Raw genomic sequence first — 57,530 nt, 5'->3', positions numbered from 1 at the left:
CCTCGTCCCCTCCATTGCGGGCGCAGAGGATCTCGAACCCAGGTCCTACGCCAATACGCCGGTTGGTATCAATTTCCTGCTCATGGGCTATAGCGATCTCCGTGGCAACGTGACGGCCAACCCCTCCGTCCCGCTCCAGGATGCCAAGCTCAATATCAAGACTGTCGTGTTTGCATTTGCCAGATCCCTGGATGTCTGGGGCCGCTCCGGGAAGTTCGATATCGTCGTGCCTGAGGCAAGATTGACGGGTTCTGCCCTGTTTGCCGGTGAACCCAGGGAACGTGATGTGACGGGATTGATCGATCCAAGATTTCGCTTTTCGGTCAACTTGTATGGCGCCCCGGCGATGTCCCTGGCTGAATTCCCTAACTATCAACAGGATGTGATTATCGGCACCAGCCTGGCGATCACGGCGCCACTGGGCCAGTACGACGCGAACAAGCTGGTGAATCTCGGCAACAACCGCTGGTCGTTCAAGCCCGAACTGGGGATTTCCAAGCGTCTGGGGCCGGTGACCCTGGAACTGTCCGCCGCGGGAACCTACTACACCGACAATAACGAGTACCTCGGCGACCGCACACTCTCCCAGAACCCGATCTACCAGGTACAGGCGCATTTTATCTATGCCTTTGATAACGGAGTCTGGGTGTCGCTGGATTCGACCTACTTTGAGGGGGGGAGTACTTCAATCGATGGCGTCGGTAACCATGACTTTCAGGAAAACACACGCTATGGATTCACCCTCACGCTACCGTTGAATCGAAATAATTCGGTGAAGCTCAATGCGAGCAATGGCGCACATACTCGTACGGGCAGCGAATACGATGCCATTGGCATCGTCTGGCAGTACCGCTTCGGCGGAGGGCTTTGAACTTGGGGCTTGGGAAACAGCCTTGATGAAATAGCGTCGAAGTACCAATAGCATCCTGAATGCCTCAGTGGCCCGAGACACCCTCCCCCATCAACGCGTTGTACCGGCCTCATACGCGATGATCCCCCTGGCGCTGACGCCGATAAAAAACCCGCTTCACGAACTCGGCCGACACCATGTACACCAGACTGATTGCCAGCATCAGCAACAGGATAGGGAGCGGCAAAGGCACCAGGCCGAACCATTGGGCTACCGGGCTGTATGGCAGTCCTATGGCCAGCAAGCCGATACCCAATGCACTGGCGATCAGCAGTTTCGCCGGACGGCTTTGGTAAAACGGTTTGTAGGTGCGCACGATGAAGATCGTCAGCAGTTGAGTCAGCAACGACTCCACGAACCAGCCGCTGCGGAATACTTCGGGAACCATCTGCGCCATCAGGTACAGGGCCACGAACGTCAGGATGTCGAACAGCGAGCTGACCAGCCCGAACACCACCATGAAATTACGAATCTGCGTGATGTTCCACCGGTGAGGCGTGCTTTGCCATTCCCTGTCGACGTTGTCGCTGGCAATCCCCATTGAAGGGATGTCGGACAGAAAGTTGTTGAGCAATATCTGCTTGGCCAGCAGCGGCAGGAAAGGCAGCGCCAGGGAAGCAAGGGCCATGCTGATCATGTTGCCGAAGTTGGCGCTGGAGACGATCGATATGTATTTGAGGGTATTGGCAAAGGTATGCCGCCCCTCTTCGATCCCTTCGCGCAGGACATTCAGATCGTGCTCCAGCAACACGAAGTCGGCAGCCTGTTTGGCCACGTCGGCAGCGTTGTCCACGGAAATCCCGATATCGGCGACTTGCAGTGCCGGGGCATCATTGATGCCATCCCCCATGTACCCAACCACATGCCCGGTCTTTTGCAGGGCCCGGATGATGCGTTCCTTCTGGTTGGGATCGACCTCGGCGAACAGGGTTGTCAGTGGCGCCAGGTGCATCAAGGCCTCATCTTTCATCGCCGAGAGTTCACCACCGGTGATGATTCGCTCCACCGGCAGGCCCACCGCCAGGCCGACATGGCGGGCGACCAGATGATTGTCGCCGCTGATGATCTTCACTTTCACACCCAACCCGTCCAGGGCGGCGATGGTGTCCTTGACCCCGGGTTCGGGCGGGTCAAAGAACAACAGAAACCCGCGAAAGGTCATGTCCTTTTCTTCGTCCCGACCGTAGTGCGGCTGATCGGGCAATGCGCGAGTGGCGAGGCCAAGGACTCGGAAGCCCTGCTCGCTCCAGTCCGCGAAACGTTTTGCGATTGCCGCCCGTTCCGCGTCGTTCAGCGTGACAACCTGTTCACCACGGCGCAGGTGCGTGCAAACTTCAAGCACGTTGTCCAGGGCGCCCTTGGTCACCATCAGCCTGCTGGCTTCAGGCGCATTGGCCACCACCACGCTGAGGCGTTTGCGGACAAAGTCATAGGGCACTTCATCGAATTTGATGACGTCAGTGCACGGGGCCAGGTCTTTGCCGGCCAGGCTGATGGCATCGTCCATGGCGTTGCGCATCCCGGTCTGCAAACTGGAATTGAACACTGCCAGTTGCAAGACATCAGTGGCGGCGACACCTTCCACATCCATCGCAGCGTCCAGCACCACGACACCCCGGGTCAGCGTACCGGTCTTGTCGGTACACAGAATGTCCATGGCCCCGAGGTTTTCGATGGCGTTGAGGTGGCGCACGATCACCCCTTTGGCAGCCATGCGCTGCGCGCCTTTGGCCAGCGTGATGCTGAGAATCGCCGGCAACAGTTCCGGCGACAGCCCGATGGACAAGGCGATGGCGAACAACAACGTGTCGAGGGGCGGGCGATGCAGCAAGATGTTGATGCCGAACACGACGATGGTGATCACCAGCATCACCCTCAACAGCAAGCCACCAAAATGCCGCAAGCCACGTTCGAATTCGGTTTCGGGAGGCCTTAGGGACAAGGTCTTGGCGATGTGACCGATCTCGCTGTCCTGGGCATAACGCGTCACAAGTACCACGGCCGTTCCGCTACGGACCGAGGTGCCCATGAACACACAATTATGGCGCTGTCCCAGGGTGGCATCGGGGGCACAGTCACCTGGCAGCTTTTCGACCGGAAAGGTTTCGCCGGTCAGCAAGCTCTCCGAGATGAAACAATCAAGTGCCTGCAGGATACGGCCGTCAGCGGCAATCAGGCTGCCGGCGCTGAGTAGCAGGACGTCGCCTGGCACCACCTCACTGGCGGCTACCTCCAGGGTCTTGCCGTCCCGACGGACCGTCGCACGCAAGGCGATCTTGTTGCGCAGCTGCTCCACCGCGTGGCTGGCGCGATTTTCATACCAGGCGCTGAGCACCGCGCTGATCAGCACAATGCACCCGACAATCGCCGCGTCGAGCCAGTCGCCCACCACCACGGCTACCAGTGCGCCGGCAATCAGAATGAGGACCAGGGGTGTGCGCATTTGCTCCAGCACCAGCCTGGCCAATCCCTGTGGTCGGTCCTTGGCTCGAAGTGGCGCGCGGCGCAGTCGGGCCTTGGCCTGGGCATCGCTCAACCCCGTCGGCTTGCTGTGCAACGTGCTGAATAACTGGCTGAGCGACGGGCTCCAGTAATCCGTGCTGACATCATGCGCGGGCTGTGTGGCACTGGAATGCCATTCACGATGCGCGAGCCAGAGACCGGGCAACATCGGTAACCAGAACGTCAAACCGCGAAACAACAATGTCGCGGACAACGCCACCGCAACGTTCACCCCGACCCAATGCAACGTCACCACGGCCGCCGCTTCGAAGGCGCCAAGGCCACCCGGCACAACACCGATACTGCGCAAGACACTGGCCAGCATGAAGCCGGCAAACAACCCCAAGGGCGGAGCCGAGACGCCCAACGCGCGCACCAACACCCACAGCGTTGCGCTGTCCAGCACGATGATCGCCAGCTCCAGCAGCGTGATGCGCCAGAGCAATGCGTGGTTGCGTACCAACGTCCGATCCGCACCGGTGATTAACGCGACGCCCTTGGCAACAATCGAAAAACGCTGACCCGGAATATGGGTCGCCAGACGTTTATTGTCGGCCAGCCTTGGCGTGATTACCGCCAGCACCAGACTGACCGCCACAAACACCCCGCAGGTGGTCACCACGGCGGCCGTGGCATGCCCCTGAAAAATCACCACCGGCAGCGCCACGCCAACAGACAGCACATAGGCCAGGAAGTACCCGGACAGATCCAGGACAAGGCACGCCAGCACCACCGGTTTGGCAAACCCGAGACGCACGAACGAGGCGACAACCGCAAAGGCCCCGCTGATCCCGGAAGACGGCAAGGCTTGATCGACAAACAGCTTCATCAGGCTGAGCTTGCCCGCATCCCAGAGTGAAAGGTGTTGAGCCCCGGCCTTGAGTACTACACGAAAGACTTGCCCCTGTGCCATATAGGTCAGGGCTTGCAAGCCGAAGGCGGCAATGAGCCAGAGCGGCTCTGCCTCCGTCAGCAATCGCGTGAAGGATTCGACGTCGGTGAATTGCAGTGCGACGCCCACGACCGTCGCAAACATGGCCGCGCCCAGCAGCCAAGTGAGCCAGAGGGCGGGACGACTGAAATGCTGGCCTTCTTCCAGCGCAGGCGCGCGAGTAAAGTCTGGAATGGGCGATTTAACAGACATGCCAGGCCCCTGAGCAATTCGGCGGATTGCTGGATTCTGGGCCTGTGGTGGTTATTTGGTTTGATTAATGTCAATCCCGCAGGCCCGAACCGGCTCAGTCCGGCGGGATATTGCTGCTGAAACCTGGATACCTGCAGCGCTGGGCAAACCTAGGGGGTACGTATTATCTGAGCGTTATTGTTGATGATCATTTGAATGATCTCGACCGATCCGTTGATAGCGAATTGAACGCCCATGCACACCAGTATGAAACCCATCAAACGTGAAATGGCATCGATGCCCGACTCCCCCGTCAGCTTCATGATTAAATCCGACGCGCGCAAGCAACCCCAAAGTGTCAAAGCGGTGACAAGGAATATCAGTGGCGGAGCCGTCAGCAATACCCAATGTGGAAAGTTTGTACTGTTTTTAATGGTGGCCGAAGCACTGATGATCATTGCGATAGTGCCCGGGCCGGCTGTGCTGGGCATGGCCAAAGGGATGAAAGCAAAGCTGGTTTTTTTCCCCCCGTCATCGCCGACCGTTGCTACGCGCGGTTTTGGAAACAACATGCTTGAGCCGATCACGACTAGGATTCCACCCCCGGCAATTCGCAGGCCCGGAATGGAGATACTGAATACGCCCATCACAAACTCACCGATGTAATAGGTCACCAGCATGATGATGAACACGTAAAAGGCCGTCAGGAAAGCCTGCTGATTTTTTTCTTCACGACTGAACCCCTGGGATAAAGCCAGAAATAGCGCCACGGTGGTGGGTGGATTGATCAAGGGCAGTAATGCCAGCAACCCAAGTGTGACGGCGTCGAATAAATGGTTCATCCCTATACACCCTGCAAGTCACTGAAGACACTTCGTGGTGCGTCATTGCGGAGCCGGCTGCGTGTCGGCATTTTCTATAAAGCTTTCATTTCGCAACTGCACTCGAACGCCAGTCAAGTCTAGGTGCGATGTGGGTTTTCACCACTGACGGCGAGAATCTGGCCATACCTTGATTTAAATCAGATGCCCCAACCACGCGCGAATCCAACTTAGATCAACACCGTTTACATCCGAAACCGGTCCCCGCACAGGCATGCCGTCGATGTATCAGAACCTCGCCTTCTTCGCCGCCTTCCTCCTGCTCTACAGCCTATTTGCCGGGGGTATCGAGACGCGCCTGCTCAATGGTCCTCTGATGTTCATGCTCGTCGGCCTGATTCTCGGCCCGGCGTTCCTGGGCGTTTTGGCGCCCCGGATCGACAAGGACGGCCTGAAGATCCTCGCAGAGCTGACATTGGCGATTGTTTTATTCAGCGATGCCGCCAATGCCGATCTGAAGGTTCTCAAAGCCCACGAAGGATTGCCGTTGCGCTTGCTGATGATCGGGCTGCCGCTGACGATTATTGGTGGTTGGCTGGTCGGTCATTGGCTGTTTCCGCAGATACCGTCGGTGGAACTGGCAATCATGGCGACCCTCCTGGCCCCCACCGACGCGGCGCTGGGCAAGGCGGTGGTGAGCAATCCCAAGGTTCCCGGCGCCGTGCGTGAAGGGTTGAACGTTGAAAGTGGGTTGAATGACGGTATCTGCGTGCCGGTGCTGTTGATGTTCCTGGCGTTGCTGGTCGAAGAACAGACCCGGTCCCCCCTGGCACTGGCCGCGCAATTGTTCGTTGAGGAACTGGGGATCGGTGCCGTCGTCGGGCTGGCCCTGACTTTTATTGCCTGGCTGATGTTTCGCTACGCCTCAAAACAGGATTGGCAATCGCCCATATGGTCACAACTGACGCTGCCCGGACTCGCCCTCCTGTGCTTTGCCACAGCGCAAACACTCGGTGGCAGCGGATTCATTGCCGCATTCGTCGGCGGGTTACTGGCGAGCAGTCTGTTTTCCGAGCAAAAGCATCGCCTGCTTGAGTCCAGCGAAGAATTCGCCACGCCGCTATCGGTGATTACCTGGATCGTGTTCGGCGCCCTGGTCATCCCTCGGGTCTGGGGCAATCTCACCCCGGTCATCTGGCTCTATGCGGTGCTGAGTCTGACGGTGATTCGCGTGCTGCCGGTACTGATCAGCCTGGCAGGCACGGCCTTCGATTACGAAACCCGACTGTTCATCGGTTGGTTCGGCCCACGCGGACTGGCCACCATCGTCTTTGCCATCATGATCCTGGATTACCCGCTGGAGGCTGGTCGCATGGTAGGCGCCATCGCGGTGTGTACGGTCTTGCTCAGCGTGGTCCTGCATGGTTTGAGCGCCAATCCATGGGTCGCGCGGCTGGCCCGTCGCGAGCCTTGATTGACTTGTACAACTTTACCCCTAGGCTTCAGGCTTATCTGTACAGACTTTCCGATTTGTACAACGTTGCCTGGAACCTGCCATGTCCGCCTGCCAGCCCCCTTTCGCCAAGCCTTTCGCAATGCTGAACCCAGCCCCTGCTACGCGCAGCACATCGCAGCCGAGCGCCTGATGTCGAGCCGGGCATGGCTGATCGCCAACGCGCTATGGATGCAGGCCGGCTGGTGGGGCTGTGTGCTGGGCGCCAGGCACCCTTGGCTGCTACTGCTGGCAGCGGTCGGTTTGGTGATCCATGTGGCGGTTTGTCCACGGCCCGGCGAGGAAGCCCGTGCGCTCCTACGTGTGGGCGTGGCCGGTTGGTTGATGGATGCCGGCCTTGGCGCGCTGGGGGTTTTCGAATTTGACCGGCCGCCCCTGCCACTGTGGCTGGCACTGCTCTGGTTGGTGCTGGCAAGTGGACTTCGCCACAGCCTGGCCTGGGCCCGGAACCCGATGTGGTACGGCGCACTCCTCGGCCTGATCGGTGGCCCTCTGGCGTACATCGCCGGTGCGCCACTGGCCGGGGTCGGTTTGCCTTGGGGCACCCTTGGCACCGCCCTGCTGCTGGCACCGCTGTGGGCAGCAGCTTTGCCCCTCGCCCTGCGACTGGCCGCGCCGCGCTGACAAACACATGACAGCTGCTACGGCTGGCGGCGGAAGAACAGACTCACCTGCCCCAATTCGACACCCAATTTGCTCATGCTCGACCGATTGATCAGGGTGTCGTCGTCCATCAGGTACATCCAGTCGTCGAAATCCACCTCCCAATGCTTGCCGTCCACCGGCAGGTCAAGGCGATAGCGCCAGCGCAGCGCGTTGCCGGCAACCTCGCCCAGGGCTTCGCCAATCACGTCGCTCGCCCGGCCACGCCAGCGCATGGGGCCATCCGGTTCCAGGGTCCAGACCCGCTGCTGGCGCGTGCCATCGCTGTACACAAAACGCTCGTCGAGGATCAGGCGCTGTCCCTCTCTATGGCTTTCGATCTGGACGTGGAAGCGCTTGACCACTTCGCCCGAGCGATTCTGGTACAGGCCCCAGGCTTGCACCGGCCGGGAAAAGAACGCCGCCAGATCCAGGCTCGGTCGTTCCTGGGCATAGTGTTCCACGCCGACATTGCCGCAGCTGGCCAGCAACAGACTGCCAATCAGTAACAGTATTCGCCGCATGTCTATCTCCTCTTCAGAAGGCGCCTATTCAGCAGGGCCGGCCAGCCCCAGCAGGCGCTGGCGCAACTGTGGATCTCGCGCCCGCGGATCGAGCCAGATGTCGAAAAACGCACGGGCGAATCGGGTATCAGTCACTCGCCGGCGAAGCTGGTCGTCGACGTAGAACATGCAGCCTTTGTCGGGCAGGTAGACCCCGGTAATGCGCATGCCGGGCTGAACATCAACGAAGGCTTCACGCATTTCAGCGGCCCACCGCTGCAGGGTGGCGTCGTCCAGGCTCGCCCCGCCCAGGCGGCGCATTTCATCCAGGCTGGCCTTGACCAGCGTGTCCCTTGAAAGTGCACGGCGATACGTCAATTCGAGCGCAAAGGGCTGACCCCACGCCGGCGGCGCCTCGGAGCTCCACAAGCGCGCGGTGTAGAGGCTCATGCCAAACCAGCTGAAATCACCCCGGCCGACCAGACGCGCCTCGGGAACCGTGGGCCGCCAATCCGCCGAGGCCGACACGGCGAAGAACAGCAACAGCAGACAGGCCTTCGACAGGCGATGTTTGAAAGTGCGTCTTGCCTCAATCACGTTCATCAGAGCCTCCTGTCTTCAGCACAATATTGTACAAGAGTAGCTATTTGTATAGCTTTTTACCGAGATGGAGTAAAGCTTGTACAACTTTTTGCCAGGTACTCGCCTCTAACGCAGGTGAGTTCTGACTTTGCGCGTTAAATCTGGAGGTTTTTCATGGCCACGCGTACGACCCTGCTGCTCGCTTGCCTGACCCTGACCCTGACCCTGGCCTTGGCCGGGTGCGCCGGCTCCGGCGATAAACAGCCGCCCACGACCATGCAGGTTGATCTGCAACGCTACCAGGGCACCTGGTATGAGCTGGCCAGGCTACCGATGTTCTTCCAACGCAACTGCGTGCGCTCTGAAGCGCACTACGCCCTGCGTGAGGACGGCAGGATCGACGTCGACAACCGCTGCCAGGATCATGACGGCCAGTGGAACGAAGCCCGGGGCATTGCCGAACCGCAGCAGCCGGGCAGTACCGACAAGCTTTGGGTCCGGTTCGATAATTGGTTCAGCCGTCTGCTGCCGGGCCTGACCAAAGGCAACTACTGGGTGCTGTACCACGACCCGGCCTACCGCGTTGCGCTGGTCGGCCATCCCAATCGCGAATACCTCTGGCTGCTGTCGCGTACCCCCACCGTGAGCAGCGAGACCCGCGACCAGTTACTCGAGATGGCCCGCAAACAGGGGTATGACACCCACAAACTCATCTGGCGCCAGGCAGAAGCGGCCCAGCCCTGAGCGGGCCGAGCCACAGCACTATCGAGCGCCCTCTACGCGCCTTGTTCGAAACGGAACGAGGCGCCATAAGCCGACGCTGGCAAATGGCTCGATCCGTCGGCCCGCAGCCGCGAGCGGAAAGTACCGCTTTGCGGTTGGGTACGGTATAGGCCGCGCTTTTGCAGTTCCGGGATCACCAGTTCGACAAAATCCTCAAGACTGCCCGGACTGATCAGCGGATTGATCATGTAGCCACTGGTGCCGGAAATGCGCGCGTGTTCTTCGATGCGCTCGGCCACCTGTTGCGGGGTCCCCACAAGGATGAGGTCACTGCCACGGGTGACCTTGGCAAAGCGCTGTTTGACGTCGCCGGCTGTCAAGGGTTTGCCACTGCCATCGGGGTGCATCACATAAGAGGTCATGCCCTCGGTGTGAGTCGACAGTGCCTCGTTGTCGGCGTAGCGCCCGATATCGATTCCGGTGTCGCCGGCATAGCTGACCAGTTGGGCCTGCAAGTGATAGTTGCTTTGCAGTTCGTCATATTTGCGCTGGGCTTCGATCTCTGTTTTTGCCGTGACGATGCGCAACACGGTCAGGGACTTCACATCCTCACGCTGACGACCACGGGCCTGGGCCTTGGCCCAGATTTCCTCCAACCCCAGACGAATTTCCTGGGGATTGGACTTGGCAATGAAGATCAATTCAGCGTGTTTGGCGGCGAACTCACGACCACGCCCCGACCAGCCCGCCTGAATCAACAGGGGTGTGCGCTGTGGCGACGGAGAAGTCAGGTGGGGCCCGGCCACCCGGTAATGCTCACCTGCATGATTGATCGGTCGCACACGCTCGCCCCGGGCGTAGAGCTGACGCGCCTTGTCCGCGACCACGGCGTCGTCGGCCCAACTGCCTTCCCAGAGTTTGTACACCACATCAAGAAACTCTTCGGCGCGTTCATAACGATCATCGTGCTTGATCATCTGCTCCAGGCCGAAGTTGCGGGCGGCGCTGGAGAGGTATGAGGTGACGATGTTCCAGCCGACCCGGCCGTTGGTGAGGTGATCCAGCGTACTGAAGCGTCTGGCATGGGTAAAAGGATGTTCATAGCTGGTGGTCACGGTGACGCCAAAGGCCAGGTTCTGCGTGACCGCCGCCAATGCCGGGATGATCATCAGCGGGTCGTTGGCCGGTGCCTCCACAGCCCATTTCATGGCTGCATCGGCGTTGCCACCAAACACGTCGTAGAAGCCCAGGACATCACCAAAGAACAGCATGTCGAGATGAGCCTGGTCGGCAATGCGCGCCAGATTCGACCAATAGCCCAGCGAGTTGATGGCCAGTCGCTCGTCGGCCGGGTGCGTCCAGAGGCTTGGCGCACCGCCGCAGCCCACGCTGGCTTGCTCATAGAGCGCAAACAAAAGAGGTGTTGGATCGGACATCGTGGTTCTCGTCAAAAAAATAGTCGTTAAACGCGGCGGATCACCGCTGATGCTTGAAACCTTTGCCGTAGTGGCGCTCCAGGCGGTGCTGGATCAATTCAAGGCCGATGGACAACAACCAATAGATGATCGCTGCGGTGGAGAGCATTTCGATGTAGCGATAAGAAGACCGACCATAGGACTGCGCCAGGAACATGACCTCCCACACACCCATCACCGAAATCAGCGACGAGTCCTTGAGCATTGATATGAACTGACTGGTGGTCGGCGGAATGATCGTGCGCATGGCTTGCGGCAAGACGATGTGCACAAACGTCGCCGTCGGCCCAAGGCCCAGCGCCATCGCCGCTTCACGCTGCCCGGGCGCTACTGCCTGGATGCCGGCGCGAAAAATCTCGCTGAGGTAGGCGCCATAGTTGAGCGAAAGCGCAATGATTCCGGCGCTGATGGCACCCGGAAGGATCCCCAACTGCGGCAAGCCCAGATAAATCAGCAGGATCTGGATCAGCAGCGGAGTACCGCGAAAAAAAGACGCATAGAAACTGGCAATGCCGAACGCCACTGCGCTGCGTGACAGTCGCGCAAGCGCTGTCACAAAGCCCAGGATCAATGAAAGCCAGATCGAACAGAAGCACAGAAACAACGTCAGCGCGGCACCCTGCAGGAAACCGTTTGGCCCCAGATGCAGGCCGACCAGATTCGGCCACTTCTCCAGGATGATCGAAAACTTCAGATCGAAGCTCATGAAAAACATGACGCACAATCCGAACAGCGCCGCCCAGGTCAAATACAGGCGAGTGCGAAAACCAAACAGCGAGTGAAAACGACGTTTCTCGGGACCGGGGACAACCGTTGTTTTGGCTGTATATGGGTTCAGGGCTGTCATTGGCTGATGTCGGCACCGATCCACTTCTGCGAAATCTTGCTCAACGTACCGTCAGCCTTCAGTTGGCTAATGACCTCGGTGACCCTGGCATTCCATTGCGCATCGCCCTTTTCAATCGCCACGACATTGGGTTCGGCATACAACGCGTCACCGGCGATCTTGAAGCGAGGGTCCTGGGCAATACGTTCGCGGGCCGTGATGAGGTTGGTGACCATCGCGTCAAGGCGCACGCCGGTCCCTAGCGCCAGGTCCTGGAACGCGACGGTTTCATTGTCGTAGGGTGCCACCTGGACATTGTCGAATGGATAGCTCAAAGGCTTGTCCTCGGCGCCCTCAATCACCAGGTCCTTGTTCAAGTAGGCTTCGTAAGTCGACGCGCTGATCACCCCGACTTTTTTCCCGGAGAGGTCCTTGCCCGTGGCGATGTCTTTGTCCTTGGCATTGACCACGATGACCGCAGGCGACTGGTAATACTCGACAGGGAAATCGAACACTTCGGCGCGGGCCTTGCTCGGGGTCATCGAGCAAACGCAAATGTCATAGCGTCCGCTCCAGCGACCCGCCGCGATCACATCCCAGGACGGCGTTTCCAGCTTGAGCTTGACCCCCAGGCGTTGCGCAACCGCCTTGGCCACATCCACATCAAAGCCGTCCAGCTGGTTCTGCTCGTTGAGAAAAGAGAACGGCGGATAGTTTTCCATCAGGACGCCGGTCAACTCGCCTTTTTGCGTGACGCGATCAAGGGTGGTCCCTGCGAAAGCGGTCGAGCAGGCGGCCAGCAAGGCCAGGCCAAGGGGTAAAAATGCGTGTGATTTCAAAGGCGAATGCTCCAATCAGTTAATAAACCTGATTAGATTAAAACGCACTATAAAAATGTCTTGTACTAGTTTTATGGAATAAACAGCTCGTTTCAGGCTATATCCAAACAGCGGCCCCCAGCGTCTGCCCCGCGGCTTCCGGCCCGCTTAAACCGCCGGTCATTGCAACGGCGAAAACGCCGCCGGTAGATAAATCGTCGAGCGCATGTCACGCAGTTGCGGGCCGGAATTTTCCGGTGGCCAGACGCCGTCCGCGACGGCCTGGGTGCGCACTTGCAGGCGCTGTTCCAGCGTGGTCCATGGCCAGATGTGCAGGTAGCGCGGCAATGCACCGTCGGTGGCGTAGAAGGCGGCGTACACCGGCGAATATTGCTCGGCAGTGCGTGATTCCACGGACTTGACCCAGCCATCAAGGGTCGGCTGCAACCCGGCGCTGACCAGGTCGTACACGCGCATTTCGTAGAAGGGGCCATGCTGGCCGGGGCTTAAGGGTTTGAGGAATGGAAACAGGCTGTAGTTTTCGATCCGCAGATCGGTCATGAATTCGTGGGTGCCAAATACCTTGCCATCCAACAGGAAACGTTCACGCTCCGCCTGCCGCAGGCTTTCGTCGGCAAACGCGCGCAGCACGGCGATCTGGTTCAACTGGCCGATTTCCGACGCCCAGCACCCCATCAGGGTGCCGCCAACGCCGGGTTCGGCCAGTGCCGTTTCAATACACGCCAAAGCTTGCGCGACGGTGCGAACCCGAACGGTGAAGGTGATGAGCTCAAAAAAAACCATGATGTACCCCGGCCAACAGCCACTTGAAAGCCAGCAGCCTAGGGCAACGTCATGGGACAAACCATTCGGGCGATCACTCGGCAGGACGGGAAATGCCTTAGTCGGCCAGGTGGTTTCTTTAGGGCGCGGCTCAGTTCGGGTCCAGCAAGCCGCCACTCCAGTTACGCGACACCCGGCTCCCGGTAAACTTGGCGACCCCCATGCCCTGGGCAATCAAGCGATCGCGAAAGCGGGTGACCAGGCGCCCGGCTTGCTCGGCATACAACACCGCTTCCGATGACGGATCACCCGGCCGGTGCAGAATCCGTGCAAAGCGCTGACCTTCCTCGACGATATCGCCCAGCTCTTTTTCAAAGATCAGCACCCCGGGCTGCGGCGCAATAATGGTTTCCATGTGGCCCATTTCCACTGCTTCGACAGGCCAGTCAGAGGGTGGAACTGCCTCATCGATGACGCCGTATCCGCACAGCCAGGCATAGAGGCCCTCGGCATCCTGTTCGGCGAATCGATCATTGACGTCGCCCTGCCCTCGCAACTCCAGGGTCGCGGCCATGCGCGCGTCGGTCCTGCCTTCGCGCAGCCAAGGGGCGATGATGGTTTCTTCGAACGAACCGTCGCCGCCGTCGTCCCAGATGATCGCCACGGCCATTTTCATCGCCGCCGCCAATGCGCGACCACGGGGCCAGAAGCTGCGATGAACGTAGACGTAGGGCAGCGCTTCGTCGTCGGTGTGCAGGTCGAGCATCACGTCGGCCGGTGCCGCCAGCTGCACCAGTTTTTTTTGCCATTCCTGGACGTTGGTCATCGACCGTTCCATCGCCGCCGACTGGTCGAAACCCCGGTTGAAGTTATGCCCGGTGGCGTCGTGGTAACGCCCCAGAATCCGCCCCTGGCGAAACTGTCCGATGCCCAGCGGATTGGCCTGCGGCACCACGGTCACGCTGCCCTTTACCCGACCCTCGGCCTCGGCGACCCGCAGGCGCTGCATCAACAGATGCAGGACCAGCATCCCGGCGATTTCATCGGCATGCACACCGGCCTGCAAATGCACCTTCGGCCCGGGGCCATCGCCCTCGAAACGCCAGGCACCGACCTGCACCGGTTCGCCGTTGTTGTTGCGAACGTTGAACGAAATATCCTGCACCATGCGCTTGCCCTCCCCTCATCAGCGTGAAAAATCGAGGTATTGCCGCTGCCGAGACTGGAGATTGAACACACGTTCAACTAAGCTCGCCAGCGTGGAACCACTGCCAAGGAATCTTCTGTGACAACCACCGCCCCGAAAAACCGCCGCGCCGAGCCTGACGAGCGTCGCGAACTGTTGGTGGCCGCCACCCTGCGCTGCCTGGGCCGCGACGGTCATGCCGGGATTTCGGTGCGGCGCATCGCCACCGAGGCCGGGGTCTCCGTCGGCCTGCTCAATCATCATTTCGGCAGCATCGATGCCCTGATCGCCGACACCTATCAGAAACTCGCGAGCGAACTCACCACGGCACTGCTCCAGGAAATCGAACAGGCCGGCACACCCGCGCAAAAGATGGATGCGTTCCTGGTCGGCTCGTTTTCACCCAGGGTCATGGACCCGAAACTGTTGGGCGTCTGGGTGGTGTTCTGGAGCCTGATCCGGCACTCCGAACACGTCAGCCAGTCCCACGTCAAAACCTACGGCGCCTACATTGATCTGCTCCGCCAATTGCTCGACGACATGGCCGACAGCGAAGGCTTCAGGATTCACGACACGCGCCTGGCTGCCATCGGCCTATCGGCGATGCTCGACGGACTCTGGCTCGAGTGGTGCCTGAATCCCGAGACCTTCAGCGCCGCCAACGGCCTCCATATCTGTCGTTGCTGGATAAAGGGGTTGCGTCACGGAGCATTCAGCACCGACGACGTCCTGTGACGGATGCCGGCCGAAGATCATCGCCAGGGTCCCACTGACGGCGATCAGCCCGGCACCGATCATTAACGACCCATCCATCAGCGTGCCCCAGATCAGGCTCGACAGGGCAAACGCCCAGATCAGTCCGGTGTATTCGAACGGTGCGAGCAAGGTCGCCGTGGCGTGGCGGAAACTGGCGAACAGCAGGAACTGCCCCATGCCGCCCACCAGCCCTGCCCCGACCATGCCCAGCCAGGCCGGTGTCGGCGTCGGGCTGTAGGTCCATGGCAACGCCACGACCATGCAGAGCACGAACACCACGTTGGTGATCAGCATTTGCTCCAGCACCGAGGTCTGGTCATCCACCTGGCGCAACTGGATATAAGTGAAGGCCCAGCACATCGCGGCCAGCAGCGTCAGCACAACCGGCAGTGGTTCGGTCATGTTGTCCGGGCGGCAGGCAATGATCACGCCGGCAAAACCGACGATCAGGCTGAACCACTGCCAGCCGCTGGCTTGCTCCTTGAGAATCACCGCTGCCAGCACCGTGACCATGATCGGCGCGGAAAAATACAGGGTGGTCATTTCCGCCAGGGTCAGGTCCCGGGCCGCCGTGTAATACAGCAGCCAGGCCACGATCGACAGCAGGCCGCGCACCACCAGCAAGCGTCGGCTCGGTGAGGACCAGGCCCGCTGGATCAGACGCGTGCGTCCCGCTGCGAACACGACGGCGACCACCACCAGGGCGCGCCAGAACAGAATGGTCACCACCGAGTAATCAGCCACCAGCCACTTGATGACCGCGTCCTGCAACGCCAGGAACGCGTAGCCCAAGGTGCACAGGCCAATGCCCTGCAGCGAACGGTCAACCCTTGGCGAACTCATTAGGCGGACCTGCGCACGGGCGTCCCGCGCCGTTCGGCAAAGGCAAACAGCGCCTCGATCAGGAACGTCAGGCAGACATACACGCCAGCCACCAGCAACAGCGGCTCATAGACCTGCAAGGTCTGCGCCCGAACCACGTTGGCCGCGCCCAGCAAGTCGATCACCGCAATGGTCGAGGCAAGTGCCGTGGACTTGAGCAGCATCACGGTTTCCCCGGCCAGGGTCGGCAGCAGCAGGCGCAACGCCCGTGGCAAGCGCACCCGCAACAAGGACTGACGCGGGGTCATGCCAAACGCCGAAGCGGCTTCCATCTCACCCTTGGGCACCGCCAGCAGGCCACCACGGATCACTTCACCCACGTAGGCGCCCACCGACACCACCAAGGCGAACACGATGTACCAGTACCCATCGCGCAGGTACGGCCAGAGAAAACTGCCACGGATCAGCGGAAACTGCGCAAACAGGCTGCCGAGGCCGTAGTAGAAGATGTAGATCTGGATCAACAACGGTGTGCCGCGCGTCACGCTGGTATAGAACAGGCTGACCTTGGCGATCACCTTGTTTTTCGAGATCCGCGCCAGCGCCACCAGCACCGCCAGGGCGTAACCGCACACGCTGGAAACCAGCAGGATGGTGATGGTCGTTTGCAGCCCCCGGCCCAACAGCGCCGCGTATTCAATTGTCCACGCTGGAATCATGTCATTCACTCAGCCAATGGCATCCAGCGACGAATGCGTCGCTCGAGCCGTCCCGACAGGTAGTTGGACAACAGCGTCACTGCGTAATACAACGCGGCGGCCGTCAGGTAGAACAACAGATAGTGACGCGTCGAACCCGCGCCTTGCTTGGCGGTGTAGAGCAATTCGTTAGTGCCGACCACGCTGATCAGCGCACTGTCCTTGATCAGGTTGATCCACAGGTTGGCCATCCCGGCCATTGCATACGGCGCCATGATCGGCAGCGTGACGCGGCGGAACAGCCCGAAGCCGTGCAGACCGAAAGCCTTCGCCGATTCGATCTGGCCATAGGGAATCGCCTGGATGGCCGCCCGGAAAATCTCCGAGGCGTAAGCGCCCTGCACCAGCCCCAGTACCAGGATCGCCGCCAGCGGACCGCTCAGGTTGACTGCGTCGTATCCGAGGCGGGCCATCAGCGAGTTGAGCAACATGGAACCGACGTAGTACAGGAGCAGAATCAGTAACAGCTCCGGCACCGCCCGGAACAGTGTGGTATAGCCACGGGCGACGGCCGCAATCGGTTTTGGCGCACCCAGCTTGATACAGGCCACGACCAGGCCGATGGCCAGTCCGACCACAAACGCCCCCGCCGAAATCTGCAGGGTCATCCAGAGTCCCTTGAGCAGCGCCCCGCCCCATCCCTGTTCGGTGAAATTGATCAAATCGAACATTGCTGGCATTTCACTCTCCGGTTAGCAGACATCAACCAACTGACGTGATCCCTGTGGGAGCGAGCGTGCTCGCGAAAAACGTTGACGATGACGCGGTTTAACTGACGAACCGCGTCGCTCTTGCGTTCATCGCGAGCAAGCTCGCTCCTTCAGGAGTTGGGTGCTACCGTCAGAACGTCGGTTTCACACTGGTACCAAAGTAACTTTGGGAGAGGTCGTCGTAGTCCTTGCTCGCCAGCAGGGTCTTGATCGCCATATCGAGTTTGGCCTTCAGTTCGGTGTCGTCCTTGCGCAGACCGGCGCCTACACCCTTGCCGAAGATCGGGTCGTAAGGCACCGCGCCGAGGTAGGCCAGGTTGCTGGCAACGGCATCCGGGGTCTTGACGAAGGACGCCATCGCCGTGCCGTCGGCCATCATCAGGTCGATACGTCCGGCGATCAGGTCGGCGTTGGCCGAGTCCTGGGTGTCGTAATACTTAACGTCGGCAATTTTTTCGTAGTAGGTCTTCAGGTAGCTGGCACTGACCGTCGAGTTCTGCACGCCAATGGTCTTGCCCTTGAGGTCATCCGGGTATTTGGTCACGGCAGTGCCCTTCGGCCCGACCAGCGCGACAACCGAGTCGTAATAGGCCTTGCTGAAGGCGATCTGTTTTTCCCGCTCCTCGGTCACCGACATCGAAGAGAAAATCACGTCGATCTTCTTCGCCAGCAGTGACGGAATGATCCCGTCCCACGCCACTTCCTTGATCTCGCATTGCGCTTTCATTTCGCTGCACAGCTTGTGGATCAGGTCGACTTCGAAGCCCTTCCACTCACCGTTGGCCTGCTTCTCGGTGTACGGCGGATAGGGTTCGGCGGCGACCGCGAACCTGATGGGCTGCGCTTGGGCCGCGCTCATGCCCGCCAGCAATACGCAGGCCGCGCCGGTCAACCAGTGTGCAAAACGTCGATTTCCCATGATGTATTCCCGTCTTTTTATGTGTTAGCGAGTTTGATGAGCGTTGACGAATTGTCGGCAGCGCTCGCTGCGTGGGTGTACGAACACTTCGTCCGGCGAACCGGTTTCCTCGATCAGTCCTTGATGCAGAAAGGCGACTTTGGAAGAGACATCGCGTGCAAAGGCCATTTCATGGGTCACCAGGATCATGGTCCGGCCTTCTTCGGCGAGAGAGCGGATCACCCGCAGCACTTCCCCGACCAGTTCCGGGTCGAGTGCCGAGGTGGGTTCATCGAACAGCATGACCTTGGGCCGCATGGCCAGGGCCCGGGCGATGGCCACCCGTTGTTGCTGTCCCCCGGAAAGAAAAGCCGGGTACTCGTTGCGCTTGGCCGCCAGCCCTACGCGTTCGAGCAAGGCTTCGGCCCGTTCAGTGGCCTCGGCACGGCTTTCACGCAGGACCTGGGTCGGCGCTTCGATCAGGTTTTCCAGCACCGTGCGATGGGGCCAGAGGTTGAAGTTCTGGAACACCATGCCCAGGCTTGAGCGGATGCGCACAAGCTGTTTGGCATCGGACACCAACGGCGCACCGGGCCGTGTGTGGTTCAGGTGAATGCTTTCGCCGTCCACCAGAATCCGCCCCTGGTCCGGTACTTCGAGCATGTTGATGCAGCGCAGCAAAGTACTTTTACCCGAGCCGCTGGCGCCGATCAGGGAGATCACCTCGCCCTCGCGTGCTGTCAGGGAGACGCCCTTGAGCACCTCGATATTGCCGAAGCGTTTGTGTAGCTGTTCGACCTGGATCATGGTGCGGCCGGCGGCCGGTTCGACCACCGCCGACGGGGTCTCGCGGCTGATGATCGGACGTGGTGCCTCACCTTTTAGCACCAGGACAAAATCGCGAATCCGCTGGCAGGCTTCGGCCAGGCGTTCTTCGCCGAGGGTGAAGGACAACCGCACAAAACCTTGCGCCGGCTCGCCGAAGGCCGCCGCATCCAGCACCGATACCCGTGCCTCGCGCAACAGGCGCCAGGCGAACTCCAGCGACGTCAGGCCGGTGGCGCGTACATCCAGCAAGACGAACATGCCGGCGTCGGGTTTGAGCACTTCGATCCCCGGGCAATCCGATAACCCCGCCACCACCAGATCGCGGCGACGGCGATAAATATCGCGCATGCCGTGGGTCACTTCGTCGTGGGCCTGCACGGCCTTGAGCGCGGCTTCCATGACAAACCCCGGCAAGCCGTAGAGCATGCTCAACACCAGGGTTTCGGCATGCGCCACCAGCGAAGGGTCGGCAACGATCCAGCCAATGCGCCAGCCGGTCATGGCATGGGACTTCGACAGGCTGCCGATCACCACGCACCGCTCGGCCATGCCCGGCAAGGCAGCCAGGCTCAGGTGTTCGCGCTCGAACGCCAGGCTTTCATAGACCTCGTCCACCACGACCCACAGGTCATGGGCGATGGCCAGGTCGGCGATGGCTTGCAACTCTTCGCGGTTGAGCACCACGCCGGTGGGATTGTTCGGATTGGAAAAGAAAATCGCCTTGGTGCGCGGGGTAATGGCCTTGGCAAGCACCGCCGCGTCGAGGCGGAAATCGTCGCCCGCCGCACAGGGCACACGTACCAGCGTGGCGCCGGAGGCCTTGAGGGTGGCCTCGTAGGTCACGTACATCGGATCGAGGGCAATCACCTCGTCACCGGCGCTGAGCAGGCACATCGACGCGACGAACAGCGCATTCTGCGCACCGGCCAGGGCAATCACGTTTGACGCTTGCAGCTCACGCTCGAACAGCTTGCCGTAGCGCGTGGCGATGGCCTCGCGCAAAGCCAGGCGACCGGCAATTTCGGTGTAGTGGGTATCACCTTCGCGCAGCGCCTGGATGGCGGCGTCGGTGATGAAATCAGGGGTGGGAAAATCCGGGTCGCCGACGCTGAGGATGATCACGTCCTCGCCGCGACGCCGTGCCTCAAACGCCGCATTGTGAATATCCCAGGCAGCAACGCCTTGACCTGAGATCCGCTCAACAAAGGGTGAAAACCGCATGCCAGTGCCTCGTTCGAAATGAAGAAACGCAAGCCCGCAACCAGCCGGGAGAGAAGGTGCAAGGAACATAGCCCAGACTGAACACTCGTTCAATAGAATACTGATGAAGGTTCGCGTTCAGCGTAAACAGGTCGTTTTTACGACAGTCGCGGCGTTTTTGCGTACCGGCCAATCCGGGCATGCAGAAGACCGCCGGGCGACTATGCTCCTGTGAAGTTCTCCGGTCGGAAAACAGCCAATGCAATCAAGTGCTTCCCTGCTGACGCGATCCGCACGGCTATGGCTGTGCGGTGTGCTCGTCCTCGGCGGTTGCGTGCGGGTGGGACCGGACTTTCAACCGCCCGGCGAGGCTTGGGTCGATCACTGGAACACCCCCGCGATCGAGCACGCCAGCCAACGCACCCTGCAACCGGACATCCGCCAGTGGTGGCAAGTCTTCGCCGACCCGGTGCTCGACCAGTTGATCGCCGAAGCCGATGCGCACAATTCCAGCCTGAAGATCGCCGGCCTGCGGGTGATGGAGGCTCGCGCGCAGTTAGGCATCGCCCAGAGTGGCCGCTACCCGCAGTTGCAACAGGTCGCCGCCGACAGCGTGTACGTCGACCGTCATCAATCCGGGGGCAACAACCCGGTCGACAGCCAGTTCTGGCAGCACAGCGCCGGGTTCGATATCGGTTGGGAACTGGATTTCTGGGGCCGTTTCAGCCGGGCCATCGAGTCTTCCGATGCCAGTTACTTCGCCGCCGAGGCCAATTATGAAGACGGCCTCGTGCTGCTGCGGGCGCAAGTGGCAGATACCTACTTTGCCCTGCGCACCACCGAAGCGCGCTTGCGCGTGGCCAAGGACAACGCCCGGCAGCAACTACGCAACTACGAGATCACCGAAAGGCTGTTCAACAGTGGCCAGACCGCCGAGCTCGACCTGCAGGGGGCCAAGACCCAATACCTCGCCACCTTGAGCACCCTCCCTGTCCTGGCAGACCAGTTATCGAGCACCCGCAATGCGCTGACCGTGCTGATCGGGCGACCACCCGGTGCACTGCCGCAGGTGGTCGAGAGCACCGGGTTGATTCCATTGGTGGACCGTGCCGTATTGCAGGACGTGCCGGCCAATCTACTGTTACGCCGCCCCGACGTACGCGCCGCCGAACTGAATGTCGCCGCGCAGTCCGCATTGATTGGCGTGGCCGAAAGCGATTTCTACCCGTCGCTGTCTTTGCTGGGCAGCATCGTCTGGTCGACCGATACCTTGAGCGGCACATCACGCAGTCTCGATCTGGTCGGAGGGCCCAGCCTGCGCTGGAACGTGTTCGACCATGGCCGCATCAGCAACAACGTGCGGGTCCAGGATGCGCGCTTGCAGCAATTGATCGAGGCCTACCGCGACAAGGTGCGCCAGGCGGCACGCGAAGCCGATGACGCCGCCAACGGCTTGACCCATGCTTTGCAGCGCGAACGCATCCTGCGCGAGGCCGAAGGCGCGGCTAAACGCTCGCTGGACCTGGCGGTCATCCTGTACCGCGAAGGCTATTCGGATTTCCAGCGGGTGCTGGATGCCCAGCGTGCCTTGCTGGAACTGCAGGACAGTTACCTGCTCAGTCGAGGCGATGCGGTGAGTAATGTGATTGCCCTGTACAAGGCCATGGGCGGCGGCTGGTACAGCGCCCAGCCCAGGGTCGACGCGGCCACGCGCCAACAGATGGAACAACGCACCGACTGGGGCGACCTGCTGAACGACCCCCCGGCCGCGCAGCCCGCCTCCCCCCTTGCCCAACCAGGTAATAAACCATGAGTGAAGCCGCCTCCACCCCGCCGCCAGCGGAACCCGCCGCCGACCCGACGAAAAAAGGCGTGAAATGGGTGTTGCTGCTGATTGTCGTGAGCCTGGCCTGGTACCTGCTGGCTGACCGATTCACGCCCTATACGCAGCAGGCACGGGTCGGTGCCTTTGTGATTCCGGTGGCGGCGGAAGTTTCCGGCCGGGTGATTCGCGTCAACGTGCGCAACAACCAGGACGTCAAGGCGGGCGACGTGATTTTCGAGATCGACCCGCAGCCCTACCAGATCGCGGTCGACCGGGCCCGGGCGGATCTCGAATCCACCCGTCGACAAGTCGGCGCCAGCACCGCCGGCATCGCCTCGGCCCAAGCCAACTTGCGCGCCGCGCAGGCCAACGAACTCAAGGCGAGGCAGGACAATCAACGACTGGAAGGCTTGTATCGCGAGGACCCCGGAACCATTTCCGTGCGCCTGCTGGAAGTGTCCCGCGCCAACCGCGAACAGGCCGTCAGCCAGGTCGCCGCCGCCCGCGCCGAAGTGCAGCGCGCCCGCGAGCAGGAAGGCGGCAACGAGGAGTCCAACGCCCTGCTGCGCAGTGCCGCCACCGCTCTGTCGAAAGCCGAACTGGATCTGTCCAACACCCAGGTCCATGCACGCTCGGCCGGTTTGATCACCGACCTGCGCACCGATGTCGGCCAGTTCGCCGCGGCCGGGAACCCGGTGATGACCCTGATTGCGATCCACGACGTCTGGATCAGTGCCGACATGACCGAGAACAACCTCGGCCTGATGCGTCCCGACAGCCCGGTGTTGATCGCACTGGATGCGTTGCCCGGCGAAGTGTTTGCCGGGCGCGTGCGCAGTATCGGTTATGGGGTCAGCGTCGGGCAGCCGACCGCTCCCGGAAGTCTGCCCACGGTGCAGAACAGCCGCGACTGGCTGCGTCCGGCCCAGCGCTTTCCGGTGATCATCGAGTTCTCGCCGGACGCCTTGACCATGCTCAAGGACAACCGTGCCATTCGTGCCGGCGGCCAGGCCGAGGTCATGGCCTTCCCGTCCGAGGGCAATGTCCTCAATCCCCTGGGCCGGATGTTTTTGTGGCTGATGAGCTGGCTGTCCTATGCCTACTAAACGCCCGCCGCGGGTCCAGCGCGCGTTGCGCCTGGCCTGTGGCACCGCGCTGTGCCTGGCCGCGAGTTTCGGCCTGGCGTTGCCGATCCCGTTCCTCGCGCCGGTGCTCGGTGCCTTGCTGCTGGTCAGCCTCAATCGTCCGTTACCATTCAAGGCCGCCCTGGTGCTGGCGGTGACCGCGATGCTGACCACCGGCATTGGCCTGCTGTTGATCCCGGTGTTGCGCTACTACGCCTTCAGCGGCGTGCTGTTGATTGGCATCGGCCTGTTGATGGTCTTTCGATATGGCCAACGGGGTGGCAACAATCTGGTCGTCACCTTTCTGGTGATCGGCCTGACCATGATTCCCTCGGCCGGGGTCGTCGATTTCGGTCTGGCAGCAATGGTCATCAAGGCGCTGATCAGTGGCTTGCTGTTGGCCGTGACGATCGGTGCCTTCAGCCACTGGCTGTTCCCCGAACCGGACAATGCCCCGGCGCCGCCGCCCGCTGCCGCACTGCCGGAGGCCGACGTCGACCGGGTCGCGCTAAGGGCCACCCTGATCGTGATGCCGACCTTCCTGCTGGCGCTGATCGATCCCGCCAGCTACCTGCCGATCGTCCTCAAAGCCGTCAGCCTCGGCCAGCAGAGTTCCAGCACCAACACCCGCGACGCCGCGCGCGAGCTGGTTGGCTCGACCTTGCTCGGCGGTCTGCTGGCGATCCTGTTCTGGAGTGCACTGAGCGTGTTTGTGCATCTGTGGATGTTCTTTTTGTGGATGCTGCTGTTCGCCCTGATCCTGGCGCGCAAGCTCTATGGCCTGAGCCCGGGTCGGCTGAGTCCGGGCTTCTGGCTCAATACCCTGATCACACTGATTATCCTGCTGGGGCAGTCGGTTCAGGACAGCCTGCTGGGAAAGGACGTCTACACCGCGTTCGCGATTCGCATGGGGCTGTTTATCGCGGTGACGCTATATGCGTGTTTGATGGTGCATTGGCTGGATAAGCGACCGGCCACAACAATCGTTGCGCGCCTGCACTGATCTTGTGAGTTGAACTGACCTTGTGGCGAGGGAGCTTGCTCCCGCCGGACTGCGCAGCAGGCCCTTCTTTTCATGCATCGTAGGGCCACTTCGCGTCCCAGCGAGGCGGTGGTCCCACAAACGCCCTTGCCATAAGGCCGGTCTACACCTGCTCAGGGATTAACCTGATACCCCTTGCCCTGCAGGCAGCTCGTATAAGCGGCAGAAGTGGTCGAGGCGTTGGTTTTCTCCTGGGCACGCCGCTCCTGACGCTGGCGCGAACCACCGACCACGGCACCGGCCGCAGCGGTCTGTTTGGCGCGGTCTTGCCGGTAGTCCTGCTTGGTATTGTCATCGACGCGATCATAGATCTCGTCATGCTGATTTCCGCGCACCTGCGCCGCCGTGGCGCCGGCGGCAGCCCCCACAGCCGCGCCCTTGACCCGTCCACCGGAAGGCGTCGAGGTCGTCGATGTACTACTGGCGGCGATGCTGTTGCATTCATTGATGTCGAGTTGGGTCTGTTGCGAACTCTGGCCCTTCATCGGTACGACCGTTTGTGCCCAACCCTGGACACTGAAAACCGACAATACGACGCACAGGCCGATGGGCGACAATCTGTTCATGATGTCCTCCGGATGGGCGCGAGTGGCCCTCAGAAAGTGTAGATCAGCCCTCCTCGCCAACCTCCATGACCAGACAATTTCCGACCCAGCGCACCGGTACCGCCTCCAGCTGCGCGCCCTTGCACGGCCCGTCGATGCAGTGCCCGTCTTCGAAGCGAAACATCGCACTGTGGTGCGCGCACATCAGCACCTTGCCGCCATAGGTGCAAAATTCCTGCGGGCGATAGTCCAGCGGTGCCGAAAAATGCGGGCAGCGGTTGATGTACACCCAGACCTGCTCGCCCTGGCGCACCGCCACCAGGCCGGCCGGGTGCCGTTGCTGGTAGTGCGGCAGGCCCAGGGCGCCGCCGTCAACGATGTCTTCGCGTTGGCACAATGTGATGAGGGTCATGATCAGCCTCGCAACTCGGGGTTGCCGAGACTCCAGAGCCAGGGTCGAATCTGCATGTTGGCGAACAGCCCGGCCTGAACATAGGGATCGTCCTGCAGGAACGCCTCGACCTCGGGCAGGCTGCCGGCCTCGATCACCAGCAACGTGCCATTCATCGCTGTGCCGGCATCATCCAGCGTCGGGCCGCCGAACCGCACGACCACCCGATGGTTGCCGGTCGCACGCAAATGTGCCTGGTGGCTCGGTCGCAGGCGCTGACGCAAGGCCAGCGTGTCCGGACGGTCGGTGGCAAATACCGCAAAAAACTGGCCCATGACTCACTCGCCTTCCATGACGAATTCGTAACAGGCACGCTTGAACGGCAGCGCCATACCCAGCCGTGCGGACACCTCATCGTGGCTGACCCGGTCTTCATAGATCACCTGCAACGACGGCTTGACCCCGAACACCGCGTCGGACTTCAGGTACGGGTCATCGTGGTTGAACAGGTGCGTCACCAGTTTGCGATGCCCCGGCACCTGGATCATGAAATGCAGGTGCGCCGGCCGCCAGGCATGCCGGTTGGCCGCATCGAGCATGCGTCCCACCGGGCCATCGGTCGGTATCGGGTAGGCCACCGGGACAATCGTGCGAATCGCGAAACAGCCGTCGGCGTCGGTGCGATAGCGACCGCGCAGGTTGCCGAACGGCTGTTCGGTGTCCTGCCCCGAATACATGCCGTTTTCGGCGGTCTGCCACACGTCCAGCACCGCGTCGGCCAAGGCATTGCCCTGGGTGTCGACCACCCGCCCGCGCACCAGCGCCGTCTCGCCAGGGGTGAAGGCCATGTTTTCGCCGAACGCGCGCTCGGGCATGCCTTCGATGTAGAACGGCCCGAACACCGTGGTCTCGGTGGCTGTGGCGCTGTGCCGATGGTTGATCGCGTCGACCAGCATCGACACCCCGAGGGTGTCCGAGAGCAGGATGAATTCCTGGCGCACCAGGCCATCGCACTTGTGGCCGGTATCGGTCAGAAAGCGGATGCCTTCGAACCACTCCTGCTCGGTCAGCTCAACCTCACTGACGAACGCATGCAGGTGGCGAACCAGGCTTTGCATGATGTGCCGGTAACGCGCATTGGGCGCGTCGCCGAAGCTGTTCACCGCCTGCTCGGAGATGAGTCTTTCTATGGCTTTGTCTTGATCGGTCATTTTTTTATTCCGACAGGTGCTGACCGCACGGTTGATCAGGCTGGTGCCAGGCCTTTCAGGGCGCGGGTCAGCAACGCTTCGATCGGGTCTTGTTCGAACGGCCGTGGATTGTAGTAAGGGCTGGCGCAGGCAATTTGCGCCGCCTCGGCCGGGCCGTGTTCCGGCAGGCCGATGTCCGCCAGTGCCAGGGGTATGCCCAGTTTCTGATTCAACGCGTACAGCAAGGCGCCGACCTCGCTCGCCTCGCTGCCACCCAGTGCACGGGCCGCGCGTTGCAACGGCCCGGCGGCCGCTTCGCGGTTGTAATGCGCGGCATGGGGCAGGACGATGGCGTGCGCCTGGGCGTGGGGCAGATTGAAGGTTCCGCCCAGGGTATGGCACAGCTTGTGGTGCAAGGCCATGCCGACCGACCCCAGGCAGATGCCCGCCAGCCACGCGCCGTACAACGCCTGGCTGCGTGCCTCTGGATCATTGGGGTCATTGACCACACCCGGCAAGGCTTGGGCCAGCGAACGGATCGACTCTTCGGCCATGAAGCCGATGATCGGATTGGCGTCCTGGGCGTACAGCGCTTCCACCGCGTGGGCCATGGCATTCATGCCCGAGCAGGCGGAAATCTGCGCTGGCAAGGTCAGGGTCAATTGCGGGTCGTAGATCACGGTTTTCGGCAGCACCCGTGGGTCGCGCCCGGTTTTCTTCAGGCGGTTTTCGGTCAGGCCGTAGATCGGCGTCATCTCCGAACCCGCATAGGTGGTCGGCACCGCCACGATCGGCAGTCCCGAGTCCATGGCAATGGCCTTGCCCAGGCCGATGGTCGAACCGCCGCCGATGGCCACGCAGCAATCGGCATCCAGACGGGCCGCCTCGATGCGCGCCGCTTGCGCCACTTCCAGCGGCACGTGCATCACCGCGTGCGGGTAGACCCCGGCGGCGCGCTCACCGAGCAACGCCGCGACCTGTTCGCCCAGGCCGTGCTGTTCCGGGGTGGTGAGGATCAGCGCCCGACGAGCGCCCAGACGCTCGATTTCTTCGGTCAGTGCCGAGAGCTTGCCCCAGCCGAACACCACGCGGGTCGGCAGGCTTTGGTAAACAAAGGGATTCATGGCCGACCTCAGCGTTTGAAGTGTGGGGGGATTTTCGCGTCGACGTTGACCCATACCGAGCGTGCTTCGGTGTAGTCGTGGATCGCTTCGAAACCCATTTCCCGGCCGTAACCGGACTGCCCTACTCCGCCAAACGGGCTGCCGGGGCTGACGCGCTTGTAGCAGTTGATCCAGCACATGCCGGCGTGAATGGCGTCAGCCATTTTATGCGCGCGGCTCAGGTTCTGCGTCCACAGACCGCTGCCCAACCCGTACTCGGTGCTGTTGGCGATGGCCAGCGCTTCTTCGTCGGTGCTGAATCGCACCACGGTGACGAACGGACCGAAGACTTCTTCCTGGCACACGCGATCACCGGGCTTGGCCTCGACCACGGTCGGCTCGACATAAAAGCCGTTGGCGAGTTTTTTGTCGTCCGGTGCCTTGCCGCCGGCGAGAATCTTGCCGCCCTGCTCGATGGCGATGTCGATGTACGCCATTACACGGTCGCGGTGCAGGGCTGAAGTCAGTGGGCCCATTTCGGTGTCCGGGTCCATCGGGTCGCCCAGGCGAATCGATTTGGCCAGGGCGATGAAGCGCTCGAGGAACGGGTCGGCGATGTCTTTGTGCAGAATGAGCCGCGAACCGGCGATGCAGGCCTGGCCCTGGTTGTGGAAGATCGCCCAGGCTGCGCCATTGACGGCCGCATCCAGATTGGCGTCTTCAAACACGATGTTGGCGCCCTTGCCACCCAGCTCCAGCTGGATGCGCTTGAGGTTGCTCTTCGAAGCTTCAACGATGCGCCGGCCGGTGGCGGTCGAGCCGGTGAAGGCGATCTTGCCGACATCGAGGTGTTCGGCCAGCGCTTGCCCGGCGGTATGGCCGTAGCCCGGCACCACGTTGACCACGCCCTTGGGGAAGCCCACTTCAGTCATCAACTCAACGATGCGCAAGGTCGACAATGGGGTGATTTCCGAGGGTTTGATCACGATGGTGTTACCCGCCGCCAGCGCCGGGCCCATTTTCCAGCTGGTGAACATCAGCGGAAAATTCCACGGCACGATCTGCCCGACCACGCCAATCGGCTTGCGCTGCACGTAATTGAGGAACCCGGCTTCCACCGGAATCACCGAACCCTCGATCTTGTCGGCCATGCCACCGAAATAGCGGAAGCAGGCGGCAGTACGCGGCACGTCGAGGCCACGGGAGTCGCGAATCGGGTGGCCGGTGTTCAGCGATTCGAGTTGCGCCAATTCTTCACCGCACTCTTCGATCTTGTCCGCCAGTTTCAGCAGCAGGCGACCACGTTCGGCCGCACCCAACGCCGACCAGGCCGGGAACGCGCGTTTGGCGGCGGCCACCGCCAGGTCGATGTCAGCAGCTTCGGCGGCGGCAATGCGGGTGATCAACGCACTGTCATGGGGTGACACCACGTCAATGGTGCCGCCAGCCACCGCATCAACGAAACGGCCATCGATATAGAGCTGATTTTGCATAATGGTTTCCTCGCACCGCGCCGGGGGCACAGTGTCTGACTGGATGACAAGGGAGCAAGGCCCGGCGCAAGACCGGGCAAGACACGCGGTCTTAGAACTCGATCGGGTATGGCTTGAGCTCACCGCTTTCGTAGCGTTGCGGCAGGTTCGGCGTGGCGTTTTCCCAGACCAGCAGCATCGAGCGCTTGGTCGAGTAGCCCTGGTGACGAATATCCGCCGGCATGGCGCAAATGTCGCCAGCACGCATGGTGATGCGCGCACGGGGATTTCCATCATCCTTGTCCCCGACATCCCAGATGATCTCGTCCGATAGCTGCAAGAACCACTCGATGCGGTCGTTGCCATGGAACACAGGCAGGATGAATTCTTCAGTGGTCGGGCAGAACAGGCTGGCCTTGCACACCGAGGTCACCGACGGGTTCCAGGTCACATCGGAACGCGACAGGTATTTGTGCAGGTTGAAGGCATGCAACTGGCCTTCGAAGCCCTCTGCGGCGTGGACTTCCGGCTCGTCCTGCGACACATCGATGAACTGGCGGTTGACCGGCAGATCGTTGCGCAGCGGCGAATCATCCGGCAGGCCGGGCATGCGTTTGGTGGCGATGCGGAAGCGTTCGATGGCTTCAATGTTGTTGCCGTTCTTGCGACCGAATGCGGTGCCGGTCTCTTCCGGGGCAGCGAACGGGTCGAAAGTGGCGTTGGTCCAGTCGCGCAGAATGGCCTTGAAGGTCGCCATGATCAGCGGTGTTTCGAAGTTTTCGGTGTAGTTGACCCCCGCTGCCTTCAGCGTGCCGTTGAAGGTGCCGGCGTACAGGTCGACTTTGCCGTAGTAGTTGCGGGTACCGATGACATGGTCGAAGTTGACCCAACCATAGAAAAAGCCCCAGGCGACGTCCCGCATCAAGGCGCGCAGAAAGGCGTCGGCCGGAATCAGGTGCGAACGGGTCTGGCCTTTGGCGGGCCAGGTGATACGGGCGAAATACTCGTCGCGTGACAGTTCGAAGGCGCCGAGTTTGAAGGCGCGGTAGCCGGTGACGGCATGGGGAGCGCTGGCCTGGACGTCATCGTCGGCGAACAATGGGGTTTGGGCAGCGGTTTCAAGCATGGCCATGACGGGGTTCCTCTTTTTTTTTGGGCTGGGGGCGGCTGCGCAGGTCACTTGAAGCAGATGTCTGCCCACTTCTCGACCGACAACGGCCCTTTGATGGTCTGCTGCAGGATCACGCCCGGACGACTGGCTTCGAAGCGATAGGCGCTGCCCACTGGCAACAGGCATTGATGCCCGCGCTTGAGCAGCACGTAGCCCATCGGCTTGCCCTGGGGTATTTCACCCGCCAGCTGCGTGCCCTCGCCTGCGCTCAATGGCGCATCGAGCTTGAGGAAATCCACTCGTACTTCCCCGTCCATGACGATGGCGAACTCGTCGTGGGCGGCCGTGTACCAGGGCGATTGGCCTTCGGCGCGCAGGGTTTCTATGACGTAGCCGAGGTTGAGGCCGACGACGACTTTTTCATAAGGAAGGGATTTTTCCGCCACTTCGAAAACGTTCGAAAAGGCGTAATGGCTGGCCTGGCCGCTGATGATTTCAACCGAGCCCTTGGTGTACTTGTCCAGCGAGCCGAAGACCGTTTCGATTGCCGCGCTACTCATGGTTTTCACCGTTTTGTTGTTGTAGTAACAGTGAGGCAACAGTACGTCGCACCTAGCCTTGGAACAATTAGAGGACCGGCGACAACAGTGTTTGCAAAACGCAAACACTGGAACCTCTGCAGTCCCTGTAGGAGCGAGCTTGCTCGCGTTAGCGCAGTGTCAGGCAACGGATAGGTTCAATCAGCCACCGCTATCGCGAGCAAGCTCGCTTGTTATGGAGCCATGGCCCGGTTTTTTCAGCGCACCCAGCCACGCTCAAGCAAGGGTTTATCCCAGCATGGCTCATCACCGAAATTCTCCACCAGAAAGTCAATCAACGTGCGCACTTTCAAGGCCCGACGCTGGGTTGCGGGGTACACCGCGGAGAAATTGAACGAGGACAACGCGTACTCCGGCAGCACCGGAATCAGCCGCCCGCTGAGCAAGTCATCGCTGGCCACCAGGGTCGGCAAGCAGACAATGCACACCCCGGTCGAGGCGTAGTCGCGCAGCAAGTGCACGGAATTGGAACGCACCTGCCCAGGAAGGCTCAGCTCCACGGTTTCGTCTTCGCGGGTGAAGATCCAGCGGTTGCGCGACGGATAGCCTTCGTACAGGGCGATCTTGTGTTGCAGCAATTGCTGCGGATGGGTCGGCACGCCGAACTCGCCGGCGTAATCGGGGGACATGCAGAACAATCGGCGCACGCTGAACAGTTTGCGTTCGATCAGGGTTTCCGCCATGGGCGGGAACATCTGGAACGCCACATCGAAGCCTTCTTCAATCGGGTCCACGACCCGGTCATTGACGATGACGTCGACCTCGATGTCTGGGTACAGCCGGGTGAATTCGGCCAGCATCCGGCCGAAGTGACCGATGGCAAAACCGGGCAGCATCTGTACGCGTAACTTGCCGGTGGGCTTGGCGCGCAGCTCGCGCATGTGTTCGGTCAGCGAGTTGAAACTGGCGACCATGTCCGCGCATTCCTTGTAGTACGTCTCGCCGACTTCGGAGAGACGCACATGGCGGGTGCTGCGATGGAACAGCGGCGCGTTGATGAATTGCTCCAGCTGTTGAATGCGATGGGTGATCACCGAGCGGGTCACACCCAATTGCTGAGCCGCCCTGGCGAAGTTGCCGGTTTCGGCCACCCGCACAAAGGCTTCGACACTGAGTAAACGGTCCATGGGACAGGCTCTCTGGATGTTTTTGTTCTTGTAGGAGCTACGAGGTTAGCCTGTTGACCTGTCGCACTCCACATCCATTGTGGCGAGGGAGTTTACTTCCGTTCGGCGGCGTAGCCGCTGCAAACCCGGACACCGCGATTTGACTGAAACACCGTGGTGTCTGGATTTGGGTCCGCTTCGCGACCCAACGGGAATAAACTCCCTCGCCACAGGTAACCCCGCCACAGTCCCCCTTCACTCCAGTTTCAGGTTCCCATACGTATTGACCGATACTCAGTCAGCGATTAAGCCAAGGGTAACGCGCCGTGTCCTGGCTGCCGTAATCCGGGTCCAGGTAGATGAAGCAGCGCTGGATCTTGAAGTCGCGGATTTCGAACACGTCAGCCCAGTAACCGGCACCCGCAGGGGTCGGTACGCCGGCGCGCCAGAGGCCGTCGACGTGCTCGCCGAAACTGGTGCCTTCGCAGACCAGCGTGTCGGTCCCCGTGAGGATCCAGTTGAAGTGCGCGTAATCGTGGGTGATCGACTTCAAACGGCTGCCCAGGTCGCTGAACATCTGGCCGATTTGCTCACGGCCGGTGGCCAGGCCCCATTTGGGAAACAGGACCTGCGCATCCTCGGCGAACAGCTCGAGAATGCTGCCGCCCGTGGAGGTGATGCCGCCATTGTCGAAAGCCTTTAGGTATTCCAGGGCGACCGATTTGCGTTGTTCGTCGGTCATTGTCAGGGTGCTGATCATGAGGATCTCCGGAGTGCTTCGGGAAAAGGTCGAATGTCAGTGCAGCGACTTGATGTAGGTGATGATCTTATGCCGTTTGCCGGGGTCGTCCTGGGCGTAGACCATCGCACTGCCCAGCGCGACGGCCTGGGTATCGGTCAGCCAGGCATCGAGCATTTGCTCGTCCCAGACTTTGCCGGCCATGGCTTTCTTGTAGCCGTCGCTGTAAGTGAAGTTCGACTCGCTGGCAGCCTTGCGACCCAGCAAGCCGAACAGGTTCGGCCCCTGCCCCGGCGGCCCGCCCTTGTCGAAGGTGTGGCAGACCGCGCAATGGCTGGTCGCCAGTTTCTGCGCCAGTTCCAGTTCGTCGGCCTGGGCGATGCCCATCTGACCCATGCCTACCGCCAGCAGCAACAGCGCCGGGGCTCGTAGAAGGAAGTGCTTCATATCGTTGTTCTCTTCTAATCACGATGATGGAATCCATGGGCCGCGAGTGATCGCGGCCCGCTCGATTCAACTGCGGCTCGGTTCTTTGTGTGCCTGGTTCGCCGCGCGATAAGCGAAGGCGATGATCGGGCCAAGCGTCGAACCGCCGGACCAATAAGCACGACCGGAGGCCGAGGCCACGCAGTTGCCGACGCCGTACAGTCCTGGGATCGGCGTGTTGGCGTTATTGAGCACCTGACCAACGGAGTTGGTTTTCGGACCGCCCTTGGTGTCGAGGTTGCCGCCAGTGATCAACGCCGCGTAGTACGGACCTTTCGAGGCCAATGGGTACATCGTCAGGTTACCGGTGCGGTCGGGTTTGACCGGGCCGGTGAACACACCCTGGATCACCAACTCGCCACGATGGAAGTCCAGATCCTTGCCCTTCTTCGCCAACTCGTTGAAGCGCTTGAGCGTGGCTTTCAGGTTTAGATTGAAGTCCTGGCTGAGCTTCATGCCGCCAATGGCGGAGGCATGTTTATCGAGGCGCTCGGCGATGTTTTTGGCCAACTCCTCCAGGGTTTCGCCCCGGACCACATGGCGGTCGTTGCCGCCCTTGGGCACGATGGGCGAGCCGTATTCGTCACTGTTGCAATAGTCCTGGGCACGTTGGTCCCAGATCGAAAACATCACCAGATTCGGGTATTCGGCTTTTTCACCATCCCACTGGAAGAAGGTCGGAACCAGTTCGTTGTAGACGGTTTTTTCATTGACGACGCGCTTGCCGTACTTGTTCACCATCAGCATCGAATCGCCGTTCATGGTGAAGATGCCGGACATCGAACCGTCCTTGGCCAGGGCTTTTTCCAGCAGAATCGGGCATGACCAGGCGTAGTTCATGTTGCGCAACTGCACCCCCAGATCACTGGAGATGCGGATGAAATCGCCTTCGTTGGTCAGCGCCGCGCAGCCGCCGTACACCGGGGCGTTGAGGAAATTGCGGCGCAGTTCCGGATCGTGGGTGAAACCACCGGTGGCGAAGATCACCGCCTTGCGCGCCTTGACCCGTTGACGTGTGCCCTCTTCGGTTTCGACTTCGACGCCGATCGCTTCGCCCTTGGCGTTCTGGATCACTTTCACCACGCGCTCGCCGGTACGGATCTGCACGCCGTCACGCTTGGCTGCGGCCGTCAGCGTACGGATCGCCACGCGACCGCCATCCGACATGCTTGCCCGGGCTTCCTTGGGCACCAGGACACGCCCCTTCTTGGCCTTGTCTTCTGGCAACTCAGCCCAGTAGTCCGGCACGTCCGGGCAATGGCGGTAAGGCAGCGCGTCGCGTTCGGCCAACAGTTCGGCGGCGGGCGAAGCGCTCTCGTAGATCGCTTCGCACATCTCGTATTCCCAATCCGACAGACCGAGTTTCGGCAAGGACGGGTCGTAAGATTGCGGACGAGTCAGACGCGCGACGTAGCGCATGTAGTCGGCTTTATCATCGACGATGCCGGCGTCACGCATCGGCTTGTTGTTCGGCACCCAGTACCAGAACGCCGCTTTGGCCGCGGTGCCCCCCGGGCTGCCGGCCTTCTCCAGCACGACTACATCATTGCCCAGCCAGCGGGAGAACAATGCGGTCGGCAAACCGCTGCCGCCACCGCCGACGACGACAATGTCGTGTTCTCTGTCGAAGGGTAACTCGTCGCTGGCCATCGCCTGTGCCGCCACGCCCGATAGTGCGGCGACCGCGGTACCGGCGGCGCCGGCCTTGATGAAGCTGCGGCGTGACAGTGCAAGTTTCTGGTTTTCTTCGTTCACTTTTTATTCTCCGGAATGAGTAGCGGCCACAAGGGCAAATCACAGAACGCAGGCAGGCGTCTGCGACTCACCAGTAATGCCAAAGCTGCACAAACAAGCCGTCCGTGACGGTGGTGTTGCGCCCATCCACGCCTTTGGAATAGTGGATGGAAACCTGGTCCCACATTTTCTGGTTGAACACCTTCTGTACGCCGGGCTTGAGCTGAAACAGCACACCGGCGCCGAGGGCGGTTTCATTGGAATCGGAGAACTCGATGGCGTTGTTATTGCGATCATCGGAGCTGAAGGTTTTCTGGTAATCAGCGCTGACGAAGGGCGTGACCTGATAGGTCGGACGGTCGACGATGTTGTAGCCCAGGCGCAGGTTTGCATGGCCGGTGTCACCAGGCTCGGTATGGTGCGGGCCCTCGCCGCGAATGATCGCGCCGACCAACAGGTCGATGTTCACCTTGCCCAGCCATTCGTTGTAGAACAGCGAGGGCCACAGGGCGTAGGTGTCGCTGCTGACCGAATCCGCACCGGTCGGCAGTTGCACATAGGCTTGCGCGCCGATGGTGCGCAGTGGGGTCGGGTTGTACCAGACCAGGCCACCAACCAATGGATCGCCAAAGCCGCTGACCCGCGTACCGTTGCCGCGAACCGCAACCTCCGGGAGGGTGATACTGGCGATGAAGCCGGTATTGGGCAGGCCATCCATCTTCCAGTAGTGCAACAGCGACGTCAGGCCAACGTAGGTTTCGGTATTACTGCCGGCGACCTTGTTGCCATGATCGTCGAAGCGTTTGCGGTCGTTGTTGTATTCGAATTCCTGACCCACCGAGTTGTAGGGCTCGGTGAAGTCCGAACTGAATTGGAAACTTTGTGGTCGGTTGCTGGCATAAGGAATACCCGAGGCTTGCGCCATCGCGGGAAACAAAATGCCAGCCCCCAGAACGGGAGCGAACAGGGTTGCTGCGCAGCCCCATGCACGAATACTCATACCTGCCTTCCTTATTTTTATTAGGAGCCAACCCCCAGGGGGGCGTAAGGCCGAAAGCAAGGTATGACGTCTTGATGAGCCCTGGCTGGAGCTCCACCCAATCGTTGGCGGATCGTGATGTTCGGCGTAATGGAGGCTACAAGCGCCCCCCTACGCCAACAATTCCAATCTCGGCGACTTCAGTGTTTGCGTATTTAGAACAATGCCGAGGACATTCGCTGAATTCCGGGAATGACTATGGATTTGGGAAAGACTTCAATCCCCTTGTGTGAGCGTGGCTTGCGCGCGATGGCGTCAGGACAGGCAACATTGATGTCGAATGTGCCGGACCAGTTATTTGGGCAGTGGATACAGCTGTTCGTCGAACTGCGAGAGCTTTGGAAACACGAGTGGCTGATCATCACTCAGATGCTGCAACCGCTGCGCATAATCCGCCAGAAACTCCCGACGCGCCTCATCGCTGATGTACGGCACATGCCACGCCACAAACGGCTCCAGCACATCAAAACCAACGTAAGCCAGGGTCCCGCGCAGGATCGGCCGCAGCATGTCCTGCAACGGACCATGAATCGCGTCCTCGCCGAACATGTGTTCGCGGCCACCCAAAGTGACGGTGACCAATGCCTTTTTACCGGCCAGACCACCCTGATCGTAGAAACGCTTGCCGCCATAGCAGATGCCGGACACCAGCACCCGGTCGATCCAGCCCTTGAGGATCGCCGGGGTGGAGAACCAGAAGACCGGGAAGTTGAGGATCAGCAGGTCGGCCCACAGCAGTTTGTCCAGTTCGGCCTGGATGTCCGCCGCCAGCGACTGGCTTTTCACTCCCAGGCGTTGCTCCAGGGCGTACACCAGATACTCGGGGTTTTCCCGGGAGGAGAAGTCATCGGCGCTGGCCACCGGGTTCCAGTTCATTTTGTACAGGTCGCTGACCTGCACTTCATGGCCCTGGGCTTCAAGGGTCGCGACCGCTTGATCGCGTAAAGCCGCGGTGAAGGATTGTGGCTCTGGATGAGCGTGGACGATCAGTACTTTCATGGTGATTCCTTAGACTTTTTCCAGCGTAGGGTTTGAATTCGGGAGCGCGCGGCTGGCCAGCAAGCGGTCGAGCCAGTCGGGGTCCATTTGCGGTTCGGACGAAAACAGCAGTCCGGTGTAATCCTGGTGCGGCGGGGTGAAAATCCTGCTGCGTGAGCCGTGGTCGACCACCCTGCCCCGTTGCATCACCAGCACTTCATCGGCAATCGCACGCACGGTCGCAACGTCGTGGGTGATGAACAGGTAGGCCACGCCCAGCTGTTGCTGAATACGATTGAGCAGTTTGAGCACGCCTTCGGCCACCAGTTGATCCAGTGCCGAGGTGACTTCGTCGCAGATGATCAACTGCGGGTCGGCCGCCAGTGCCCGGGCGATACAGATCCGTTGTTTTTGCCCACCGGACAGTTCCCGGGGCTGACGCTCCATGAAGATGGCCGGGTCGAGTTCGATCATCTCCAGCAACTCGGCCACCCGCGCACGCATGGCCTTGCCCTTGAGCCCCAGGTAAAAGGTCAGCGGCCGCCCGATGATATCGACGATGCGCTGGCGTGGGTTCAGCGCCGTGTCGGGAATCTGATAAATCATCTGGACGCGCCGCAGCTGCTCCTTGCTGCGCTGGCGAAAGTCCGCTGGCAGTGGCTGGCCGTCATACAGCACCCGGCCCGAGGTCGGCGGCAGCAGACCGGTGATCAGTCGCGCGGTGGAGCTTTTGCCGCTGCCGGATTCGCCGATGACCGCCAGGGTCTGGCCACGGTACAGCTTCAGCGAAACGTCATGCAGCACCGGCTGACGACCGTAACTGGCGCAACTGTTGCGCAGTTCAAGCAGCGGCTGTTCCTGTTGCGGACACGCCTTGGGTTCAGTGCGGAAACTGCGTACCGCCCACAACGACTTGGTGTAGTCCTGCTGCGGATCGCCGAGCATCTTGCGGGTCTCGGCCTCTTCCACAAGCTTGCCGTGGCGCAGCACCATGATGCGGTCGGCCATCTGCGCCACCACCGCCAGGTCGTGGCTGATGTAGATGGCCGCGCTGCCGTAGGTTTTCACCGCATCGCGAATCGCCGCCAGCACTTCGATCTGGGTGGTGACGTCCAGCGCGGTGGTCGGCTCGTCGAAGATGATCAGGTCGGGATGGCAAGCCATGGCCATCGCCGTCATCACCCGCTGCAACTGCCCGCCGGAAACCTGGTGCGGATAACGCTGGCCGATCTGTTCGGGATTGGGCAGGCGTAGCACGCGGTACAGTTCCACGGCTTCAGCCATGGCCTGTGAGCGGCTCATGCCGCCATTTTTCACCGCCGTTTCGACATGCTGGTCGATCAGTCGATGGGCCGGGTTGAACGAAGCGGCCGCGCTTTGTGCGACGTAGGCGATGCGCAAGCCGCGCAACTTGCGCAGGGCTTCGGGTTTGGCCTTGAGCAGATCGATGCCGTCGAAATGCACCGAACCACCGGTGATCTTGCAGCCGTCACGGGTGTAGCCCATGGCCGACAGGCCGAGGGTCGACTTGCCCGCTCCCGACTCGCCGATCAGCCCCAGCACTTCGCCGCGCTGCAGGGTCAGGTCGATGCCCTTGATCAGCGGATGCCAGGCGTCTTCGTAGTGACCTTCGATATGCAGGTTGCGGATTTCCAGCAAAGGTTTGGAGGTCGTCATGTTCAGCATTCCTTGAGGCCGCTGGATTGATGCAGCATCCAGTCGACGACGAAGTTGACGCTGACCGTGATCAATGCCACGGCCAGGGCAGGCAGCAACGGGCTGATGTCGCCGAAGGTAATCAGTACGGCGTTATCGCGCACCATGCTGCCCCAGTCGGCGGTGGGCGGTTGAATGCCCAGACCGAGGAATGACAGCGCACTGATGAACAAAAACACAAAGCAGAACCGCAGGCCGAACTCGGCAATCAACGGTGCCGCCGCGTTCGGCAACACTTCCCGGGTTACCAACCACCACAGGCCTTCACCCCGCAGGCGCGCCGCTTCGACGAAGTCCTGGACCACGACGTTCATCGCCACCGCCCGGGACAGGCGAAACACCCGGGTCGCATCCAGCAGCGCGATCACCAGCACCAACGAGGTCGCCGTGGTGCCGACCACACTGAGAATCAGCAAGGCAAAGATCAGCTGCGGGATCGCCATCAGGATGTCCACCACCCGCGACAGCCCCTGATCGATCGCACCGCCCTTGATCGCCGCGACCAGGCCGCTCAAGCCACCGAGCAGGAACGCCAGCACCGTGGTGAGGAAGGCAATGCCCAGGGTATTGCGCGCGCCGTAGACCAGGCGGCTGAACATGTCGCGCCCCAGGTTATCGGTGCCCAACAGAAACGGCCCGCCCCACGGCGCGAAGCCCTCGCCCACCACCTGGGTTTCGCCGAAGGGCGCCAGTACCGGGGCGAACAGCGCCACCAGGATGTACACAACGATCACCAGCAATCCGAACTTGGCGCTCAGCGGCGCCCGGAGCATTTGTTTAAGAAAGCTCATGGTCTACCCCTTTGGATGCATCAGGCGTGGGTTGCTGGCAATCGACAGCACATCGGCGCTGGTATTGAGCAAGATGTAGGTCGCCGCGAAGATCAGGCTGCAGGCCTGCACCACCGGGATATCGCGCTTGGCCACGGAGTCCACCAGCAACTGGCCGAGGCCGGGATAGACAAACACCACTTCGACCACCACCACGCCCACCACCAGGTACGCCAGGTTCAGCGCCACCACGTTGACGATCGGTGCCAGGGCATTGGGCAAGGCATGGCGAAAGATGATCCGCGACTGGCTGACACCCTTGAGCCGGGCCATTTCGATGTAGGGGCTGGCCAGCAGGTTGATCAGCGAGGCTCGGGTCATGCGCATCATTTGCGCGATCACCACCAGGCTCAGGGTCGCCACGGGCAGCACCGAGCGCTCCAGAATCGTGCCGAGGGACGCATCCGGCGCGAGATTGGAAATGCTCGGGAACCAGTTGAGCTTCACCGCGAACACCAGGATCAGGATGTAGGCGACGAAGAACTCGGGAAACGACACCGCACTCAGCGCCGAGGTGTTGAGCAAACGGTCGAACCAGCTGTTGCGGTACAACGCCGCGAGCATCCCTAACAGCAACGCCAACGGCACCGACACCATGGCCGCCAGCAACGCCAGGCTGAAGGTGTTGCCCAGTCGCGCGCCCACCAATTCAGCGATGGGTCGCTGGTTGGCCAGGGAGACTCCGAGGTCGCCTTGCAACAGGTTCCAGATCCAGTGCCCGAAGCGGGTCAGTGGCGGCATGTCCAGCCCCAGTTGCGCACGGAACGCCGCCACGGTTTCGGGGGTGGCGGATTGGCCGAGCATGGCCTGGGCGATATCACCCGGGAGCATGCCGACCGCGAGAAAAATGATCACTGATACCGCAAACAGCGATAACAGCCCCAATGCCAAACGCTGAAGTAGCAATCTGAAAATACTATTCACCGCGCAGTTCCTTACGAAGATCACCATTTCCAACTGTAGGAGCGAGCCAGCTCGCGATGGACGTCAACGATGACGCGGACAGTCTGAGTATCCGCGTTGCCTTGACCTTTCTCGCGAGCAGGGCTCGCTCCTACAGGGGTTCTTCATCTTTGCCGAACGCTTACGCCTGCCACCAGCGCTCGATTACCCGCAGCCCATCCAGCTCGCCGTAAGGCGCTGTCTGCCCGCCGTGCGCGACCCTGTTGGAGCGCGCCGCCACGGAACTGGCGAACAGCGGCACGATTGCCCCGCCGTCATCCCGGCACAGCGACTGCATTTCGTTGTACATCTCGCGGCGCAGCGGGTCGTTCATCTCGCCACGGGCAGCGTTGAGCAGTTGATTGAAGCGCGGGTTGTCCCAATGGGTTTCGTTCCATGCCGCGCCCTTGGCGTAACCGATGCTGAACATGCGGTCGGCGGTCAGGCTGCTGTACCAGAACGACGTGGTGAAAGGTTGCTTCATCCACACGTTGGTGAAGAAGCCATCGGCCGGCTCGCGTACCACGTCTATGTCGATCCCGGCTGCGCGGGCTTGCTCCTTGAACAGCACCGAGGCATCGACGGCGCCGGTGTACGCCGCGTCCGAGGCTTGCAGGCGCACCTTGAGCGAATCCATGCCGGCCTTTTTCAGGTAGAAGCGCGACTTGTCCGGATCGTAGCTGCGTTGTTCCAGTGCCGTGTTGATGAAGCGGCTGCCAGGCTGGATCGGGTGATCGTTGCCCACCAGGCCATAGCCGTACAGCACCGAGGCCAGCAGGGTTTCACGATTGATCGCATGCTTCATCGCCAGGCGCACGTCATTGTTCTGGAACAGCGGACTGTCGGTGAGCATCGGGAAGGTGTAGTGCTGCGCGCCCTTGGTTTCTTCGATGACCAGGTTCGGATTGCGCTTGAGCAGGGCCACGGTTTTCAGGTCGACCTTGTTGATCACGTCCACTTGCCCGGTGACCAACGCGTTGATTCGCGCGGCGCCGTCGCCAATGGCGATCAGTTCGGCGCTGGCGAAGTGCGCCCGCCCCGCTTTCCAGTAATCCGGGCTGCGTTCCAGGGTCATGCGCACACCCGGTTCGAAGTTCTTCAGGCGATAACCGCCAGTGCCGACACCGGCCTGCCAGTCCGGCACGCCGTCCTTGCTCGGCATGATCACCAGATGGTAATCGGCGACCACGTAGGTGAAATCGGCGTTGCCCGAATGCAGCTCGAACACCACGCTGTCGCTGCCGTTGGCACTGACCTTGGCCACATCGCCCAATACGGTCTTGGCCGCCGAGCTGGATTTGTCCCCGAGGTGATGCTGGATCGAGGCGACCACATCGTCGGCGGTCAGGGTCTTGCCGTTGTGGAAGGTCACGCCCTGGCGCAATTTGAAGGTCCAGACCCGGGCGTCCGGGGTCGAGGTCCAGCTTTCAGCCAGCTCGGGGATCGCCGAGCCGTCGACGGCAATTTCGGTCAGGGTGTTATAGATCGCCGAGAACCCGACGAAGGTGAAGGTATCGACCCAGGAGCCAGGGTCTTTCGAGTCGGTGGTGCTGGCACCGGCCAGGCCCAGGCGCAGCACGCCACCTGGCTTGGGCGTCGCCTCTGCCGCCATGGCGCCGAATGGCAGGCCCATGGAGTACGCGCCGGCAACCGCCGCGGCAGTCGCGCTGTACTTGAGAAAGTCGCGACGCGCAAAGCTGAATTCATGGTTCGCTTGAGTAATCTTGTTTTTGTTATCGCTCATTGCATTGCCTCTGATTGAAAGCTAAGGAAATACCCGTTCAAAACCACGCGAAACACCGGGCCATGGCCCGGTGCAAACACCCTTTGAATCCTTTACCGTCACACCTGGATCGCCTTCACTTCGACGAATTCGTTAAGCCCCTCTTCCCCCCACTCCCGTCCGTTGCCGGATTGCTTGTAGCCGCCGAACGGCGCCTGATAGTTGAAGGCCGCGCCATTGAGGAAGCATTGGCCCGCCCGCAGTTGCCGCCCCAGTTGCAAGGCGCGCTCGCGGCTGCCGGCCCAGACGCCGCTGGACAGGCCGAACGGCGAGTCATTGGCGATCTGGATCGCCTGCGCCTCATCCGCATAGGGAATCAGGCACAGCACCGGACCGAAAATCTCTTCCTGGGCAATGCGCATTCGGTTATCGACATCGGCAAACAGCGTCGGGCGAACGTAATAACCGCGCTCGAAGTCCGGCGCCGAATCACCACCGCAGAGCAACCGCGCGCCTTCGGACTGACCGAGACGGATGTACTCCTCAACGGTGCGACGCTGCCCCGCCGAACACATCGGGCCGAGGAAACTCTGCGGATCGAGCGGATCGCCCATGCGCAGGCTCAGGGTCTCGGCCATGGCCAGTTCCAGCGCTTCGGCATAACGGCTGGCCGGCAGCAACATGCGTGTCAGCGCGGTGCAGGTCTGCCCGGAGTTGATCATCACGTCCTGTACGCCATAACGCACCGCTGCCGCGAGATCCGCATCCTCGGCGATCAGCAACGGTGACTTGCCACCCAGTTCCAGGCACACCCGCTTCACCGATGGCGCCGCTGCCTGGGCAACGCGCACACCCGCGCCGGTAGAACCGGTGAACGACACCATGTCGACGTCCGGGTGCCTGGCCAGGGCTTCGCCGACCTTGGAGCCCGGCCCGCTGACCAGGTTGAACACCCCGGCCGGCAGACCGATATCCTCGATCATCTGCGCCAGCAGAAACGCGTGCAGTGGCGTTTCCTGGCTCGGCTTGACCACCACCGTGCAACCGGCGGCCAAGGCCGGCGCGAGCTTGCCGATCAACTGGTGCAGGGGGTAATTCCACGGGTTGATGAACGCACAGACGCCAACCGCTTCGCGGATCACCAGCGAGTTGCCGACTTCACGCACCTCGTCCATCAAGCCGGCGAGTTCGATGTACTGCTCCAGGCCGATGATCGGCCCGTCCACCTGCACCGAACGGCTCCACTGCACCGGCATCCCCAGTTCAGTGGTGATCACGGCGGCCATTTCATCGGCGCGGGTGCGCAATTGTTCGGCCAGCGCCCGGATGTAACCGGCACGCACACTGGACGGCGTCCGCGACCATGGCCCGAAGGCCCGACGGGCAGCGGCGACAGCGTTGTCGACATCCCGCTCATCGCCCAAGGGTACGCGGCCGGCGACTTCTTCGGTGGCCGGGTTGATCACCTCGGCGATGCCCTGCCCCGACGGGATTTGCCAGCGTCCATCAATAAACAGTGCCTTGTGATCAAGCATGAACCTGAGCCTCCATCAGTTCCTGGGCGCAACGGGCGATGCGCTGGCAGGCATCGCGCAACGGCGCCGCCCCCACCACCAGCCCGAGGCGAATGTGTCCGGCGGCGCTCGGGCCAAAGGCTTCGCCGGCCAGCACCGATACGCCGTGGCGATCGAGCAGACGGTCGGCGAATGCCTGAGCACTGAGGCCGGTTTCGCGGATATCGACCATCACGAACATGCCGCCATCGGGCTTCAGCGCACGCACGCCGGGGCAATCGGCCAGGCTTTCGCACACCTGATCACGGCGCTGCCGATAGGCTTCGCGCATGGCTTCCAGTTCCGGCAACTGGCTCTCCAGTGCCACCACGCCGGCGTCCTGGATAAAGTCCGGCGAGCCGTAGAGCATGCACAGCGCCAGGTTTTCCAGGTGCGCGGACAAAGACAGCGGCGCCACAACCCAACCCACGCGCCAACCGGTCATGGCATGGGATTTCGACAGGCTGTTGAGGGTCGCGGTGCGCTCGGCCATGCCCGGCAGACTCGCCGGGCTGACGTGTTCGCTGTCAAACAGCAGCTCGCTGTAGACCTCATCGGAAATCAGCCACAGATCGTGGGCGATGCACAGTTCCGCCAAGGCTTCCCAGGTGCTGCGCGGCAGGCTCGAGCCCGACGGGTTGTGCGGGCTGTTCAGCGCCAGGGCACGGGTCCGAGGCGTGATGCGGGCGGCGACGTCTTCGGGCAGTACGCGAAAGCCGTTTTCCGAGCGCACCGGCACCGGCACGACCTTGGCCCCGCAAGCTCCGAACACGGCTTCGTAGGTGACGTACATCGGCTCGGCGACGATCACTTCATCGCCGGGGTTGAGCACGCACTGAGCCACGCTGAACAGTGCGCACTGTGCCCCGGCCAGCACCGTGACCTCATCCGCCGACACCGACTGCCCGCTGCGTTGCCCGTGGCGTTTGGCGATGGCTTCTCGCAGGGCACGCTTGCCGCGCACCTCCGCGTAGTGGGTGTTGCCGGACAACAGGCTGTCGATGGCGCCCTGGACGATGGGTTGCGGCGTGTCGAAATCGGGGTCGCCAACCGATAGCAACAAGATGTCCTTGCCTTGCTCCAGCATGGCCAGCGCACGGTAGTGAATATCCCAGGCGGCGGCGCCGTCACCGGCGATGCGTTGAGTCAGATCGGAAAAGCGCATGGCCCTATTCCCTCCAGTAAAGGTTGAACATCAGCGAACGCAGGCATGCTTGAGTTCGATCAGGGTGACACCGTTGCGATTGAAGCCGTGGCGCAGGTCGGTTTGCAGTTCCGCAAGGTTCTGCGGCTGCGTCACGGTGCAGCCGAAGGCGCGGCCCAGCGCGGCGAAATCCGGGTTGCGCGGCAGTACGCCGATGGGTTCGATATCCAGGCCGATCATGTCGTCGCGAATCTGCCCCAGGGCGTCGTTGTTCCACAGCAACACCACCAGTGGGCTGTCCAGCTCCTCGACAGCCGTCGCCAGTTCCTGCGCGGTGTAGAGGAAACCGCCATCCCCCACCAGCACCAGGCCCGGCCGTTGCGGTGCACCGAACTTGGCGCCGATACCGGCTGGCAAGCCGTAGCCCAGGGTGCCGTAGCCGGTCGGGTGCAACCAGCTGCGGGTGGCCGCGCTGGCGAAGGCGTAGTTGCCGGTGTATGCCAGCTGAGTCATGTCGGTGCTGATGAAGGCGTTGGCCGGCAGTTCGGCGGCAATGCGCTGCAGAATCGCCTGATGGATCGACTGCAACGGGCCATGGCCGGCCTGGATGGCTTCACGCAATGCCGCGACTTTGGCAATCGCGGCACCGGCGTCGCGGACATCCGGCGACAGGCGTTCCAGTACGGCGGCCAAGGTCTGCTGTGCATCACCGTGCAACGCCACGGCGCATGGGTAGAAGTCGTTGAACTTGCGCGGATCGATGTCCACCCGCAGCAGTTCGGCGTTGAGTGGCAGGCGTTCGCGCCAGAAATCGGTGTCGGCCATTTCCGTACCGACCGCCAGTACCACGTCGGCTTCGGCGATCAGGTTCCAGCCTGGTTCCACGCACAGCGACGAGCCGGCATTCAACGGAGCGTCCGGTGGCAGCAAGCCTTTACCGGCGACGCTGGTGAACAGCGGCGCGGCCAGTCGGGTGCTCAGTTCGGCCAGTTCTTGTGCGGCATTCAGCGCGCCACCACCGGCGATGATCATTGGCCGTTTGGCGCCGTGCAGCCTGTCGACCGCCTCGTCCAGTGCGAAAGCGGCTGGCGTACCGCGACCGGGGCGACGCACTACGTCATTGCTCCAGTCGCGAGCGACCGGTGCCGACAGCACGTCCAGCGGCACCGAGATGTGCACCGGGCGCGGACGCTCACTGTCGAACACCGCGTAGGCGCGGGCAATCAGTTCCGGCAGGTCTTCGGCGGTCAGCGCCACCGCCGAGAACGCGGTGATAGGCGCGGTCATGGCGCGCTGGTCCTGGCACTCGTGCAGGCTGCCCCAGCCCTTGCCGAGGCTGGCGCTGTGGTTGACGCTGGAAATCACCAGCATCGGAATCGAGTCAGCGTAGGCCTGGCCGATACCGGTGGCGGCGTTGGTCACGCCAGGACCGGTGATGATGAAGCAGACGCCGGGTTTACCGCTGACCCGGGCGTAGCCGTCGGCCATGAAACTGGCGCCCTGTTCATGCCGGGTCAGCACATGACGAATGCCGCTGCCAGGCAAGCCGCGATACAGCTCCAGGGTATGGACGCCGGGAATGCCGAATACGGTGTCGACGCCATAATTGGCCAGCAGACGCACCAGCGCCTGGCCACCGGTCAAGGTTTTGCTTTGCATGTTCAGTTCCTCATTCATGGCCGAGGCGAATCAACGCGTCGACGGCAGTCGTGCCCTGGGCACCGACCAACAATGGGTTCACATCGAGTTCGAGCAATTGCGCGGCGTTTTCGCAGGCGTAGTCGGCCACGGCACGGATCGCCGCGACCAGCGCGTCAAGATCCGCCGCTTCGCGACCACGGAAGCCTTGCAGCAATGCCGCGCTGCGCAGGCTCAGCAACGCCTGGCGAATGGCCCCGTCAGTGGTCGGCAGCAACAGGCTGCGACTGTCCTTGAGCAGTTCCACCAGAATGCCGCCAGCGCCAATCACCAGCGCCAGGCCGAAGTCGTTTTCACGCTTGATGCCGACAATCAGTTCGGCCAGTGGCGGCCTGGCCATTGGTTCCAACAGCAACTGATCGAATGCCACGCCCGGTGCGTACGCGGCAATGCTCGCGCGCATTTTTTCCAGTGCCGCGCTCAGGGCCACGTCGTCCTTGAGGTTCAGCGCCACGGCGCCGGCCTCGGTTTTGTGCGGCAATTGGGCGCTGACGGCTTTGAGCACCAGCGGATAACCCAGGGCTTTGGCATCTTGCAGTGCCCGGTCCGGGGCGCTCAGTACGCCGTTGGGGGTAGGCAGGCCGAATTCGCGCAAGGCCTGCTTGGCGTCCCATTCGTTGAGTAAACGGCCTTCGCCTTGCAGGGCTTGCGGGCACAGCGGCACCAGCGCCGATTCACCGAGGGCCAACAGGGCCTCACGGTTGCGCTGGTAATTGGCAATGCGTCCCCAAGCCGCCAGGCCGTCTTCAACACCCTGCAATGCCGCGACGCCCTGCTCATGCAGACGCTCGCGAGCGTGGGCCGGCAGCAACTCGGGGAAAGCCGAGGTGACGAAACCGGTTTTGCCGTGGCGCACCAGCGCCTTGCAGTACAGGTCCAGCAGCAGGTCACATTCCTTGCGTTCGCCGGTGAACTCGGACGGGTAGTCGAGGACCAGCATCGCGGCATCGGCTTCAGTGCGCAGGGCGCTGTCGAGCATGCGGTTCAGTGCCTCGCCATCGCCCCAGATCGCCGTGGTGAAATCCAGAGGGTTGACCAGGTTGGCGTAGCTGGGCAGTACTTGCGCCAGCTCGCCGGTTTGACCCGCGTCGAGCTTGGGCAGCGCCAGTTCATTGCGCTCGGCGTAGTCGGCGATCAGCCCGGCGTCGCCCCCGGAACAGGCCAGCGCGATCAGGCTGTTGCCCGCCGGCAGGTTGCCGCAGGCGGCGGCTTTCAGGGTTTCGACAAAGCTCACCGGGCCGCTGACGCGGATCACGCCGAGACGTGCGAACAGCGCGTCGTACAGCGCATCGGAGCCGGACAGCGAACTGGTGTGACTCAGGGCCAGCTCGGCACCGATCTGCGACACGCCGGTCTTCAAGGCAATGATCGGCACGCCCTTTTCCAGCGCCTTGTGCGCAGCGCGGGCGAAACCCGGTACGTTCTTCAAACCCTCTAGGTGCAGACCGATGGCGGTAACCCGTGGCTCATCGAGCAGCACATCCATCAACTCGGCCACCCCCAATTGCGCCTGATTGCCCACCGAGGCCATGTAGGCCACGGGCAGCGAACGGTCACTCATGGACAGGTTGTAGGCAAAGTTGCCGCTCTGGGTCAGCACCGCCACGCCCTTCTCCACCGCTTTGCCGCCATGGGCCACCGGCCACAGCGCGCAGCTGTGCAGGTAATCGAGCAGGCCGTAGCAGTTGGGGCCGAGCAAGGCCATGTCACCAGCGGCTTCGAGCAGTTGCTGTTGCAGGGCCTGGCCTTCAGCGCCGGTTTCGGCAAAACCCGAGGCGTAGCAGATGGCGCCGCCGGTACCGATGGCGGCCAGTTCGGCCACGCAGGTCAGGGTCAGGTCGCGGTTGGTCGCAATGAACACCGCGTCCGGGCCGCACGGCAGGTCGGCCACGCTGCGCACACACGGCACGCCTTCGAGGTTCTCGTGCTGCGGATTGATCAGCCACATCTGCCCTGGGTAACCGCCCTCGGCGCAACGCTTGAGGGCGCGGGCCATGCTGCGGCCGCCAACGAACGCCACGTGGCGCGGCGCGAGCATGCGTTTGAGGTTGTCACGAATAGTCTGGGACATAAGTATTCTCCGGACCGATCAGCGCAGCAGCGGCCGCAGCAGCTCGCGGGAAATGATGTGGCGCTGGATTTCCGAGGTGCCTTCCCAGATCCGTTCGATCCGCGCGTTACGCCAGATGCGCTCCACCGGACCTTCGTCCATCAGGCCCATGCCGCCGAAAATCTGCACCGCTTCATCGGCGGTCCGCCCCAGTACCTCGCTGGCAAACAGCTTGGCCATGCCGGCCTCGCCATCGGTCATGGTGCCCTGGTCCATTTTCCACGCGGTGTGCAGGGTCAGCAGTTCGGCCGCGCGAATTTGCGTGGCCATGTCCGCCAACTTGAACGAAACGCCTTGGTAGGTACCGATAGGCTGGCCGAACTGCTTGCGGTCCGCCGCCCATTGCAGCGAGACGTCGAGTGCCCGTTGCGCCTGGCCGACGCAGTTGGCCGCCACCATTACCCGTCCGGCGGTCAGCCAGGCGTTGGCCACGTCCCAGCCCTTGCCGACTTCACCGAGTACCTTGGAGGCCGGTACGCGGCAGTCGTCAAAGAACATTTCGAAGGTGTGATAACCACGGTTGCTCACGCACTTGGGACCACGGCGGATGGTCATGCCCGGCGTATTGCGGTCGACCAGGAACGAGGTCACGGCGTTGCGTTTCTTGCCGTTGTGCTCGTAGGTGTCGGTGACGGCGAAGACGATGGCGAAATCGGCGTGGCCGGCGTGGCTGATGAAGTGCTTGCTGCCATTGAGGACGAAGTCGTCACCGTCGCGCACGGCGCGGGTCTTGATCGCGTTGGCATCGGACCCGGCGCCCGGCTCGGTCAGGGCGAAGCAGTCGATCTTCTCGCCCTGGATGCACGGCAACAGGTAATCGTTGATCTGATCGCCAGTGCAGGCCATGAGGATCTTGGATGGCCGCGCGACGAACACGTGCAGCGCCCAGGAGACCTTCGACAGTTCACGCTCGATCAGCGCCTGGGACAAGTAGTCCAGACCGCCACCACCGACCTCTTCGGGCATGTTGAAGGCGTAGAAACCCGCGGCAATGGCCTTGCCGCGAATCTGCGCGGCGAGCTCCGGGGAGACTTCGTCGGCGCGATCGACTTCGGTTTCATAGGGCAGCAGTTCCTTCTCGACGAAGCTGCGTACCGAGTCCACCAACATTTCTTGTTCTTGGGTCAGTTGGAAATTCATGGGTGCTACCTGTGTTCGTTTGCAAAGAGTGGTGGGTGAGGCGGGCTTAGCGACCGATAAAGCGTGCCGGGCGTTTTTCCATGGCGGCGCGCAGCGCTTCGCTGCCGTCTTCGCTGCGCCCACAGAGCAGGCCGGCGGCCAGTTCCGCTTGCAGTTGCTCGGGCAGGCTGCGGTCGGCACCTTCGCGCATGAGTTTTTTGGTCTGGGCAAACGCAAAGGTCGGCCCCACAGCCAGGCGTGTGGCGAGTTCGCCGGCCACGGCCTGCAATTGATCGTCGGCGCACACTTCGCTGACCAGGCCCGCCGCGAGGGCGCGGTCGGCGCCCCACAGTTCGTCGAGGAACAACAGGCGCTTGGCCTGCTCGGCACCGATCAGGCGTGGCAGGTGCCAACTGGCGCCGGCGTCCGGCGAGTAGGCCATGCTGGTGTAGCCGGCCTTGAAGCGTGCCGACTGCCCGGCGATGCGCAGGTCGCAGCACAGGGTCAGGTCCATCCCGGCGCCAACGGCGGTGCCGTTGATGGCGGCGATGGTCGGCTTTTCCAGGCCGTACAAGCGGGTCATCAGGGCATGAGCAGTTTCGGTCCAGCCGTAGGTTTCCAGCGCGCCACGGGCTTCGGCTTCGGCCCATTCATCGAGGTCGGCACCGGCGCAGAAGCTGCGACCGCTACCGGTCAATACCACCACGCGTACCGCTGGATCAGCGTTGTATGTGTCGAGCAAGGCGTGAAGGTTTTTCAGCGTCGGGATGTCCAGCGCATTGCGCTGAGCCGTGCGATTGAGGGTGATCCAGGCAACGCCTGCTTCGACCTGACTGAGCAGAGAATCGTGAGTAGTCATGCGGGTCCTCGAATTGTTTTGTTTGTCGTGAGGTGTTGCGACTTGGAGCCATACTAAACGAGTGTTCAGTAAGCCGGCAATCGGCGAAGAAATGGGCTGTAACAAGCCATAAAACTCGTTATCTTATTGTTTTTACTAGGTTTTACTCCTATCGATGGGGAGTGAGTGGAACCGTTGTTACAACTTCGAACAACTGCCTGTGGCCTCCCAACCAAGTCGCACAACGCAAAACAACTGTGGGAGCGAGCTTGCTCGCGATGACGGCAGGACATTCAACATCGCTGTTGACTGCCGCACCGCTATCGCGAGCAATCTCGCTCCCACAGGGGGTTGTGCTTGAGTGAATGAATTAAACGCTCGGCAAACTCGGTGCCAGCACTGCCTCGCGGTTGCGATGGAACAGGAAGTACGCGCCATAGCACAGGGCGATAAAGCCGAAGCCCCAGTACAGGGATGGACGCTGGGTTTCATCCAGGGCCAGGAACACGAACAGCGAGCAGCACAAGGTGATGCACATCAGCGGCAGTACCGGGAACCACGGGGCGCGGTATTTCAGGTCGCTGAGTTTGCCGCCGTCGCGCAGGTAGGCCTTGCGGAACTTGTATTGCGCCAAAGCAATGACAATCCAGGTCACGGTGCCGGACATGCCGCTCACCGCCATCAGCACCATGAACAAGGTGTCGGCCGCGATGAAACTGGTCAGCAGCGACACCAGCGCAAAGCACAGGGTGATGCTCAACGCGCGCAACGGCACGCCACGCTTGCTCAGCGGCGATAGACTTTTCGGCGCCATGCCGGTTTTCGACATCGCCCAGAGGATGCGGGTCGAGGCATACAGGCCGGAGTTACCCACCGACAGAATCGCCGTGAGGATCACGAAGTTCATCAGGTCAGCGGCATAGGGGATGCCGACCATGTCGAACACCTGCACAAACGGACTTTCCATCAGGCCCGCCTGCTGCCACGGCACGATGGCCGAGAGCACGATAATCGCCAGCACGTAGAAAATCAGCACGCGGAACACCACGTTGCGCACGGCGCGCGGGATGCTCTTTTCCGGCTGGTCGGTTTCGCCTGCGGCCACGCCCATGATCTCGCAGCCCTGGAAGGCGTAGACCACAGTCATCATCACCGCGAACACGGCGGACAGGCCGTTGGGGAACAGCGAGTCGCCGATCAGGTTGTTCATCATCGGTGCAGGTGCGCCGCTGCTCAGCGGCATCACGCCGAAGATCACCAGCACACCGACCACGATAAAGCCGAGAATTGCCGCGACCTTGATCCCCGAGAACCAGTATTCAGCCTCACCGAAGGCGCGGGTGGCCATGGCGTTGATGCCGAACAGCACCACCACGAACAGCGCCGACCAGTACCAGATTGGCACCGCCGGGAACCAGCGCGTCATCAACATGCCGGCGGCGGTGAACTCCAGGCCCACGGTGGTGGCCCAGCTCATCCAGTACACCCAGCCGATCATGAAGCCGGTGGCCGGACCGATGAACTTGGTGGCGTGGGTCTGGAACGAACCGGACACCGGCATCTGCACGGACAACTCGCCCAGGCAGACCATCACCAGGTACATCAGGAAGCCGGCGACCAGGTAGGCCAGAATCGCCCCCACCGGACCGCCTTGATTAATGGTGACGCCAGAGCCCATGAACAGCCCGGTGCCAATCACGCCCCCCAGGGAGAGCATGAAAATGTGCCGGCTTTTCAGGGCACGGGTCAGTTGGATGCCTTTACGGTCGATGTTTTCACTCATGTCGGCACCCTCAGCAATCGGTGAGGGGCGCGGCGCATGACAGGATGTCGTGGCGCGGGGAAGAATCAGCTTTACGGCAATTCATTATTATTATCTCCAATAAGCTTCGAAGACCGCGCTGCGGCGGTTGCGTCGATTATTGGAAAGCCATGTAAGGTCGCGTTGTACGTATGGATCGAAGTTGTAGAAAGTCGTAACAAAAATGTACGTCAGCTCTGCAACAGGCGTTCCAGCGCCTGTAGTGCGTGCTTGCAGTGCTCATTGAGCGCAGGCGCCAACTGCCCGATAGCCAATTGATCGTTGATCAGGGCCGTCTCTTCCAGTGATCTCAGGACGCCGGCCAAGTCACGAAAACCCAGGGAGTCGGCGCTTCCCGCCAAACGATGGGCCAGGTGTGCGATTTCAGTGAAGTCATCGGCTTCAATCGCTTCGCGCAGCGCCTCGTGGTGTTGCAGAATCGAGTCGCGCAGCACCGCCAGCAACCCCTGCACTTTTTGCTCGCCGAGCAAGTTACGGTGGGTTTGCAGCAGCGGCCAGTCGATGGCGCCCTCTTCCAGCAGCGGCTTGGGCGTCATCAACTGCCCGCTCATGACCTTGCGCAGCGTGTCCAGATTCAGCGGCTTGGCCAGCACGCCATCCATACCGGCATCCAGATACCCGCGAACCAGCGCCGGTTGCACGCTGGCTGTGAGGGCAAAAATGCGCGCGGTACGATTCGGCCCATCGGCACTGCGGATCTGTTTGCACAACTCGACACCAGTCATGCCCGGCAGATGCACATCCAGCAGTATCAGATCGAACCGCTGCGCGGCGCATTGCGCCAATGCCTGCTCACCTTCTTCGGCCAGCCACACCTGGTGGCCGTCCCGTTGCAGCAACCCCTGGACCACTTCGCGATTGAGCACCACATCCTCAACCACCAGCACCTTCAATGCCGGACCTGTCACCTTGATCGGTATGGGTGCGGTGACGCCTGCAGCGGGTTGCAACGTCAACTCGAACCAGAAGCAACTGCCCCGCCCCACTTCACTGGTGACGCCGATGCTGCCACCCATTTGCTCAACCAGGTGTTTACAGATCGCCAGTCCTAACCCGGTGCCGCCGAAGCGCTGCGCCACTTCTTCGCTGGCCTGGGTGAAGCGCTCGAAAATCCGCGCCTGCATCGGCGGGGCAATGCCGATGCCGTTGTCGGTGACACTCACCCGCAGACGATCGCCGCCAGTCTCTCCAGACTGCGCGAGCAACGCCACTTCGACACTGACCTCACCACACTCGGTGAACTTGATCGCGTTGGCCAACAGGTTGCTCAACACCTGCCGCAAGAATTGCTCGGCACCGTGGTGATACTCGGCGATTCGCTGATCGACCCGACACTGCAGGAGGGTGTCGTTATCCAGCGCCTTGGGCTCGAGCAACGTCAGCACCTCATCGATCAATTGGCGAATCGAGAAGTCCACCGGCTCGGGCAGGCTGGCGCCCTCCTCCAGTTTGGCGAAAAACAGCACTTCATTGAGGATGGTCAGCAATCCTTCGCCAGCCTTGTGCAAGGCCTCCAGACGTTTGCCGTCCTGCGGATCGAGGCTGGCGCCGCGCAACAACTCGGCCATACCGAGGATGCCGTTGAGGGGTGTGCGCAACTCATGACTCATGGTCGCCAGGAACCGTGACTTTGCCAGGTTAGCCGCTTCCGCTTCGTCCTTGGCGCGCATCAGGCTGGCAGTGCGTCGCTCGACCATCTTCAGCAACTCGTCGCGGTTGTCCTGCAAGGCCAGCCGATCGCTTTCACGGCGGTCGATGTCGCTGAGGATCGCCCGGCGCATGTCGTCGAGGGCGTGGGCCACGGTGTCGATTTCGTCTTTGTGGACACTGCGCCGCTTGTGCAGGCGCAGCGGCTCATGCCATTCGCCGGCGGCAATACGCCGGGCGAACTCTGCCATGACTTGCAGGTGCCGGGTGACCAGACGGTAAAACAACCAGGACAGCGCAATCGCAAGACCGCAGAGGAACGCCCCCATCCACAACAGGCTGGTCAGCCCGGTGGCATACAGGCGCTGATACACCGCGCCCAGATCGGTGCTGACTTCCAGTTCACCCAAGTGCCGTAAAGGCCCGGACGGCGGTTGGTAGTCCAGGGCAAAACGTTCGACGCGCAACGGCCCGAGCGGATCCGGGTTGCCTTGCAGCAGGTCGAAGTCCGGGCTGCTCAAGTGCACCCGCGCGACGTCGGAGAAGTCCACCAAGCCGCGCAACTGCACATTCAATTGCTCCTGGTTCAGATCCCACAGGCTGCGCTCCAGGCTTGCCAGATAGCCGGCGCGGATCAGCTCCATGCGCGAGTCGATGTCGCGCATTTCCCGACGATATTCGATGTACAGCTGAACGGTACTGGCGAGCACCGTGAAGCACAGGCTGAACAACAGAATGAACAGCAACAGACGCCGCAACAGGCCACCGGGACGTGGGCGAATCATTGTTCGTTCACCGGCAGGTTGATCATGTCGCGGTAAGTGACTTCGCTTTCATCGAGCAGGCGCTCGATGTCGCCAGCATCGACCATGCGCTGCAGTTGCGCATTGATCTGCGGCATCTGACTGGCCAACGGCGAGCGACGGGAAACCGCGACCCGCAGGTAGTCGACGCTCAGGGCCTTGGGCAACGCGACGATGTCCTGGGCGCCCGCCAGACTTTCGATGTAGAGCTGGCCGGTACGGCGCTCCTGGGTGATGAAATCGATGCGCCCGCGAATCAGCTTGCCGAAGTTCTGTCGGCTGTCGGAGACCCATTCTATGTTGTCGTTTTGCGCAACCATGCGATCAAATTCCACGCCGTAACTTTCACCGAACAGCAAGCCGCCACGGTAATGGGCCAGGTCTTCCAGGCGTTCGAACTGCACCGGATGTTGGCGATTGATGAACAACGCGACCTCTTCGCGCAGTACTGGCACCGTGGAAAACAGCATGCTTTGTTGCCGTTGCGCGGTGCTGTAGGCCAGCACCACGTCGACCCGGCCTTCGGCGGCATCGAGCAGGCAGCGTTTCCAGTTGCCCAGCACCACGGTCTCGACCTCGTAGCCCAGCTCACCGAACAGCTTTTTCACCACACTCGGCGCCAGGCCACGGACCTGCTTGCCATCGCTCCAGGAAATCGGCGGGTAGACCGGATAATCGCAGTAGCGGACTTTTTCCGCGGCCAGGGCGTTGCCCGCCACCAGCGCCAACAGCAACCAGAGCAGTCGCCCCACGGCCGTCACGCCGCCAGGCTGGCAGTGAACAGGTAACCGGCGCCGTGGATGGTGATGATCAACTGCGGCTCGGCCGGGTCGTCGTGCAGTTTGCGGCGCAAGCGACCGACCAGCACGTCTATGGAGCGGTCGTTGGGCACCCATTCGCGGTTGCGGATCTGATCCATCAACTGGTCGCGGCTCAGGGTGTGGCCGCTGTTGCGCAGGAACACGCTGAGCAATTGGTACTCGCCGTGGGTCAGCAGGGTTTCGCTGCCGGAAGGATCGATCAGGCGCCGGCGATCGGTGTCCAGCGACCAGTCGGCGAACTGTTTGACGGGCTTGGCCACAGCCGCAACAGGCTGGGGCGTCTGCGCATGACGAACCCGGCGTATCAGGTTTTTCGCCCGGGACACCAGCTCCCGTGGATTGAGAGGTTTAATCACGTAGTCATCGGCACCGCATTCCAGGCCGACGATGCGGTCGATTTCATCGTTGCGCCCGGTGATCAGGATGATCCCGACTTCCGAACGCACCCGCAGTTCACGGGTCAGGGTCAGGCCGTCCTTGCCGGGCAAGCGGATATCGAGCATGACCAGGTCTACGGCCTGGCTGGCCAGAAAGGTTTCGGCCAGTTCCGCCGTGGCGGCGCAATGAACCTCGTAGCCTTCCTGGGACAGGTAGGCGTGCAACAGTTCGCGAATCAGCGGATCGTCATCGACGATCAGTACCCGTGGCGTCATGACTGGGGTGTCCTGCCTGTGCCCGAAGGCGCATTTCTTATTAGAGTGTTTTTGTACATCAGCGCCAGAGAGTAGCCATTGCTGAACGACTGATCAACAGTTGCTCGTCTGTACGCAAAAGCGCTGCCGTCCACCGGCCTGCAAACCATCGACCCAGGCCTCGCAAATCTGGATGCCCTGCTCCGGGGTGAAGGTGCCGGGATTGAGTCCGGACTCCAGCCACAGACCGTCGAGCAAGGCACTGAGGCTGATCGCAGCAAGATCGCCATCGAAGTTTTCCCAGCCTTCTTCCTGCGCCAGTTCCATCAGCACCTTGCGCAAAATGGCACGGTACTCGCCATAGGAATGATCGTGGGCCTGGTTGATCGCCTCGGCGGTTTTCACCGCGCCCCAGAACGCGAGCCAGGCGTCAATGAGTTGCGGGTCGAGCAATTCGGCGGAAAACGAACCGCGGAAAAACGCCGACAAGCGTTCGCGAGCATTGGGTGCAGCCTGTTCCATCGCATCGCGCAGCAGGGTCATGACCCGTCCGGTGATCGCCATGTAGGCCTCGGCCACCAGTTCGTCCTTGCCCGAGTAGTGATGGCTGATCAGCCCCACCGAAACCCCGGCCTCGGCGGAAATCTTGCGGATCGAGGCACCCTGAAAACCGTGGCGCTTGAGGCACACCAGCGTCGCCTCGATCAGATTGGCCTTGCGCAACTCCGGTTCCATGCGGGAAAAACGGGCTTCCTGATTCATGGGTGACATGCTCCTGGATTCAATCAAGGGGGCTCGCGCTACGCCTGCAAGCTGAACGACTGTACAACAAGAGACTGTCATGTCTCCAGTCTGGTGTAAGCCTGTGTCCTTGTGGGGGCTGGTTTGCCGGCGAAGGCGTCAGCACATTCAACCTCTACGTTGCCTGACATACCGCCATTGCGAGCAGGCTCGCTTGTACAGTGTTTTTCGGGCGTTCACACATTCCGCGAACTACCACCAAACCCTATGGGAGCGCGGCTTGCCCGCGATGGCGTCATCCCTATCAACAGAAAATCCGAATCAATCCCGATACCCCGGAGCCACCCGTTCCAGCAAGCGCAACAACGCCGCCCAGGCCAACTGCATGGCATCCGGATCGTTCAATTCACCTTCATCCAGCGCTCGGCCAGGGTCATTGAACTGACGCTCGGTGTGCTCACAGACTTCAGCCGGCGGCAGCACCAACTCACCGGCCGCCTGCGCGGCCAGTTGGATTTCGCAGGCTTT

At 61.5% G+C, this 57,530-nt stretch carries 51 protein-coding genes and 1 pseudogene (2 of these 52 cut by a window edge); 8 read left to right on the top strand and 44 right to left on the bottom strand.

What is annotated here, in order from left to right:
* On the top strand, window positions 1-871 hold the 3' portion of the coding sequence (locus F7R06_RS02220; RefSeq protein WP_090321897.1) for a transporter. 62 nt of this gene lie to the left of the window's left edge; the window shows 871 of its 933 coding nt (coding positions 63-933); its start codon lies off the left edge, out of view; it ends in the stop codon at window positions 869-871.
* Window positions 872-980: 109 nt separating this feature from the next.
* On the opposite strand, the gene mgtA is transcribed toward F7R06_RS02220, so the two are convergent.
* Both mgtA and F7R06_RS02210 read right to left on the bottom strand, forming a co-directional pair.
* The gene (mgtA, locus tag F7R06_RS02215; protein ID WP_090321899.1) at window positions 981-4,556 is read right to left on the bottom strand and encodes a magnesium-translocating P-type ATPase; all 3,576 of its coding nucleotides are present in this window, start codon (window positions 4,554-4,556) and stop codon (window positions 981-983) included.
* Between the two features lie 149 nt (window positions 4,557-4,705).
* Window positions 4,706-5,377, bottom strand: a complete 672-nt coding sequence (locus tag F7R06_RS02210; protein ID WP_090321902.1) for a MarC family NAAT transporter — start codon at window positions 5,375-5,377, stop codon at window positions 4,706-4,708.
* 262 nt (window positions 5,378-5,639) lie between these two features.
* On the opposite strand from F7R06_RS02210, the gene F7R06_RS02205 reads away from it, so the two are divergent.
* Window positions 5,640-6,830, top strand: coding sequence for a cation:proton antiporter (locus F7R06_RS02205; RefSeq protein ID WP_090321905.1), 1,191 nt, complete (start codon window positions 5,640-5,642; stop codon window positions 6,828-6,830).
* Between the two features lie 171 nt (window positions 6,831-7,001).
* Window positions 7,002-7,493, top strand: coding sequence for a DUF2878 domain-containing protein (locus F7R06_RS02200; RefSeq protein WP_090321907.1), 492 nt, complete (start codon window positions 7,002-7,004; stop codon window positions 7,491-7,493).
* 17 nt (window positions 7,494-7,510) lie between these two features.
* Here the strand turns inward: F7R06_RS02200 and F7R06_RS02195 are convergent, their stop codons facing one another.
* Together F7R06_RS02195 and F7R06_RS02190 are read right to left on the bottom strand one after the other, a co-directional pair.
* Window positions 7,511-8,035 (bottom strand): DUF3833 domain-containing protein, encoded by a 525-nt coding sequence (locus tag F7R06_RS02195; RefSeq protein WP_090321909.1) that lies wholly within the window; start codon window positions 8,033-8,035, stop codon window positions 7,511-7,513.
* A 24-nt stretch (window positions 8,036-8,059) separates the two neighbouring features.
* Window positions 8,060-8,617 carry a chalcone isomerase family protein gene (locus F7R06_RS02190; protein WP_090321912.1) on the bottom strand — a complete coding sequence of 186 codons (558 nt, stop codon included), beginning with the start codon at window positions 8,615-8,617 and terminating at the stop codon, window positions 8,060-8,062.
* Between the two features lie 153 nt (window positions 8,618-8,770).
* Between F7R06_RS02190 and F7R06_RS02185 the strand changes: the two genes are divergently transcribed.
* Window positions 8,771-9,340, top strand: coding sequence for a lipocalin family protein (locus F7R06_RS02185; protein WP_090321915.1), 570 nt, complete (start codon window positions 8,771-8,773; stop codon window positions 9,338-9,340).
* A gap of 32 nt (window positions 9,341-9,372) precedes the next feature.
* Here the strand turns inward: F7R06_RS02185 and F7R06_RS02180 are convergent, their stop codons facing one another.
* From F7R06_RS02180 to F7R06_RS02160, 5 genes are all read right to left on the bottom strand, one after another.
* Window positions 9,373-10,755: an LLM class flavin-dependent oxidoreductase gene (locus F7R06_RS02180; protein WP_090321917.1), complete on the bottom strand. Its 1,383-nt coding sequence runs from the start codon at window positions 10,753-10,755 to the stop codon at window positions 9,373-9,375.
* Window positions 10,756-10,795: 40 nt separating this feature from the next.
* Entirely contained in the window at window positions 10,796-11,641 is an 846-nt protein-coding gene (locus tag F7R06_RS02175; RefSeq protein WP_090321919.1) for an amino acid ABC transporter permease, read from the bottom strand.
* Window positions 11,638-12,342, bottom strand: coding sequence for a transporter substrate-binding domain-containing protein (locus tag F7R06_RS02170; RefSeq protein ID WP_425415224.1), 705 nt, complete (start codon window positions 12,340-12,342; stop codon window positions 11,638-11,640). The genes F7R06_RS02175 and F7R06_RS02170 overlap by 4 nt, the downstream gene beginning before the upstream one ends.
* 276 nt (window positions 12,343-12,618) lie before the next feature.
* Entirely contained in the window at window positions 12,619-13,242 is a 624-nt protein-coding gene (locus F7R06_RS02165; RefSeq protein ID WP_090321926.1) for an NIPSNAP family protein, read from the bottom strand.
* A 130-nt stretch (window positions 13,243-13,372) separates the two neighbouring features.
* Window positions 13,373-14,389 carry a M14 family metallopeptidase gene (locus F7R06_RS02160; protein ID WP_090321929.1) on the bottom strand — a complete coding sequence of 339 codons (1,017 nt, stop codon included), beginning with the start codon at window positions 14,387-14,389 and terminating at the stop codon, window positions 13,373-13,375.
* A 117-nt stretch (window positions 14,390-14,506) separates the two neighbouring features.
* Here F7R06_RS02160 and F7R06_RS02155 point away from each other — a divergent pair.
* Window positions 14,507-15,046, top strand: a pseudogene (locus tag F7R06_RS02155) (TetR/AcrR family transcriptional regulator); the annotation flags it as partial.
* On the opposite strand, the gene F7R06_RS30960 reads toward F7R06_RS02155, so the two are convergent.
* The 5 genes from F7R06_RS30960 to F7R06_RS31205 form a co-directional block, all read right to left on the bottom strand.
* The gene (locus tag F7R06_RS30960; protein ID WP_090321935.1) at window positions 15,002-16,006 is read right to left on the bottom strand and encodes a DMT family transporter; all 1,005 of its coding nucleotides are present in this window, start codon (window positions 16,004-16,006) and stop codon (window positions 15,002-15,004) included. The pseudogene F7R06_RS02155 and the gene F7R06_RS30960 sit on opposite strands and share 45 nt — an antisense overlap.
* Window positions 16,006-16,704, bottom strand: coding sequence for an ABC transporter permease subunit (locus tag F7R06_RS02145; protein ID WP_090327325.1), 699 nt, complete (start codon window positions 16,702-16,704; stop codon window positions 16,006-16,008). Before F7R06_RS02145 ends, F7R06_RS30960 begins: the two co-directional genes overlap by 1 nt.
* 5 nt (window positions 16,705-16,709) lie before the next feature.
* Window positions 16,710-17,423, bottom strand: coding sequence for an ABC transporter permease (locus F7R06_RS02140; protein WP_090321938.1), 714 nt, complete (start codon window positions 17,421-17,423; stop codon window positions 16,710-16,712).
* A gap of 160 nt (window positions 17,424-17,583) precedes the next feature.
* On the bottom strand, window positions 17,584-18,372 hold the full coding sequence (locus F7R06_RS02135) for a transporter substrate-binding domain-containing protein (RefSeq protein WP_090321941.1): 789 nt from the start codon (window positions 18,370-18,372) through the stop codon (window positions 17,584-17,586).
* A gap of 24 nt (window positions 18,373-18,396) precedes the next feature.
* Entirely contained in the window at window positions 18,397-20,400 is a 2,004-nt protein-coding gene (locus F7R06_RS31205) for an aminotransferase class I/II-fold pyridoxal phosphate-dependent enzyme (RefSeq protein WP_090321944.1), read from the bottom strand.
* A 238-nt stretch (window positions 20,401-20,638) separates the two neighbouring features.
* On the opposite strand from F7R06_RS31205, the gene F7R06_RS02125 reads away from it, so the two are divergent.
* Genes F7R06_RS02125 through F7R06_RS02115 form a run of 3 tightly spaced genes read left to right on the top strand, consistent with a single transcriptional unit; the run spans window position 20,639 to window position 24,331 of the window.
* Window positions 20,639-22,192: an efflux transporter outer membrane subunit gene (locus F7R06_RS02125; protein ID WP_090321947.1), complete on the top strand. Its 1,554-nt coding sequence runs from the start codon at window positions 20,639-20,641 to the stop codon at window positions 22,190-22,192.
* Window positions 22,189-23,310, top strand: coding sequence for an HlyD family secretion protein (locus F7R06_RS02120; RefSeq protein ID WP_090321950.1), 1,122 nt, complete (start codon window positions 22,189-22,191; stop codon window positions 23,308-23,310). Before F7R06_RS02125 ends, F7R06_RS02120 begins: the two co-directional genes overlap by 4 nt.
* Window positions 23,300-24,331: a DUF2955 domain-containing protein gene (locus F7R06_RS02115; RefSeq protein ID WP_090321952.1), complete on the top strand. Its 1,032-nt coding sequence runs from the start codon at window positions 23,300-23,302 to the stop codon at window positions 24,329-24,331. The genes F7R06_RS02120 and F7R06_RS02115 overlap by 11 nt, the downstream gene beginning before the upstream one ends.
* A 152-nt stretch (window positions 24,332-24,483) precedes the next feature.
* Here F7R06_RS02115 and F7R06_RS02110 read toward each other — a convergent pair whose 3' ends face one another.
* The 30 genes from F7R06_RS02110 to F7R06_RS01965 form a co-directional block, all read right to left on the bottom strand.
* A complete protein-coding gene (locus tag F7R06_RS02110) occupies window positions 24,484-24,936 on the bottom strand; it encodes a YMGG-like glycine zipper-containing protein (protein WP_090321955.1) in 453 nt (150 codons plus the stop codon).
* A 43-nt stretch (window positions 24,937-24,979) separates the two neighbouring features.
* Window positions 24,980-25,327 (bottom strand): Rieske (2Fe-2S) protein, encoded by a 348-nt coding sequence (locus F7R06_RS02105; protein WP_090321958.1) that lies wholly within the window; start codon window positions 25,325-25,327, stop codon window positions 24,980-24,982.
* Window positions 25,328-25,329: 2 nt separating this feature from the next.
* Complete coding sequence (locus tag F7R06_RS02100; RefSeq protein ID WP_090321961.1) at window positions 25,330-25,641, bottom strand: YciI family protein; 312 nt, start codon at window positions 25,639-25,641, stop codon at window positions 25,330-25,332.
* A 3-nt stretch (window positions 25,642-25,644) separates the two neighbouring features.
* On the bottom strand, window positions 25,645-26,517 hold the full coding sequence (locus F7R06_RS02095; protein WP_090321963.1) for a dioxygenase family protein: 873 nt from the start codon (window positions 26,515-26,517) through the stop codon (window positions 25,645-25,647).
* A 35-nt stretch (window positions 26,518-26,552) separates the two neighbouring features.
* A complete protein-coding gene (locus F7R06_RS02090; protein WP_090321966.1) occupies window positions 26,553-27,620 on the bottom strand; it encodes a maleylacetate reductase in 1,068 nt (355 codons plus the stop codon).
* An 8-nt stretch (window positions 27,621-27,628) separates the two neighbouring features.
* Window positions 27,629-29,092, bottom strand: coding sequence for an aldehyde dehydrogenase family protein (locus F7R06_RS02085; RefSeq protein ID WP_090321969.1), 1,464 nt, complete (start codon window positions 29,090-29,092; stop codon window positions 27,629-27,631).
* A 91-nt stretch (window positions 29,093-29,183) separates the two neighbouring features.
* The gene (locus F7R06_RS02080; protein WP_090321971.1) at window positions 29,184-30,203 is read right to left on the bottom strand and encodes a hydroxyquinol 1,2-dioxygenase; all 1,020 of its coding nucleotides are present in this window, start codon (window positions 30,201-30,203) and stop codon (window positions 29,184-29,186) included.
* 44 nt (window positions 30,204-30,247) lie between these two features.
* Window positions 30,248-30,742, bottom strand: coding sequence for a cupin domain-containing protein (locus tag F7R06_RS02075; protein WP_090321973.1), 495 nt, complete (start codon window positions 30,740-30,742; stop codon window positions 30,248-30,250).
* Between the two features lie 236 nt (window positions 30,743-30,978).
* The gene (locus tag F7R06_RS02070) at window positions 30,979-31,908 is read right to left on the bottom strand and encodes a LysR family transcriptional regulator (RefSeq protein ID WP_090321975.1); all 930 of its coding nucleotides are present in this window, start codon (window positions 31,906-31,908) and stop codon (window positions 30,979-30,981) included.
* 277 nt (window positions 31,909-32,185) lie between these two features.
* Entirely contained in the window at window positions 32,186-32,647 is a 462-nt protein-coding gene (locus F7R06_RS02065; protein ID WP_090321978.1) for a nuclear transport factor 2 family protein, read from the bottom strand.
* Window positions 32,648-32,683: 36 nt separating this feature from the next.
* Window positions 32,684-33,073 carry a c-type cytochrome gene (locus F7R06_RS02060; protein ID WP_090321980.1) on the bottom strand — a complete coding sequence of 130 codons (390 nt, stop codon included), beginning with the start codon at window positions 33,071-33,073 and terminating at the stop codon, window positions 32,684-32,686.
* A gap of 66 nt (window positions 33,074-33,139) precedes the next feature.
* Entirely contained in the window at window positions 33,140-34,867 is a 1,728-nt protein-coding gene (locus F7R06_RS02055) for an FAD-dependent oxidoreductase (protein ID WP_090321983.1), read from the bottom strand.
* Window positions 34,868-34,934: 67 nt separating this feature from the next.
* Window positions 34,935-35,846, bottom strand: coding sequence for a transporter (locus tag F7R06_RS02050; RefSeq protein WP_090321985.1), 912 nt, complete (start codon window positions 35,844-35,846; stop codon window positions 34,935-34,937).
* Window positions 35,847-36,179: 333 nt separating this feature from the next.
* Entirely contained in the window at window positions 36,180-36,884 is a 705-nt protein-coding gene (locus F7R06_RS02045) for an NAD(P)H-dependent oxidoreductase (RefSeq protein ID WP_090321988.1), read from the bottom strand.
* 9 nt (window positions 36,885-36,893) lie between these two features.
* A complete protein-coding gene (locus tag F7R06_RS02040) occupies window positions 36,894-38,540 on the bottom strand; it encodes an ABC transporter ATP-binding protein (protein ID WP_090321991.1) in 1,647 nt (548 codons plus the stop codon).
* Window positions 38,541-38,542: 2 nt separating this feature from the next.
* The gene (locus tag F7R06_RS02035) at window positions 38,543-39,370 is read right to left on the bottom strand and encodes an ABC transporter permease (protein WP_090321994.1); all 828 of its coding nucleotides are present in this window, start codon (window positions 39,368-39,370) and stop codon (window positions 38,543-38,545) included.
* Window positions 39,371-39,373: 3 nt separating this feature from the next.
* On the bottom strand, window positions 39,374-40,333 hold the full coding sequence (locus F7R06_RS02030; RefSeq protein ID WP_090321996.1) for an ABC transporter permease: 960 nt from the start codon (window positions 40,331-40,333) through the stop codon (window positions 39,374-39,376).
* Window positions 40,334-40,493: 160 nt separating this feature from the next.
* The gene (locus F7R06_RS02025; RefSeq protein ID WP_090321998.1) at window positions 40,494-42,095 is read right to left on the bottom strand and encodes an ABC transporter substrate-binding protein; all 1,602 of its coding nucleotides are present in this window, start codon (window positions 42,093-42,095) and stop codon (window positions 40,494-40,496) included.
* A 98-nt stretch (window positions 42,096-42,193) separates the two neighbouring features.
* Window positions 42,194-43,609, bottom strand: coding sequence for an aldehyde dehydrogenase family protein (locus F7R06_RS02020; RefSeq protein ID WP_090322002.1), 1,416 nt, complete (start codon window positions 43,607-43,609; stop codon window positions 42,194-42,196).
* Window positions 43,602-44,792, bottom strand: coding sequence for a pyridoxal phosphate-dependent aminotransferase (locus tag F7R06_RS02015; protein WP_090322005.1), 1,191 nt, complete (start codon window positions 44,790-44,792; stop codon window positions 43,602-43,604). The genes F7R06_RS02020 and F7R06_RS02015 overlap by 8 nt, the downstream gene beginning before the upstream one ends.
* A gap of 30 nt (window positions 44,793-44,822) precedes the next feature.
* Window positions 44,823-46,430, bottom strand: coding sequence for a 5-guanidino-2-oxopentanoate decarboxylase (locus F7R06_RS02010; protein ID WP_090322008.1), 1,608 nt, complete (start codon window positions 46,428-46,430; stop codon window positions 44,823-44,825).
* Between the two features lie 10 nt (window positions 46,431-46,440).
* Window positions 46,441-48,540, bottom strand: a complete 2,100-nt coding sequence (locus F7R06_RS02005; protein WP_090322010.1) for an acetate--CoA ligase family protein — start codon at window positions 48,538-48,540, stop codon at window positions 46,441-46,443.
* An 18-nt stretch (window positions 48,541-48,558) separates the two neighbouring features.
* A complete protein-coding gene (locus tag F7R06_RS02000) occupies window positions 48,559-49,719 on the bottom strand; it encodes an acyl-CoA dehydrogenase family protein (RefSeq protein WP_090322013.1) in 1,161 nt (386 codons plus the stop codon).
* 46 nt (window positions 49,720-49,765) lie between these two features.
* Window positions 49,766-50,557: an enoyl-CoA hydratase/isomerase family protein gene (locus tag F7R06_RS01995; RefSeq protein ID WP_090322016.1), complete on the bottom strand. Its 792-nt coding sequence runs from the start codon at window positions 50,555-50,557 to the stop codon at window positions 49,766-49,768.
* A gap of 349 nt (window positions 50,558-50,906) precedes the next feature.
* Window positions 50,907-52,319, bottom strand: a complete 1,413-nt coding sequence (locus F7R06_RS01990) for an amino acid permease (protein ID WP_090322018.1) — start codon at window positions 52,317-52,319, stop codon at window positions 50,907-50,909.
* A 209-nt stretch (window positions 52,320-52,528) separates the two neighbouring features.
* Complete coding sequence (locus tag F7R06_RS01985; RefSeq protein WP_090322023.1) at window positions 52,529-54,790, bottom strand: ATP-binding protein; 2,262 nt, start codon at window positions 54,788-54,790, stop codon at window positions 52,529-52,531.
* Window positions 54,787-55,560 carry a substrate-binding periplasmic protein gene (locus tag F7R06_RS01980; RefSeq protein ID WP_090327328.1) on the bottom strand — a complete coding sequence of 258 codons (774 nt, stop codon included), beginning with the start codon at window positions 55,558-55,560 and terminating at the stop codon, window positions 54,787-54,789. Before F7R06_RS01980 ends, F7R06_RS01985 begins: the two co-directional genes overlap by 4 nt.
* Window positions 55,561-55,565: 5 nt before the next feature.
* Window positions 55,566-56,282: a response regulator gene (locus tag F7R06_RS01975; RefSeq protein ID WP_047529264.1), complete on the bottom strand. Its 717-nt coding sequence runs from the start codon at window positions 56,280-56,282 to the stop codon at window positions 55,566-55,568.
* 93 nt (window positions 56,283-56,375) lie between these two features.
* A complete protein-coding gene (locus tag F7R06_RS01970) occupies window positions 56,376-57,023 on the bottom strand; it encodes a TetR family transcriptional regulator C-terminal domain-containing protein (protein WP_090322027.1) in 648 nt (215 codons plus the stop codon).
* Between the two features lie 300 nt (window positions 57,024-57,323).
* Window positions 57,324-57,530, bottom strand: the 3' portion of a protein-coding gene (locus F7R06_RS01965; protein ID WP_090322031.1) for a class II aldolase/adducin family protein. Its footprint extends 588 nt past the window's final position; only the last 207 of its 795 coding nucleotides appear in the window; the start codon falls outside the window, past its right edge; it ends in the stop codon at window positions 57,324-57,326.

The organism is Pseudomonas moorei, assembly GCF_008801475.1.
In the GTDB taxonomy this organism is placed as follows: Bacteria; Pseudomonadota; Gammaproteobacteria; order Pseudomonadales; family Pseudomonadaceae; genus Aquipseudomonas; species Aquipseudomonas moorei.
This window is presented reverse-complemented; position numbering and strand designations above follow the sequence as displayed.

What these genes read in the sequence shown, in the direction of transcription:
- F7R06_RS31205 (WP_090321944.1), bottom strand. Translation starts at nt 20,400, where the DNA reads ATGCGGTTTTCACCCTTTGTTGAGCGGATCTCAGGTCAAGGCGTTGCT.
- F7R06_RS02025 (WP_090321998.1), bottom strand. Translation starts at nt 42,095, where the DNA reads ATGAGCGATAACAAAAACAAGATTACTCAAGCGAACCATGAATTCAGC.
- F7R06_RS02105 (WP_090321958.1), bottom strand. Translation starts at nt 25,327, where the DNA reads ATGACCCTCATCACATTGTGCCAACGCGAAGACATCGTTGACGGCGGC.
- F7R06_RS01975 (WP_047529264.1), bottom strand. Translation starts at nt 56,282, where the DNA reads ATGACGCCACGGGTACTGATCGTCGATGACGATCCGCTGATTCGCGAA.
- F7R06_RS02070 (WP_090321975.1), bottom strand. Translation starts at nt 31,908, where the DNA reads ATGGACCGTTTACTCAGTGTCGAAGCCTTTGTGCGGGTGGCCGAAACC.
- F7R06_RS02190 (WP_090321912.1), bottom strand. Translation starts at nt 8,617, where the DNA reads ATGAACGTGATTGAGGCAAGACGCACTTTCAAACATCGCCTGTCGAAG.
- F7R06_RS02175 (WP_090321919.1), bottom strand. Translation starts at nt 11,641, where the DNA reads ATGACAGCCCTGAACCCATATACAGCCAAAACAACGGTTGTCCCCGGT.
- F7R06_RS01990 (WP_090322018.1), bottom strand. Translation starts at nt 52,319, where the DNA reads ATGAGTGAAAACATCGACCGTAAAGGCATCCAACTGACCCGTGCCCTG.
- F7R06_RS02000 (WP_090322013.1), bottom strand. Translation starts at nt 49,719, where the DNA reads ATGAATTTCCAACTGACCCAAGAACAAGAAATGTTGGTGGACTCGGTA.
- F7R06_RS30960 (WP_090321935.1), bottom strand. Translation starts at nt 16,006, where the DNA reads ATGAGTTCGCCAAGGGTTGACCGTTCGCTGCAGGGCATTGGCCTGTGC.
- F7R06_RS02195 (WP_090321909.1), bottom strand. Translation starts at nt 8,035, where the DNA reads ATGCGGCGAATACTGTTACTGATTGGCAGTCTGTTGCTGGCCAGCTGC.
- F7R06_RS02205 (WP_090321905.1), top strand. Translation starts at nt 5,640, where the DNA reads ATGTATCAGAACCTCGCCTTCTTCGCCGCCTTCCTCCTGCTCTACAGC.
- F7R06_RS02210 (WP_090321902.1), bottom strand. Translation starts at nt 5,377, where the DNA reads ATGAACCATTTATTCGACGCCGTCACACTTGGGTTGCTGGCATTACTG.
- F7R06_RS02080 (WP_090321971.1), bottom strand. Translation starts at nt 30,203, where the DNA reads ATGGCCATGCTTGAAACCGCTGCCCAAACCCCATTGTTCGCCGACGAT.
- F7R06_RS02040 (WP_090321991.1), bottom strand. Translation starts at nt 38,540, where the DNA reads ATGACGACCTCCAAACCTTTGCTGGAAATCCGCAACCTGCATATCGAA.
- F7R06_RS02095 (WP_090321963.1), bottom strand. Translation starts at nt 26,517, where the DNA reads ATGACCGATCAAGACAAAGCCATAGAAAGACTCATCTCCGAGCAGGCG.
- F7R06_RS02005 (WP_090322010.1), bottom strand. Translation starts at nt 48,540, where the DNA reads ATGTCCCAGACTATTCGTGACAACCTCAAACGCATGCTCGCGCCGCGC.
- F7R06_RS02135 (WP_090321941.1), bottom strand. Translation starts at nt 18,372, where the DNA reads ATGGGAAATCGACGTTTTGCACACTGGTTGACCGGCGCGGCCTGCGTA.
- F7R06_RS01995 (WP_090322016.1), bottom strand. Translation starts at nt 50,557, where the DNA reads ATGACTACTCACGATTCTCTGCTCAGTCAGGTCGAAGCAGGCGTTGCC.
- F7R06_RS02160 (WP_090321929.1), bottom strand. Translation starts at nt 14,389, where the DNA reads ATGGTGCAGGATATTTCGTTCAACGTTCGCAACAACAACGGCGAACCG.
- mgtA (WP_090321899.1), bottom strand. Translation starts at nt 4,556, where the DNA reads ATGTCTGTTAAATCGCCCATTCCAGACTTTACTCGCGCGCCTGCGCTG.
- F7R06_RS01970 (WP_090322027.1), bottom strand. Translation starts at nt 57,023, where the DNA reads ATGAATCAGGAAGCCCGTTTTTCCCGCATGGAACCGGAGTTGCGCAAG.
- F7R06_RS02165 (WP_090321926.1), bottom strand. Translation starts at nt 13,242, where the DNA reads ATGGTTTTTTTTGAGCTCATCACCTTCACCGTTCGGGTTCGCACCGTC.
- F7R06_RS02200 (WP_090321907.1), top strand. Translation starts at nt 7,002, where the DNA reads ATGTCGAGCCGGGCATGGCTGATCGCCAACGCGCTATGGATGCAGGCC.
- F7R06_RS02085 (WP_090321969.1), bottom strand. Translation starts at nt 29,092, where the DNA reads ATGCAAAATCAGCTCTATATCGATGGCCGTTTCGTTGATGCGGTGGCT.
- F7R06_RS02125 (WP_090321947.1), top strand. Translation starts at nt 20,639, where the DNA reads ATGCAATCAAGTGCTTCCCTGCTGACGCGATCCGCACGGCTATGGCTG.
- F7R06_RS02140 (WP_090321938.1), bottom strand. Translation starts at nt 17,423, where the DNA reads ATGCCAGCAATGTTCGATTTGATCAATTTCACCGAACAGGGATGGGGC.
- F7R06_RS02120 (WP_090321950.1), top strand. Translation starts at nt 22,189, where the DNA reads ATGAGTGAAGCCGCCTCCACCCCGCCGCCAGCGGAACCCGCCGCCGAC.
- F7R06_RS02185 (WP_090321915.1), top strand. Translation starts at nt 8,771, where the DNA reads ATGGCCACGCGTACGACCCTGCTGCTCGCTTGCCTGACCCTGACCCTG.
- F7R06_RS02015 (WP_090322005.1), bottom strand. Translation starts at nt 44,792, where the DNA reads ATGCGCTTTTCCGATCTGACTCAACGCATCGCCGGTGACGGCGCCGCC.
- F7R06_RS02090 (WP_090321966.1), bottom strand. Translation starts at nt 27,620, where the DNA reads ATGAATCCCTTTGTTTACCAAAGCCTGCCGACCCGCGTGGTGTTCGGC.
- F7R06_RS01985 (WP_090322023.1), bottom strand. Translation starts at nt 54,790, where the DNA reads ATGATTCGCCCACGTCCCGGTGGCCTGTTGCGGCGTCTGTTGCTGTTC.
- F7R06_RS02100 (WP_090321961.1), bottom strand. Translation starts at nt 25,641, where the DNA reads ATGGGCCAGTTTTTTGCGGTATTTGCCACCGACCGTCCGGACACGCTG.
- F7R06_RS02170 (WP_425415224.1), bottom strand. Translation starts at nt 12,342, where the DNA reads ATGGAAAACTATCCGCCGTTCTCTTTTCTCAACGAGCAGAACCAGCTG.
- F7R06_RS02075 (WP_090321973.1), bottom strand. Translation starts at nt 30,742, where the DNA reads ATGAGTAGCGCGGCAATCGAAACGGTCTTCGGCTCGCTGGACAAGTAC.
- F7R06_RS02110 (WP_090321955.1), bottom strand. Translation starts at nt 24,936, where the DNA reads ATGAACAGATTGTCGCCCATCGGCCTGTGCGTCGTATTGTCGGTTTTC.
- F7R06_RS02065 (WP_090321978.1), bottom strand. Translation starts at nt 32,647, where the DNA reads ATGATCAGCACCCTGACAATGACCGACGAACAACGCAAATCGGTCGCC.
- F7R06_RS02145 (WP_090327325.1), bottom strand. Translation starts at nt 16,704, where the DNA reads ATGATTCCAGCGTGGACAATTGAATACGCGGCGCTGTTGGGCCGGGGG.
- F7R06_RS02020 (WP_090322002.1), bottom strand. Translation starts at nt 43,609, where the DNA reads ATGCTTGATCACAAGGCACTGTTTATTGATGGACGCTGGCAAATCCCG.
- F7R06_RS02050 (WP_090321985.1), bottom strand. Translation starts at nt 35,846, where the DNA reads ATGAGTATTCGTGCATGGGGCTGCGCAGCAACCCTGTTCGCTCCCGTT.
- F7R06_RS02180 (WP_090321917.1), bottom strand. Translation starts at nt 10,755, where the DNA reads ATGTCCGATCCAACACCTCTTTTGTTTGCGCTCTATGAGCAAGCCAGC.
- F7R06_RS02035 (WP_090321994.1), bottom strand. Translation starts at nt 39,370, where the DNA reads ATGAGCTTTCTTAAACAAATGCTCCGGGCGCCGCTGAGCGCCAAGTTC.
- F7R06_RS02060 (WP_090321980.1), bottom strand. Translation starts at nt 33,073, where the DNA reads ATGAAGCACTTCCTTCTACGAGCCCCGGCGCTGTTGCTGCTGGCGGTA.
- F7R06_RS02010 (WP_090322008.1), bottom strand. Translation starts at nt 46,430, where the DNA reads ATGCAAAGCAAAACCTTGACCGGTGGCCAGGCGCTGGTGCGTCTGCTG.
- F7R06_RS02115 (WP_090321952.1), top strand. Translation starts at nt 23,300, where the DNA reads ATGCCTACTAAACGCCCGCCGCGGGTCCAGCGCGCGTTGCGCCTGGCC.
- F7R06_RS02045 (WP_090321988.1), bottom strand. Translation starts at nt 36,884, where the DNA reads ATGAAAGTACTGATCGTCCACGCTCATCCAGAGCCACAATCCTTCACC.